Annotated in this window: 51 protein-coding genes (1 of these 51 only partly in view); 34 read left to right on the forward strand and 17 right to left on the reverse strand. The window is 74.7% G+C overall.

Annotated features, from left to right (window positions below; all coding sequences use genetic code 11):
* From IF37_RS45850 to IF37_RS0118570, 3 genes are all read left to right on the forward strand, one after another.
* A partial coding sequence (locus IF37_RS45850) for a Clp protease N-terminal domain-containing protein (protein WP_301540338.1) occupies positions 1-387 on the forward strand: 387 nt, incomplete at its 5' end.
* A 46-nt stretch (positions 388-433) separates the two neighbouring features.
* Positions 434-1,438 (forward strand): DMT family transporter, encoded by a 1,005-nt coding sequence (locus IF37_RS0118565; RefSeq protein ID WP_030743614.1) that lies wholly within the window; start codon positions 434-436, stop codon positions 1,436-1,438.
* Between the two features lie 192 nt (positions 1,439-1,630).
* Complete coding sequence (locus IF37_RS0118570) at positions 1,631-2,575, forward strand: DMT family transporter (protein ID WP_030743616.1); 945 nt, start codon at positions 1,631-1,633, stop codon at positions 2,573-2,575.
* A 335-nt stretch (positions 2,576-2,910) separates the two neighbouring features.
* Here the strand turns inward: IF37_RS0118570 and IF37_RS0118575 are convergent, their stop codons facing one another.
* The gene (locus IF37_RS0118575) at positions 2,911-3,591 is read right to left on the reverse strand and encodes a pyridoxamine 5'-phosphate oxidase family protein (RefSeq protein WP_030743623.1); all 681 of its coding nucleotides are present in this window, start codon (positions 3,589-3,591) and stop codon (positions 2,911-2,913) included.
* Between the two features lie 60 nt (positions 3,592-3,651).
* On the opposite strand from IF37_RS0118575, the gene IF37_RS0118580 reads away from it, so the two are divergent.
* On the forward strand, positions 3,652-4,983 hold the full coding sequence (locus IF37_RS0118580; RefSeq protein ID WP_106981799.1) for an aminotransferase class I/II-fold pyridoxal phosphate-dependent enzyme: 1,332 nt from the start codon (positions 3,652-3,654) through the stop codon (positions 4,981-4,983).
* 106 nt (positions 4,984-5,089) lie between these two features.
* Here IF37_RS0118580 and IF37_RS0118585 read toward each other — a convergent pair whose 3' ends face one another.
* Positions 5,090-6,028 (reverse strand): DMT family transporter, encoded by a 939-nt coding sequence (locus IF37_RS0118585; protein ID WP_030743628.1) that lies wholly within the window; start codon positions 6,026-6,028, stop codon positions 5,090-5,092.
* A 73-nt stretch (positions 6,029-6,101) separates the two neighbouring features.
* On the opposite strand from IF37_RS0118585, the gene IF37_RS0118590 reads away from it, so the two are divergent.
* Both IF37_RS0118590 and IF37_RS0118595 read left to right on the forward strand, forming a co-directional pair.
* Positions 6,102-7,004, forward strand: a complete 903-nt coding sequence (locus IF37_RS0118590) for a LysR family transcriptional regulator (protein WP_030743630.1) — start codon at positions 6,102-6,104, stop codon at positions 7,002-7,004.
* Between the two features lie 141 nt (positions 7,005-7,145).
* Positions 7,146-7,694, forward strand: coding sequence for a GNAT family N-acetyltransferase (locus IF37_RS0118595; RefSeq protein ID WP_030743632.1), 549 nt, complete (start codon positions 7,146-7,148; stop codon positions 7,692-7,694).
* Between the two features lie 91 nt (positions 7,695-7,785).
* On the opposite strand, the gene IF37_RS0118600 is transcribed toward IF37_RS0118595, so the two are convergent.
* Positions 7,786-8,253 (reverse strand): pyridoxamine 5'-phosphate oxidase family protein, encoded by a 468-nt coding sequence (locus IF37_RS0118600; RefSeq protein ID WP_030743635.1) that lies wholly within the window; start codon positions 8,251-8,253, stop codon positions 7,786-7,788.
* A gap of 140 nt (positions 8,254-8,393) precedes the next feature.
* Between IF37_RS0118600 and IF37_RS0118605 the strand changes: the two genes are divergently transcribed.
* Positions 8,394-9,038: a cysteine hydrolase gene (locus IF37_RS0118605; RefSeq protein WP_030743638.1), complete on the forward strand. Its 645-nt coding sequence runs from the start codon at positions 8,394-8,396 to the stop codon at positions 9,036-9,038.
* Between the two features lie 6 nt (positions 9,039-9,044).
* Here IF37_RS0118605 and IF37_RS0118610 read toward each other — a convergent pair whose 3' ends face one another.
* Positions 9,045-9,545: a Rieske (2Fe-2S) protein gene (locus tag IF37_RS0118610; RefSeq protein ID WP_030743641.1), complete on the reverse strand. Its 501-nt coding sequence runs from the start codon at positions 9,543-9,545 to the stop codon at positions 9,045-9,047.
* Between the two features lie 170 nt (positions 9,546-9,715).
* On the opposite strand from IF37_RS0118610, the gene IF37_RS0118615 reads away from it, so the two are divergent.
* The 8 genes from IF37_RS0118615 (at position 9,716) to IF37_RS0118650 (ending at position 16,859) form a co-directional block, all read left to right on the forward strand.
* Entirely contained in the window at positions 9,716-10,492 is a 777-nt protein-coding gene (locus tag IF37_RS0118615) for a HipA family kinase (protein WP_030743643.1), read from the forward strand.
* Positions 10,489-10,938 carry a DUF3037 domain-containing protein gene (locus IF37_RS0118620; protein WP_030743645.1) on the forward strand — a complete coding sequence of 150 codons (450 nt, stop codon included), beginning with the start codon at positions 10,489-10,491 and terminating at the stop codon, positions 10,936-10,938. The genes IF37_RS0118615 and IF37_RS0118620 overlap by 4 nt, the downstream gene beginning before the upstream one ends.
* 144 nt (positions 10,939-11,082) lie before the next feature.
* Positions 11,083-11,844 carry a 3-oxoacyl-ACP reductase FabG gene (gene fabG, locus IF37_RS0118625; protein ID WP_030743647.1) on the forward strand — a complete coding sequence of 254 codons (762 nt, stop codon included), beginning with the start codon at positions 11,083-11,085 and terminating at the stop codon, positions 11,842-11,844.
* Between the two features lie 22 nt (positions 11,845-11,866).
* Positions 11,867-12,628, forward strand: coding sequence for an SDR family oxidoreductase (locus tag IF37_RS0118630; protein WP_030743649.1), 762 nt, complete (start codon positions 11,867-11,869; stop codon positions 12,626-12,628).
* Between the two features lie 185 nt (positions 12,629-12,813).
* On the forward strand, positions 12,814-14,388 hold the full coding sequence (locus IF37_RS0118635) for an ABC transporter substrate-binding protein (protein ID WP_030743651.1): 1,575 nt from the start codon (positions 12,814-12,816) through the stop codon (positions 14,386-14,388).
* 94 nt (positions 14,389-14,482) lie between these two features.
* Entirely contained in the window at positions 14,483-15,166 is a 684-nt protein-coding gene (gene ung, locus IF37_RS0118640; protein ID WP_030743652.1) for a uracil-DNA glycosylase, read from the forward strand.
* Positions 15,167-15,313: 147 nt separating this feature from the next.
* Positions 15,314-15,826, forward strand: coding sequence for a tetratricopeptide repeat protein (locus IF37_RS0118645; RefSeq protein ID WP_030743654.1), 513 nt, complete (start codon positions 15,314-15,316; stop codon positions 15,824-15,826).
* Positions 15,827-15,947: 121 nt separating this feature from the next.
* The gene (locus IF37_RS0118650) at positions 15,948-16,859 is read left to right on the forward strand and encodes a Gfo/Idh/MocA family protein (RefSeq protein WP_030743656.1); all 912 of its coding nucleotides are present in this window, start codon (positions 15,948-15,950) and stop codon (positions 16,857-16,859) included.
* Here IF37_RS0118650 and lnt read toward each other — a convergent pair.
* Positions 16,777-18,351 (reverse strand): apolipoprotein N-acyltransferase, encoded by a 1,575-nt coding sequence (gene lnt / locus IF37_RS0118655; RefSeq protein WP_030743658.1) that lies wholly within the window; start codon positions 18,349-18,351, stop codon positions 16,777-16,779. The genes IF37_RS0118650 and lnt overlap by 83 nt on opposite strands.
* Before the next feature lie 85 nt (positions 18,352-18,436).
* Positions 18,437-18,913, reverse strand: coding sequence for a nuclear transport factor 2 family protein (locus IF37_RS0118660; protein WP_030743660.1), 477 nt, complete (start codon positions 18,911-18,913; stop codon positions 18,437-18,439).
* Positions 18,914-19,007: 94 nt separating this feature from the next.
* On the opposite strand from IF37_RS0118660, the gene IF37_RS0118665 reads away from it, so the two are divergent.
* Positions 19,008-19,619, forward strand: coding sequence for a DUF4291 domain-containing protein (locus IF37_RS0118665; protein WP_030743662.1), 612 nt, complete (start codon positions 19,008-19,010; stop codon positions 19,617-19,619).
* Positions 19,620-19,649: 30 nt separating this feature from the next.
* Here the strand turns inward: IF37_RS0118665 and IF37_RS42245 are convergent, their stop codons facing one another.
* The 4 genes from IF37_RS42245 to IF37_RS0118685 form a co-directional block, all read right to left on the reverse strand.
* On the reverse strand, positions 19,650-19,829 hold the full coding sequence (locus tag IF37_RS42245; RefSeq protein ID WP_079165797.1) for a hypothetical protein: 180 nt from the start codon (positions 19,827-19,829) through the stop codon (positions 19,650-19,652).
* Between the two features lie 195 nt (positions 19,830-20,024).
* Complete coding sequence (locus IF37_RS0118675; protein WP_030743664.1) at positions 20,025-20,900, reverse strand: undecaprenyl-diphosphate phosphatase; 876 nt, start codon at positions 20,898-20,900, stop codon at positions 20,025-20,027.
* A 229-nt stretch (positions 20,901-21,129) separates the two neighbouring features.
* Positions 21,130-21,573 carry a hypothetical protein gene (locus IF37_RS0118680; protein WP_030743667.1) on the reverse strand — a complete coding sequence of 148 codons (444 nt, stop codon included), beginning with the start codon at positions 21,571-21,573 and terminating at the stop codon, positions 21,130-21,132.
* Positions 21,574-21,684: 111 nt separating this feature from the next.
* Positions 21,685-22,452, reverse strand: a complete 768-nt coding sequence (locus IF37_RS0118685) for a TVP38/TMEM64 family protein (protein ID WP_030743669.1) — start codon at positions 22,450-22,452, stop codon at positions 21,685-21,687.
* 373 nt (positions 22,453-22,825) lie between these two features.
* Between IF37_RS0118685 and IF37_RS0118690 the strand changes: the two genes are divergently transcribed.
* On the forward strand, positions 22,826-23,995 hold the full coding sequence (locus IF37_RS0118690; RefSeq protein ID WP_030743672.1) for an elongation factor Tu: 1,170 nt from the start codon (positions 22,826-22,828) through the stop codon (positions 23,993-23,995).
* A 120-nt stretch (positions 23,996-24,115) separates the two neighbouring features.
* Positions 24,116-24,961 (forward strand): spermidine synthase, encoded by an 846-nt coding sequence (locus IF37_RS0118695; protein WP_030743674.1) that lies wholly within the window; start codon positions 24,116-24,118, stop codon positions 24,959-24,961.
* Here the strand turns inward: IF37_RS0118695 and IF37_RS0118700 are convergent.
* Positions 24,923-26,221 carry an MFS transporter gene (locus tag IF37_RS0118700; RefSeq protein WP_030743676.1) on the reverse strand — a complete coding sequence of 433 codons (1,299 nt, stop codon included), beginning with the start codon at positions 26,219-26,221 and terminating at the stop codon, positions 24,923-24,925. The genes IF37_RS0118695 and IF37_RS0118700 overlap by 39 nt on opposite strands.
* Positions 26,222-26,342: 121 nt before the next feature.
* Positions 26,343-27,395, reverse strand: a complete 1,053-nt coding sequence (locus IF37_RS0118705; RefSeq protein WP_030743678.1) for a hypothetical protein — start codon at positions 27,393-27,395, stop codon at positions 26,343-26,345.
* A 62-nt stretch (positions 27,396-27,457) separates the two neighbouring features.
* Between IF37_RS0118705 and IF37_RS0118710 the strand changes: the two genes are divergently transcribed.
* From IF37_RS0118710 to IF37_RS0118740, 7 genes are all read left to right on the forward strand, one after another.
* Entirely contained in the window at positions 27,458-27,919 is a 462-nt protein-coding gene (locus IF37_RS0118710; protein ID WP_173456904.1) for a DUF4442 domain-containing protein, read from the forward strand.
* 651 nt (positions 27,920-28,570) lie between these two features.
* Positions 28,571-36,052, forward strand: a complete 7,482-nt coding sequence (locus tag IF37_RS0118715; RefSeq protein WP_030743684.1) for a type I polyketide synthase — start codon at positions 28,571-28,573, stop codon at positions 36,050-36,052.
* A 1-nt stretch (position 36,053) separates the two neighbouring features.
* Positions 36,054-41,045 (forward strand): type I polyketide synthase, encoded by a 4,992-nt coding sequence (locus IF37_RS0118720; protein ID WP_079165796.1) that lies wholly within the window; start codon positions 36,054-36,056, stop codon positions 41,043-41,045.
* Positions 41,042-41,368 carry an acyl carrier protein gene (locus IF37_RS0118725; RefSeq protein WP_030743690.1) on the forward strand — a complete coding sequence of 109 codons (327 nt, stop codon included), beginning with the start codon at positions 41,042-41,044 and terminating at the stop codon, positions 41,366-41,368. The genes IF37_RS0118720 and IF37_RS0118725 overlap by 4 nt, the downstream gene beginning before the upstream one ends.
* Positions 41,369-41,371: 3 nt before the next feature.
* Positions 41,372-42,184: an alpha/beta fold hydrolase gene (locus IF37_RS0118730; protein ID WP_030743693.1), complete on the forward strand. Its 813-nt coding sequence runs from the start codon at positions 41,372-41,374 to the stop codon at positions 42,182-42,184.
* Positions 42,181-43,359 (forward strand): glycosyltransferase, encoded by a 1,179-nt coding sequence (locus IF37_RS0118735; RefSeq protein ID WP_030743696.1) that lies wholly within the window; start codon positions 42,181-42,183, stop codon positions 43,357-43,359. Before IF37_RS0118730 ends, IF37_RS0118735 begins: the two co-directional genes overlap by 4 nt.
* Positions 43,360-43,747: 388 nt before the next feature.
* A complete protein-coding gene (locus IF37_RS0118740; RefSeq protein WP_030743700.1) occupies positions 43,748-44,800 on the forward strand; it encodes a class I SAM-dependent methyltransferase in 1,053 nt (350 codons plus the stop codon).
* A gap of 34 nt (positions 44,801-44,834) precedes the next feature.
* Here the strand turns inward: IF37_RS0118740 and IF37_RS0118745 are convergent, their stop codons facing one another.
* Positions 44,835-45,812 (reverse strand): lysylphosphatidylglycerol synthase transmembrane domain-containing protein, encoded by a 978-nt coding sequence (locus IF37_RS0118745; protein ID WP_253915801.1) that lies wholly within the window; start codon positions 45,810-45,812, stop codon positions 44,835-44,837.
* A gap of 321 nt (positions 45,813-46,133) precedes the next feature.
* On the opposite strand from IF37_RS0118745, the gene IF37_RS0118750 reads away from it, so the two are divergent.
* Complete coding sequence (locus tag IF37_RS0118750) at positions 46,134-46,778, forward strand: DedA family protein (RefSeq protein WP_030743704.1); 645 nt, start codon at positions 46,134-46,136, stop codon at positions 46,776-46,778.
* Positions 46,779-46,818: 40 nt separating this feature from the next.
* On the opposite strand, the gene IF37_RS0118755 is transcribed toward IF37_RS0118750, so the two are convergent.
* Positions 46,819-47,346, reverse strand: coding sequence for a gamma carbonic anhydrase family protein (locus IF37_RS0118755; RefSeq protein WP_030743707.1), 528 nt, complete (start codon positions 47,344-47,346; stop codon positions 46,819-46,821).
* Between the two features lie 109 nt (positions 47,347-47,455).
* On the opposite strand from IF37_RS0118755, the gene IF37_RS0118760 reads away from it, so the two are divergent.
* From IF37_RS0118760 to IF37_RS0118770, 3 genes are all read left to right on the forward strand, one after another.
* Positions 47,456-48,220 (forward strand): acyltransferase, encoded by a 765-nt coding sequence (locus IF37_RS0118760; protein ID WP_030743710.1) that lies wholly within the window; start codon positions 47,456-47,458, stop codon positions 48,218-48,220.
* A gap of 165 nt (positions 48,221-48,385) precedes the next feature.
* Positions 48,386-48,958, forward strand: coding sequence for a helix-turn-helix domain-containing protein (locus IF37_RS0118765; RefSeq protein WP_030743712.1), 573 nt, complete (start codon positions 48,386-48,388; stop codon positions 48,956-48,958).
* Between the two features lie 43 nt (positions 48,959-49,001).
* Complete coding sequence (locus IF37_RS0118770; RefSeq protein WP_030743714.1) at positions 49,002-49,559, forward strand: YbaK/EbsC family protein; 558 nt, start codon at positions 49,002-49,004, stop codon at positions 49,557-49,559.
* Positions 49,560-49,680: 121 nt separating this feature from the next.
* On the opposite strand, the gene IF37_RS0118775 is transcribed toward IF37_RS0118770, so the two are convergent.
* From IF37_RS0118775 to IF37_RS0118785, 3 genes are all read right to left on the reverse strand, one after another.
* Positions 49,681-50,901, reverse strand: coding sequence for a 4-hydroxybenzoate 3-monooxygenase (locus IF37_RS0118775; RefSeq protein WP_030743717.1), 1,221 nt, complete (start codon positions 50,899-50,901; stop codon positions 49,681-49,683).
* A 66-nt stretch (positions 50,902-50,967) separates the two neighbouring features.
* Positions 50,968-52,602, reverse strand: a complete 1,635-nt coding sequence (locus IF37_RS0118780) for an APC family permease (protein WP_030743720.1) — start codon at positions 52,600-52,602, stop codon at positions 50,968-50,970.
* 202 nt (positions 52,603-52,804) lie between these two features.
* Entirely contained in the window at positions 52,805-53,212 is a 408-nt protein-coding gene (locus tag IF37_RS0118785) for a CoA-binding protein (protein WP_030743722.1), read from the reverse strand.
* Between the two features lie 153 nt (positions 53,213-53,365).
* Here IF37_RS0118785 and IF37_RS0118790 point away from each other — a divergent pair, with 153 nt between their 5' ends.
* From IF37_RS0118790 to IF37_RS0118810, 5 genes are all read left to right on the forward strand, one after another.
* On the forward strand, positions 53,366-54,196 hold the full coding sequence (locus IF37_RS0118790; protein ID WP_030743724.1) for a hypothetical protein: 831 nt from the start codon (positions 53,366-53,368) through the stop codon (positions 54,194-54,196).
* Positions 54,193-54,732: a histidine phosphatase family protein gene (locus IF37_RS0118795; RefSeq protein WP_030743726.1), complete on the forward strand. Its 540-nt coding sequence runs from the start codon at positions 54,193-54,195 to the stop codon at positions 54,730-54,732. The genes IF37_RS0118790 and IF37_RS0118795 overlap by 4 nt, the downstream gene beginning before the upstream one ends.
* A 36-nt stretch (positions 54,733-54,768) precedes the next feature.
* Entirely contained in the window at positions 54,769-55,395 is a 627-nt protein-coding gene (locus IF37_RS0118800; RefSeq protein WP_030743728.1) for a YigZ family protein, read from the forward strand.
* Between the two features lie 117 nt (positions 55,396-55,512).
* On the forward strand, positions 55,513-56,676 hold the full coding sequence (locus IF37_RS0118805; RefSeq protein WP_030743729.1) for an exonuclease SbcCD subunit D: 1,164 nt from the start codon (positions 55,513-55,515) through the stop codon (positions 56,674-56,676).
* On the forward strand, positions 56,673-57,054 hold the 5' portion of the coding sequence (locus tag IF37_RS0118810; protein WP_030743730.1) for an AAA family ATPase. 2,540 nt of this gene lie beyond the right edge of the window; only the first 382 of its 2,922 coding nucleotides appear in the window; the start codon lies at positions 56,673-56,675; the stop codon falls past the right edge of the window. Before IF37_RS0118805 ends, IF37_RS0118810 begins: the two co-directional genes overlap by 4 nt.

Here is a 57,054-nt window from a genome sequence, read left to right on the forward strand (position 1 = left end):
GTCCCCGACGGGGCGGACGACGGTGCCGGCGCGGCGGGCACCGGTGCCGACGGCCGCCCGGCCGCGGTGCCGCCCGCTTCCGCCGCCTGGCCGGACGGCACGGCCAGGGACACCGGGGGCTGGTCGCCCGCCGCGTCCGCCGCGCTCGCGGACGCCCGGGCCCGCGCCCGGCGCCGGGGCGCGTCCCGCGTCACCGGCACCGACCTGCTGGCGGCGCTCGCCGCCGACCCGCGCTCCCGGGCCGTGGAGGTCCTCGAACGCGCCGGCATCCCGGCCCGCGGGCTGACGGAGCGGATCGAGGCCGGGGTCTGGGCCGGGGCTGGGACCGGCAAGCACGCCGACGACGGTGCGGCCCTCGCCCGGCGGCCGGAACCGTCCACCGACTGAGACAGGTGTCAACAGGGGTGACGCTCCTGTCGGCGCCTGTCATCATGTGCCGGTGCATACGTCTGTGAGCAGTCAGGACAGTCCCGGCAAGGGAGCCGGACTCGGTCTCGCGCTCGGCTCGGCACTGGCCTTCGGCGGGTCCGGTGTCGCCGCGAAGCCGCTGATCGAGGCGGGACTCGACCCGCTGCACGTGGTGTGGCTGCGGGTGGCGGGCGCCGCCCTGGTGATGCTGCCGCTCGCGGTACGCCACCGCGACCTGCCCCGCCGCCACCCCGCGCTGCTCGCCGGGTTCGGGCTGCTCGCCGTCGCCGGTGTCCAGGCCTGCTACTTCGCCGCGCTCTCCCGGATACCGGTCGGGGTGGCCCTGCTCATCGAGTACCTGGCGCCCGCCCTGGTGCTCGGCTGGGTCCGGTTCGTGCAGCGGCGGCCCGTCACCCGCGCCGCCGCGCTCGGCGTGGTCCTCGCCGCGGGCGGTCTCGCCTGTGTGGTCGAGGTCTGGTCGGGGCTCGGCTTCGACGCGCTGGGCCTGGTGTTCGCCCTCGGCGCGGCCTGCTGCCAGGTCGGCTACTTCGTCCTGTCCGACCAGGGCGGCGACGCGGGGGCGGCGGCCCCGGACCCGCTCGGCGTCATCGCCTACGGGCTGCTCGTCGGCGCCGCCGTACTGACCGTCGTGGCCCGCCCGTGGAGCATGGACTGGCCGGTGCTGGCGGGCTCCGCGGACCTGAACGGCACCGCCGTACCGGCCGTCGCGCTGCTCGCCTGGATCGTGCTGGTCGCCACGGTCATCGCCTACATCACCGGAGTGCTGTCCGTGCGCCGGCTGTCGCCGCAGGTCGCCGGGGTCGTCGCCTGTCTGGAGGCGGTCATCGCGACCGTGCTGGCCTGGGTGCTGCTCGGCGAGCACCTGTCCGCCCCGCAGGTCGCCGGCGGCGCGGTCGTCCTGGTCGGCGCCTTCATCGCCCAGTCCTCGACCCCCGCCAAGGGCTCCCCGGAACCGGTCGCCTCCGGGGGCGCGGAAAGGGAGTTGTCCGCCCGGGGCACCGCGGCCTAGGGTCGCCGCATGGCGCAGAACGCACTCGTCCTCCCGCCCCCGGCCGCCTGAGGCGGGCCTCCGGGACACGCGCCCGGCGCACGCGCGCCGGGCTGGACGGTGCTGCCCGCGGATGAAGTCAGCGCGCCCCGCCGCAGCGGGACGCTTACGAACTTCCGCGCCTTTCCGGCGCGCTTCCACGGAGAAGATCTGTTGCCGAACGCCGCCTCTGGCCTGCCCGTCGGGCGTGGCCTGCTCCTGTTGATCGTCACCGGTGTCGCCTGGGGCACCGCGGGCGCCACCGCCTCGCTGGTCTACCGGACCAGCGACATGGGCGCCGTCGCCCTCTCCTTCTGGCGCTGCGCGCTGGGGCTCGCCTTCCTGTCGGCCGGCCGCCTGCTGCGCCCGCGCGCTCGCCGCGCCGCCACCGCCCGGTCCCTGCGCCGTACGGTGGCGAGGGCGCTGGCCACCGGAGTCGGTCTCGCCGTGTTCCAGACCGCCTACTTCGCGGCGGTGGCGTCGACCGGCCTGGCCGTGGCCACCATCGTGACCCTCGGCGCGGGGCCCGTGCTCATCGCGCTCGGCGCACGACTGCTGCTCGGTGAGCGGCTCGGTGCCGGCGGGATCGCGGCGGTCGCCGGTGCGCTCGCCGGGCTGTCCGTGCTCACCCTCGGTGGCCCGGCCGCGACCGTCCGCCCGGCGGGTGTGCTGTCCGCGCTGGCCTCGGCCGCGGGCTACGCCCTCATGACCCTGCTCACCCGCCGCTGGGGCAGGGACGGCGACGCGGACACCGCGGGCACCACCGTGGGAACCTTCGCCGTGACCAGCCTGTGCCTGCTGCCGTTCGCCGTCCAGGAGGGGCTGCTCCCGCACACCGCCCACCCGGTCCGGCTGCTGTGGCTACTGCTGTACATCGCCACGGTGCCCACGGCCCTCGCCTACGCGTGCTACTTCGCGGGAGCCGCGGTCGTCCGGTCCGCCACCGTCTCCGTGATCATGCTGCTGGAACCGGTGGCCGCGGCCGTGCTCGCGGTCCTGCTGCTCGGCGAGCGGCTCACGGCGTCCACGACGGCCGGCGCGCTGCTCCTGCTCGGAGCCGTCGCGGGCCTGGCCGCGAGCGAGGCCCGCGACGCCCGGCGACAGCCGGAGCGGCTGTGACCGGCGGGACCGCGCGGGAGCCGGCGCGTGTGCACCCGCCGGGCTGCGCGGCAGCCGGTGCCGGTGTGCCCTGCCGAGCCCTGCCGGAGTCGACCTGCTGACGTAGACCACCCTGGCGTGCCGCGCCGGGTCGCGCGCTAGGCGGCCGGTGGTGACTCGCCGGGCGGCCAAGAGGGGGCTCCGCCCCGATGGTCGCCCTCCGGGCCGCGCCGGAATCGGCCCCATGCACCCCGCCGGGCCGGGCTCCAGGAGGCGGCCCCCCCGCCGGGCCCGGGAGTCGACCCCGGTGCCGCCCACCGGCCCCCGGGAGTCGGCCCCTCCGCGTCCCGGCGTCGCTAGCGCGCCGTCAGGTAGTCCGGGAGTTCGGTGCCCGGTGCCAGGTCGGCGTCGGGGAGCGGGGTGCCGTAGCCCTTGCGCAGCGGGACGACCCCGGCCCAGTGCGGCAGGGCGAGGTCCTCGGGCTCGTCGTGGACGCCGCCGGTGCGGACCTTGGCCGAGACCTCCTCCAGGTCGAGGCGGATCACCGCGGTGGCGGCCAGCTCCTTCTTGTTCGCGGGCCGGGAGTCGGCGGCCCGGCCCGGTACGACGTGGTCGACCAGCGCGTCCAGGGCCAGCCGCCGCTCCTCGGGGTCGGTGACCTCGTGGGCGACGCCGTGCACCACGACCGAGCGGTAGTTGATCGAGTGGTGGAAGGCCGAGCGGGCCAGCACCAGTCCGTCGACGTGGGTGACCGTCAGGCACACCGGCAGGCCCGGGTCGGCCCCGCCGGCCATCCGCAGCGGCCGGGACCCGGTCGAGCCGTGGACGTAGAGCCGCTCGCCGACGCGGCCGTACAGCGTCGGCAGGACCACCGGGGCGCCGTCCCGGACGAAGCCCAGGTGGCAGACGTACCCCTCGTCCAATATCGCGTGCACCAGCTCCCTGTCGTACGAGGCCCGGTCCGCGGAGCGCGTGGGCACGGTCCGGTCGGTCGGCGTGTAGGCGGCGGCCCGGGTGTCCTCGGTCGTGCCCTGCATGGCGGTCCTCCGTAGCGCTTCCGATTGCACCAGGCATTGCACTAGTGCATAATGGATTTTGTGCTAGGAGAGTATCGGATCGAAGGGCGCGGCGCAGCCGAGATCGCCGCCGACGTCGAGCAGGCGGTCGGCGCGGGGCGGCTCCGGCCGGGCCAGAACCTCCCTCCCATGCGGGAGTTGGCCGCTCGACTGGGCGTGAATCCCAACACGGTCGCCGCCGCCTACCGCACCCTGCGCGAACGCGGGGTGATCGAGACCGCCGGCCGCAGGGGCAGTCGCGTCCGCGCCCGACCCGCCACCACCGAGCGGGAGGAACTGCGTGTGGAGGTGCCCCCCGGGGGCCGCGACCTGTCCACCGGCAACCCCGACCCCTCCCTGCTGCCCCGCCTCGCCCCGGCCCTCCTCCCGGCGGCGGAGGAGGGCGACCGGCGGCCCGTCCTGTACGGCGCCGACCCCCTCGACGCGGACCTCGTCCGGCTCGCCCGCGCCGGACTCGACGCCGACGGCGTCCCCGGCGGCCCGCTGACGGTGACCTCCGGCTCCCTCGACGCCGTCGAACGCGTCCTCGCCGCCCACCTCAGGCCCGGCGACGCGGTCGCGGTCGAGGACCCGGGCTGGGGGAGCCTGCTCGATCTGATCCCCGCGCTCGGACTGCGCACGCTCCCCGTCGGCGTGGACGACGACGGCCCGCGCGCCGACGACCTGCGCCGGGCCCTGGAGTCGGGGGCCCGCGCCCTGATCGTGACCGACCGCGCCCAGAACCCGACCGGTGCCTCGCTGAGCGGTGCCCGCGCGCGGGCCCTGCGCGCGGTGCTGGGGCACCACCCGGGGACCCTGCTCATCGAGGACGACCACGGCCACGGCATCGTCGACCTGCCCCTGCACCCGCTCGCCGGCGTGACCCGCCACTGGGCCTTCGTCCGCTCGGCCGCCAAGGTGTACGGACCCGATCTGCGCGTGGCCGTGCTGGCCGGCGACCAGGTCACCGTCGACCGGGTGCGGGGCCGACAGCGTCTCGGCCCCGGCTGGGTCAGCCTGCTGCTCCAGCGGGCCTGGGCCCGGCTGTGGGCGGACGGCGCGGTGGACCGGGCGGCGGTGGCGCGGTCGTACGGCGCGCGCCGGGACGCCCTCGTCGACGCGCTGGCGGAACGCGGGGTCGCCGCCCACGGCCGCAGCGGCATGAACGTCTGGGTGCCGGTCCCGGACGAGACCGGCGCGGTGGCCCGCCTCGTGCGGGCCGGGTGGGCGGTGGCGCCCGGCGCCCGCTTCCGCCTCGCCTCCCCCCAGGGCATCCGCGTCACGGTGTCACCGCTCACCGAGGCGGACATCACCCCGCTGGCGGACGCGGTGGCGGCGGCGGTACGCCCGAGCCCGGCGCGCGCCTACGGCTGACCGCGACCGGGAGAGGGGGCGGGCGGGCGCCGGGTGGTTCGGCCGGTCGCTGAAGGGCCCGGTCGCTGAAGGGCCCGGCCGCCCGGCGGCCCCGCCCCGGCCTTCCTCAGGTGCTCTTCGGCCTGACCTGGGTGAGCGCGGCTCCCGCGAGGACGATCACCGCGCCCACCGGCGTCGTCCACCGCAGCGACTCCCCGAGGATCGCCACCCCCGCGGCCGTGGCGATGACCGGGATGAAGTACGTGACCATCTGGGCGGTGGTCGGACCCACCTCGGCGACCAGCCCGTACTGGATCAGCACCGCCAGCCCCGTCCCCAGCGCGCCCAGCGCGGCCACGGCCAGCAGCGGAACGGGCGCGAAACGCTCGGGAACGCCGGTGAACAGCGGCGTCACCAGGGCGAGCTGCACCGTGGCCAGCAGCAACTGCCCGCCCGTCATCGACAGGTGGGAGTTCCCGGTGCCCGCCAGCGTCCGCCGGACGTAGATCCATCCCACCGGATAGCTCAGCGAGGCCAGCAGCGCCATCGCCGTGCCCGTGGCGTCCAGCCCGTGGAAGCCCTGCCAGACGCCCAGCACCGTCAGCACGCCCAGGAAGCCGAGTCCGAGGCCGGCGACCCGGACCCGGGTGGGCCGGTCCTCGGAGAGCGCGACCAGGGACAGGGCCATCCCCCACAGGGGCGAGGTGGCGTTGCAGATGCCGGCCAGCGTGGACGGGATCGTCAGCTCGGAGTAGGCGAACAGGGAGAACGGCACAGCGTTCAGCAGGAACGCGGCGACCGCCATGCGCCCCCACAGCCGGGCCCCGCGCGGCAGCCGCTCCCGCTTCACGGCCATCGCCGCCACCAGCACCGCCGTGCCGAACGCCAGCCGTCCGAGGGTGACCTGGAAGGGGGCGTACCCCTCGGTCCCCACCTTGATCAGCAGGAAGCTGAAGCCCCAGATCAGCGACAGCGCGCCGAAACGGAGGCGCCAGTCCAGGCGGGCGCGGGGACGGGCGGCGGCGGGAACGGGGAACTGGGTCCGGGGCGTGCTGACCGTGCTCATGGCGCCACGATGCCGGAGGCGACGTCGTAGGACAATCGAGATTTTCCGCCTGGTATCTCTTAGTATCGCTTACATGTTGAACCTGGAGCGTCTGCGCACCCTGGACGCGCTGGCCCGGCACGGCTCGGTCAGCGCCGCCGCCGAGGCCCTGCACGTCACGACGTCGGCGGTCTCACAGCAGCTGGGCAAGCTGGAGCGCGAGATCGGCCAGCAGCTCCTCGCCAAGAACGGCCGCGGGGTACGGCTCACGGACGCCGGCCGGCTGCTGTCGGAGCACGCGGGGCGCATCCTGTCGCAGGTCGAACTGGCCGAGTCGGACCTGGAGGCGCACCGCGGCCAGGTCGTCGGCGAACTTAGGCTGTCGGCGTTCCCCACGGCCGCGCGCGGACTGTTCCCCGCCGCGCTCGGCGCGCTGCGCACCGAGCACCCGGGGCTGCGGGTGCGCTCCAGCGAGCTGGAACCGGAGCAGGGCATCGCCGGGGTCGTCCGCGGCGACCTCGACCTCGCGGTGGTCCTGGACTGGTACAACAAGCCGATGCCCGTGCCCGACGGACTGGTCAAGGAGCCCCTGCTGGACGACCCGGCGGACGTCGCCCTGCCTGTCGGGCACCGGCTCGCCGACCGGGACGAGGTGGAGCTGACCGAGTTCGCCGAGGACGAGTGGATCACCTGGGGCTCGGGCGAGTTCTGCCACGAGTGGCTGATGTTCACCCTGCGCTCCAAGGGCGTCGAGCCGATCGTCGGCCACCGCGCCGGCGAGACCCACACCCAGCTCGGCCTCGTCGCGGCCGGCCTCGGCGTCTGCATAGCGCCGCTGCTGGGCCGCCACCCGGTGCCCGAGGGCGTGGTCCTGCTGCCGCTGAAGCAGCGCGTGCGCCGCCATGTGTACGTGATCTGGCGGGCGGACGCCGACCGCCGCCCCTCGATCCGGGCCGCGGTGGAGGCCCTGCGCACGGCCGCACGGCAGGTCGGCTGAACCTTCCGGCGCCCCCGGCCCTGGGTGCTCGATTCCAGGGGGGGCAGTGCTGTCCCAGGGCAGGTTGACGGAGACGGGTGGAGGGCGTCCGCGTGGGACATCGTCGGCTTCGGCGGTTCCGTGAACGATTACAGTGGCGCGATGTTCGAAGGCAGGTTGGTAAGGCTGCGTGCGCTGCGCTCCGAAGACGCGGAGCATCATCTCCGGTGGCGCAACGATCCCGAAGTGGTGCGCTGGGCCACGGCCGGCGATCCGTGCTTCGGCCCGGTCACGGCGGAGGCGATCGGTCTCGGCTTCGAGACCATGCTGCGTCTGAATCCGAGGGAGTCGGCCGTGTTCACGGTCGAGGACCTGGAGGGCGGAAGCGTGATCGGCATGGCCGATTACCGGGACGTGGACCCGTACGCCGGGGTGGCCACGCTGGGAGTGACCATCGGCGAGCGGGAGTTCTGGGGCCGTGGCCACGGCAGTGACGCGCTGCGGCTGCTCGTGGACCACCTGTTCGGCGCGTACGGCCTGAGCCGGCTGGAGCTGGATACCTGGAGCGGCAACGAGCGCGCCGTGCGCGCCTTCACCAGGCTGGGTTTCCGCGAGGAGGGTCGCCGCCGGTCGGCCGTGCCGCTGGACGGGAAGCGCTACGACAGGGTGCTCTTCGGGATGCTCCGCGAGGAATGGGCGAACCCCGCATGACGGCGTAGACGATCTTCGGGGGCTGTCCGCGGACGCGCGGAGAGGGCGCCGAAGATCACCGTACGATCACTGACCCCTCGGAATGGATCGTCTAGCCGCCGAGCTTGCGGAAGTCCCAGGAGACGATCTTCTCCGGGGTCAGCCGGACCCAGGCGTGACGGCCGTCGTGCGGCATCTCGTCCAGGCCGAAGTTCTTGCGCGCGAACAGCGTCTCGGCCGTGTCCAGTTCGGCGCACGGCTCGCCCCGGCGCGGTACCTCGCCCACGAACTCCACCCGGCCGGCCAGCTCGACCCCGCGTAGTTCGTCGTACTCCTCGCCGGAGTCGACCACGACGGCCAGCCGCGGATCGCGGCGCAACTGCGCCCAGCGCCGGCTGCGCACCACCGAGTACAGCCACAGCGACGTGCCGTCCCAGGCGAACCACAGCGCGCTCACGTGCGGTGCGCCGTCGGCCGACACGGTCGCGACCCGGCAGGTGCGCCGGGTGGTGAGGAACTCGTCCAGCTCCCCGGGCGTCATCATGATCCTCCGGCCCCGGCGCTGCTGCGTGACGGTCATGCGGCCCCCTCTTCTCCCACGTCGTGCCCGAGAACTATCGTGCTCCCACTGATCCTCTGACATCACGTCAGAGAAGGGAACGGGTCGGACACCGGAGCACCGGTACCGGTCCGCACCGGGTCGTCCGCCAAGGGAGCGCCATGCCGTCGTACGAGCACCTCAGCGAACTCCTCGATCCCCCGCGTACCGTCCTGCTCACCGTGGAGTGCCAGCAAGGGGTCGTCGGCCCGGACGGCGCCCTGCCCGAGCTGGCCCGCGCGGCGCGCTCGTCCGGGGCCCTGCGCAATGTGGCCCGGCTGGTCGCCGCCGCCCACACGGCCGGCGTACAGGTGGTGCACGCCATCGCCGAGCGCCGGCCCGACGGCCGGGGCGCGAGCCGCAACGCCCGGCTGTTCCGGGCCGCGGAGCGGCTTCCGGTGCGGCAGCTGAGCGGCAGCACGGCGGTCCGGGTCGCGCCCCCGATCGAGGTCGCCGAGGAGGACTTCGTCGTACGGCGGCTGCACGGGCTGTCCCCGCTGCACGGCACCGGCGTCGACGCCATGCTGCGCAACCTCGGCTGCCACACCCTGATCGTCACCGGTGTCTCGGCGAACGTGGCGATCCCCAACGCGGTGTTCGACGCCGTCAACCTCGGGTACACCGCCGTCGTCCCGGCCGACGCCATCGCGGGGGTGCCCGCCGACTACACCAGCGCGATGATCCGCCACACCCTCGCGCTGGTCGCCACGGTGACGACCACCGACGAGGTGCTCGGCTGCCTCACCCGGGCGCCCGGGCGGCACTGAACCGGCTCAGGCCAGCTTGATCTCGTCGCCGGACACCGTGATCCCGGCGGGGGCCAGCGGCTTCGTCGCGGCCCCCCGCCGCACGCCGCCGTCCGTCACGGAGAACTCGCTGTTGTGGCACGGGCAGCGGATGACGCCGTTCGCCACGCTGCCCACCGAGCAGCCCAGGTGGGTGCACTCGGACGAGAACGCCTTGTAGGTGCCCGCCGTCGGCTGGGTGACCACGACCCCCTGGTCCTCGAAGATCCTGCCGCCGCCCTCGGGGATGTCGGCCGTCCTGGCGAGCACGGTGCCGCCCGCGGAGCCGCCGCCGTCCGGCGCGGAGCCGCCGGAGCCGGACCCGCCGGACCCGCCGGACCCGCCGCCGGACCCGCCGGCGGACCCGCCGGTGGAGGCGTCGTCCGAGCCGCAGGCGGTCAGCGCGGCGGTGAGTCCCGCCGCTCCGGCCGCCGCCATGACGGTTCGGCGGGCCGGTCCGGCCGGGGGGTGGAGGGGTGCGCTGGTCATGGGGAGTTCCCTTCCGCGAGCCGCTCGTGGTCCGCCAGGGGGTACGGCCGGGGGCGGGCGGCCGTTCAGAGGGGCACCCGGACCCTCGTCCCGCGGTGCCGCGCGGGGCGTGGCGCCACGGCCGCGGGACGGCTGTCGGACACCGGGCCGTGCCCCAGTAACCTGGGGCGATGCTCAAGGAAGTCACCGCGACCCGCTACATCACGCCTCTGCGTGAGGGCGGCTCGCTGCCGGGGCTCGTCGAGGCCGACGACTTCGGGACCTATGTCATGAAGTTCACCGGCGCCGGACAGGGCCGCAAGACCCTGGTAGCCGAGGTGGTCTGCGGCGAACTCGCCCGGCGCCTCGGATTCCGCATGCCCCGCCTGGTCACCGTCGAGCTGGACCCGGTCCTCGGGCTCGGCGAACCCGAACAGCAGGTGCAGGACCTGCTCCGGCACAGCGGCGGCACCAACCTCGGGATGGACTTCCTGTCCGGTGCCCTCGGCTACGACCCGCTCGCCTTCCCGGTGGCCCCCGAGGAGGCCGGCCGGATCGTCTGGTTCGACGCCCTGATCAACAACGTCGACCGCTCCTGGCGCAACCCCAACCTGCTCGTGCACCGGGGCGAACTGTGGCTGATCGACCACGGCGCCACGATGATCTGGCACCACAACTGGCCCGGTGCCGAAGCCTCGGCGGCCCGCCCCTACGACGCCTCGGACCACGCCCTCGCCCGGTTCGCCCCGGACGTCACGGCCGCCGCGGCCGAGCTGGCGCCCCGGGTCACCGAAGACCTGCTGGCCGAGGTCACCGCCGAGATCCCGGACGTCTGGCTCGACGGTGAACCCGGCTTCGACACCCCGGACGACCTGCGCCGGGCCTACGCACGGCCGCTGCTCGCCCGGGCGGCCGTCATCGCCGGGCGGATCACCGGCATCGGCTCCGCGACCGAGGAGGGCAAGTGAGCGAGCGCCACATCCACATGGCCGGCCATGTGACCGAGCGGCACATCACCCGGGCGGGCCAGGGCGGCGACCGGGACGTGTTCGAGTACGCGCTGCTGCGGGTCGTACCGCGCGTGGAGCGCGGGGAGTGCATCAACGCGGGCGTGGTCGTCTACTGCCGCGCCCGGGCCTACGTCGGCGCCCGCACCCATCTGGACGAGGCACGGCTGCTCGCGCTGGACCCGGCCGCCGACGTCGCCGGGGTACGGGCCGCGCTGCGGGCGGTCGAACGGCACTGCGCGGGCGGCGAGGAGGCCGGCCAGGCGGCCGGTGACGACGCCGGGCGCCGCTACCGCTGGCTGATCGCGCCGCGCTCCACGGTGGTCCAGCCCGGGCCCGTGCACACCGGCCTGACCGCCGATCCGGCCGCCGAGACGGAACGGTTGCTTGACCTCCTGGTGAGGTAATGGATCACACCGGCCCGGTGGGCCGTTGACACCGGGTGCCGGGGCTTCTAGCGTCACGGGTGCTGAAGGTACTAAGCGGTCGCTCACCGCACGAGGGGCCCCTCCCGGGCCCGACAGTTCTCTCAAGGGCGAGGAGAAACAGCAATGTCCACCACTGAACAGCGGGTCGCGGTCGTCACCGGTGCGGCGCGCGGCATCGGCGCCGCCACCGCCGTACGGCTGGCCGCCGAGGGCCGCGCGGTCGCCGTGATCGACCTGGACGAAGCCGCCTGCAAGGACACCGTCGAGAAGATCACCGCCGCCGGCGGCAAGGCCATCGCGGTCGGCGCCGACGTCTCCGACGAGGCGCAGGTCGAAGCGGCCGTCGCCCGGATCGCCGAGGAGCTGGGCGCCCCGACGATCCTCGTCAACAACGCCGGTGTGCTGCGCGACAACCTGCTGTTCAAGATGAGCGTCTCCGACTGGGACACGGTCCTGAACGTGCATCTGCGCGGCTCGTTCCTGATGACCAAGGCCGTGCAGAAGCACATGGTGGAGGCCGGCTGGGGCCGCGTCGTCAACCTCTCCTCCTCCTCGGCGCTCGGCAACCGCGGCCAGGCCAACTACTCCGCCGCCAAGGCGGGCCTCCAGGGCTTCACCAAGACCCTCGCCATCGAGCTGGGCAAGTTCGGCATCACCGCCAACGCCGTCGCCCCGGGCTTCATCGCCACCGAGATGACCAAGGCCACCGCCGACCGGGTCAAGATGGACTTCGACGACTTCAAGAAGGCCGCCGCCACCCAGATCCCGGTGCAGCGTGTCGGCGAGCCCGAGGACATCGCCAACGCCATCGCCTTCTTCACCGGCGAGGCGGCCGGCTTCGTCTCCGGCCAGGTGCTGTACGTCGCCGGCGGACCGCTCGACTAGGGGATGCGGAGGTAGCACGGACATGACTGAACTCCCCGAGCTTTCCGGCAAGGTCGCGATCGTCACGGGCGCGAGCCGCGGCATCGGCTACGGCGTCGCCGAAGCGCTGGTCGCGCGCGGCGACCGCGTCGTCGTCACCGGCCGCACCGAGGACACCCTGAAGGAGGCCGTCGAGCGGCTCGGCGCCGAACGGGTCATCGGCGTCGCCGGCAAGGCCCACGACCTGGACCACCAGACCCAGGTCGTCGAACGCGCCATGGAGACCTTCGGCCGGGTCGACTTCCTGGTCAACAACGCGGGCACCAACCCGGTGTTCGGCCCGCTCGCGGACCTCGACCTGAACGTCGCCCGCAAGGTGTTCGAGACCAACGTGATCTCCGCCCTCGGCTTCGCCCAGAAGACCTGGCACGCCTGGCAGAAGGACAACGGCGGCGCGATCGTCAACATCGCCTCGGTCGCGGGCCTCGCGCCCTCGCCGTTCATCGGCGCGTACGGCGTCAGCAAGGCCGCGATGATCAACCTGACCCAGCAGCTCGCGCACGAGTACGCGCCGCGGGTGCGGGTCAACGCGATCGCCCCGGCCGTGGTCAAGACCAAGTTCGCGCAGGCCCTGTACGAGGGCCGGGAGGAGGAGGCCGCGGCGGCCTACCCGCTCGGCCGGCTCGGGGTGCCCTCCGACATCGGCGGTGCCGCCGCGTTCCTCACCTGCGCGCAGTCCGACTGGATCACCGGTCAGACCCTCGTCGTGGACGGCGGGATCTTCCTCAACGCGGGCGTGGGCTGAGCACCTCCCGGGCGCCGATTTCCGGACGGATCGGCGCCCGGAACACCCCCGGAGTCCGCACTCCGGACTGACAACGTCGTCATCGCGAAATCGATCAAGAGCCCTTGTTCCAGGGGAGGTTCAGGCGTCCGAACGCTGCGGTATGGTCTGCCGACCCTTGGTACGGCGGATCGAGGAGCGTGCGCGTGTTCAACCGGAACCGATTCCTGCGGAGAGTCGCGGCGATCACGTCTCTGTCGCTGGTCACCGGATGCGGCCTGCTGTCCGACGGCGACCCCGACGACCAAGGGCCGATCGTCGTGGGCACCACCAGCGCCCCCAGCACCCTGGACCCGGCCGGAGCCTGGGACGGCTCCTGGGAGCTGTACCGCAACATCTTCCAGACGCTCGTCGCCTACCCGAACGGGGCCACCACCCCCCAGCCCGACGCCGCCGCCGGCTGCGCCTTCTCGGACTCCACCAGCCGCACCTACCGCTGCACACTGCGCGCCGGCCTCAAGTTCTCCGACGGCGACCCGCTGACCGCCGAGGCCGTGCGGCACTCGATCGACCGCATCCGCGCCATCGACGCCCCCGGCGGCCCCGCCGGGCTGCTCGGCAGCCTGGACCGCGTCGAGACCTCCGGCGACCGCGTCGTCGTCTTCCACCTCAACCAGCCCGACGCCACCTTCCCCTTCGTGCTGGCCACCCCCGCCATGTCGATCGTCGACCCGGACGACTACCCGGCCGGCTCGCTGCGCGAGGACGCCGAGGTGCACGGCTCCGGGCCCTACCGGCTCCGGTCCTACGAGGACGGCCAGGCCGTCCTGGTCCGCAACGACACCTACCAGGGTTTCGCCAAGCCGAAGAACGACGCGGTGACCATCCGCTACTTCAAGGACTCCGCGGGCATGGTCAAGGCGCTGCGGGAGAAGCGGATCGACGTCACCTACCGCGGTCTGGGCGCCGACGACATCCTCGCCCTCCAGGAGCACGACAGCCGGAACCTGCAACTGGTCGACGGCGCCGGCACCGACATCAGCTACCTGGTCTTCAATCCCGAGGACCCCTGGGCCAGGCGGCCCGCCGTACGCAAGGCCGTCGCCCAGATCGTGGACCGGGGCGCCATCGCGCACAAGGTCTACAAGGACACCGTCGACCCGCTGTACTCCATGGTCCCCAGGGGCCTCACCGGCCACGCCACCGGCTTCTTCGACGACTACGGCGACCCCAGCGTCCCCAAGGCCCGCAGGATCCTCGCCGGGGCCGGCATCACCCGGCGCGTCCCGCTCACCCTCTGGTACACCACCGACCGCTACGGCTCCGAGACGGCCCTGATGTTCCAGGAGCTGAAGAAGCAGCTGGAGGGCTCCGGCCTGTTCACCATCACCCTCAAGAGCCGCCCCTGGAACAGCTACGTGGTCGGCTACCAGAAGGGCCGGTACCCGGTTTTCGGGCGCGGCTGGTCCCCGGACTTCCCCGACGCCGACAACTTCATCGCCCCGTTCGTCGGCGAGCACAACGCCCTCGGCACGCCCTATCCGGCCAAGGAGATCACCGGCCGGCTGCTGCCGCACGCCCGCGGGGAGAGCGACCGCGCCAAGACCGTCGAGGACGTCGAGGCGGCCCAGCAGATCATGGTGGACGACGCCCGGCTGATCCCGCTCTGGCAGGGCCGGCAGTTCGTGGCGGCCAGCGTCGACATCTCCGGCGGCGAGCAGGCCCTCGACCCGTCGACGATCATGATGATGTGGATGCTGCACCGCAAGACCAGCTGGTGAGATGCCCTCCCGGCACTGATTGTCAGTGGTCGCCTGTAGGTTCTGAAGCCTGGAAGTGACCGCACTGGTTGATCGACATCGTGAGGACGTTGACGTGACCGACATCGCCATGCTGCCCGAATCCTGGCGCGGGGTTCTGGGTGACGAGCTCCAGCAGCCCTACTTCAAGGAGCTGATCGAGTTCGTCGAGGAGGAGCGGGCGAAGGGCCCCGTCTACCCGCCGCGCGAGGAGGTCTTCGCCGCGCTGGACGCGACGCCGTACGAGCGGGTGAAGGTCCTCGTCCTCGGCCAGGACCCGTACCACGGCGAGGGCCAGGGCCACGGCCTGTGCTTCTCGGTCCGCCCCGGGGTGCGGACCCCGCCCTCGCTGCGCAACATCTACAAGGAGATGCAGGCGGAGCTGGGCCTGCCGATCCCGGACAACGGCTATCTGATGCCGTGGGCCCGGCAGGGCGTGCTGCTGCTCAACGCCGTGCTCACCGTCCGCGCCGGCGAGGCCAACTCGCACAAGGGCAAGGGCTGGGAGAAGTTCACCGACGCCGTGATCCGCGCGGTGGCCTCCCGGCCCGACCCGGCGGTCTTCGTCCTGTGGGGCAACTACGCGCAGAAGAAACTCCCGCTGATCGACGAGACCCGGCACGTGGTGGTCAAGGGCGCGCACCCCTCGCCGCTGTCCGCGAAGAAGTTCTTCGGCTCCCACCCGTTCACGCAGATCAACGAGGCGATCGCCCGCCAGGGCCACGAGCCGGTCGACTGGCGGATCCCGAACCTGGGCTGACCCGGGCGGGACGGGGCGGGTGCGAACCGCCCGCCACGGCCCGCAGTTGACCGGCCGCCCGCCGCGCGACGGCGCCGCCTGACCGGGAATCGCGGCCGCGCCGGTTAGCGTCGGAACGGACGATCGACGACGGCCCGGAGGGACACCGTGGCGGAGCGACAGGGGCAGGAGGCGCCGGACGCCCTGCCGACGCGGATCGGGCAGGTCGTGATGTTGCACCACGGCGGTGACCGCGAGGAGGCCCGCAGCCGTCTCCTCGACCTGTGGGCGGAGGTCGGCGAGGACGGCGATCCGCTGCACCGCTGCACCCTCGCCCACTACCTGGCCGACACCCAGGACGACCCGGCGGACGAACTCGCCTGGGACCTGCGGGCGTTGTCGGCGGCCGAGGAACTGAGCGACGGCCACGCGGGCGGCGACCCGGCCAGCGTCCAGGGCTTCCTCCCGTCCCTGCACCTCAACCTGGCCGCCGACTACGTCAAACTGGGCCGCGCCGAGGCCGCCCGCAGCCATCTGCGCCGGGCCCGCAGCACCGCGGGCTCCCTGGCCGACGACGGCTACGGCGACGGGGTCCGGACCGCGATCAGCCGCCTGGCGCTGCGGCTCGACGAGGACGGCGCCCCGGGCGGCGACGGCTGGACACCGCCCCGGCCGCGTTAGGACCCCGCCGGCGTTCCCCGCCGGCGTTCCCCGCCCGCGCTCCGCCGCGCGCGGTGCCGCCGACCGCCGTCCCCGTATGCTTCCGGCAGGGAACACGCAGGCCAGCGGTGGAGGAGAGCACGTGAAGGTCGGCTGCATCGGACTCGGGGACATCGCACAGAAGGCGTACCTGCCGGTGCTGGGCACGCAGCCGGGGATCGACCTCCATCTCCAGACCCGCACGCCCGCCACCCTGGACCGGGTCGGCGACACCCTGCACCTGCCCCGCGAACAGCGGCACGCCACCCTGGACTCACTGCTCGCCGCCGGCCTGGACGCGGCCTTCGTGCACGCGCCCACCGCCGTCCACCCCGAGATCGTCACCCGGCTGCTGGAGGCGGGCGTCCCGACCTACGTGGACAAGCCGCTCGCCTACGAACTCGCCGACTCCCGAAGGCTCGTGGAACTGGCCGAGGGGCGTGGCGTCTCGCTGTCCGTGGGCTTCAACCGCCGGTACGCCCCCGGCTACGCCCAGTGCCTGGACCACCCGCGCGAGCTGATCCTGCTCCAGAAGAACCGGGTCGGGCTGCCCGAGGAACCGCGTTCGATGATCCTGGACGACTTCATCCACGTCGTCGACACCCTGCGGTTCCTGGTGCCGGGCGACATCGACGACGTCACCGTCCGCGCCCGCGCCGAGGGCGGGCTGCTCCACCACGTGGTGCTCCAGCTCAGCGGGGACGGCTTCACCGCGCTCGGGGTGATGAACCGGCTCAGCGGCTCCGGCGAGGAGGTCCTGGAGGTGTCCGGACAGGACACCAAGCGCCAGGTGGTCAACCTCGCCGAGGTGATCGACCACAAGGGACAGCCGACCGTGCGCCGGCGCGGCGACTGGGTGCCGGTGGCCCGCCAGCGCGGCATCGAGCAGGCGGCCCTCGCGTTCCTGGACGCCGTACGGTCCGGGCGGGTGCTCAGCGCCAGGGACGCGCTGGCGACCCATGAACTGTGCGAGCGGGTGGTGCGAGCGGTGCACGACCGCCACGGCGCGGCCTGACCGCCCGCACCCCCTCGGCCGCCCCCAGCACGGCCAGCACCAGCAGCGCGCCGGGCACCGGCCAGTCGCCGTGCCGGACGTACGGCGTGACGCCGTGCGCGAGTGGTACGTCGTACACGCGCGCGGTGCTCGCGCCGGTGCCCAGCCACGGACCGAGGCGCCGGCCGTCCGGCCCGTACACCGCCGAGACGCCGGTGAGGGTGGCGTGCACCATCGGACGGCCGGTCTCGGCGGCGCGCAGCGCGGCCAGCGAGGCGTGCTGCTCCGGCGCCCAGCTGTGCTGGAAGGACGAGGTGGAGGACTGGCCGAGGAGGACGTCCGCGCCGTCCTCCGCCAGGTGCCGGCTCATGTCCGGGAACGCGGTCTCGAAGCAGATCAGCGGACCGACCCGCAGCCCGTGCCCGACGTTCATCACGGTCTGCCCGGTGCCGCGCTGCCGGTCCTCGCCGGCGGCGCGGCCCACGGAGGTGGCCCAGCCGAACAGCGAACGGGCCGGTATGTACTCGCCGAACGGGACCAGCCGCATCTTGTCGTACCGGTCACCGGTCGGGCCGTGCGGGCCGACCAGCACCGAACTCTTGTAGATGCCGGGCCGGTCGGCGCGGCGGGCGTCCACGTTCACCAGCAGGTCGGCGCCGGTCGCCCGGGACAGCGCGGCCAGCCGCCGGGCCAGGTCGGGCCGGTCGTCGAGGTCGAAGCCGACGCTGGACTCGCCCCACACCACCAGGTCGACGCCCCGCCCGGCGAGCCGCCGGGTCAGCCGCTCCTCCCGGTCGAACCGCCGGTCGCCGCTGTCCTGTCCGGCCACGACACCCGGCTGCACGACGGCGATCCGCACCCGTCCGTCGACGTCCGGACGCGGCGCCCACACCCACGCGGCCGAGGCCGCGGCGGCCGTGGCGAGCAGCGAGGCCAGGGCCGGCAGGCGCGCGGCGCGTACGGCGAAGAGCACCGCCACCGCCACGTTGACGGCCACCACCAGGAAGCTGAGCAGCCACACCCCGCCGACCGAGGCCAGCCGCAGCGCCGGGTCCACCTGCCACTGGCTGGCGCCCAGCATGCCCCACGGCCCGCCGAGGCCCTGCCAGGACCGGACCAGTTCCACGGCCAGCCAGGCCGACGGCAGCACCAGCAGCGCGGCGGCACCCCGGCCCGCCGACGGCTCCCCGCCCAGCAGGCGGCGCACCAGCACCCCCCAGGGCGCCCAGAGCAGGCCCAGCAGCGCGGCTATCAGGAAGATGAACACGTGCAGGCTCGGCAGCAGCCAGTGGTGGACGGCGAGCAGGAAGCCGAAGCCGCCGCACCAGCCGTCGTACGCGGCCCGCCGGGCGGTCGGCGCGGAGCGGGCCAGCAGGATCCACGGCACCAGGGCGACGTACGCGAACCACCACAGGGACGGGGCCGGGAACGCGAGTACGGGCAGGGCGCCCGCGAGGGCGGCGGTGGCCGAGCGACGCCAGGGGGAGGCCAGCCAGTGGTTGATCGTCCTCATAGGGACCCTTCCTACCCAGCTGTGCTTCCAGTGTGCGCCGGTGAACGGTGCCGGTGTCTCCCGCGGTCCCGCCGCGCCGCGCCGCTCACCTCACGGCGGGGCCCTCCGCCGGCAGGCGGCGCCACTTCTCCCGCACCACGACCTCGCGCAGGCGCCAGCCGTCCGGTGTGCGCAGCAGCCCGAAGTCGTAGCGGCCGCCGCACACCAGGTCCGGTGCGGTGGAACCGGCGGCGCCCGCGAGGCGCATGGGGTTGAGGTAGTCGGCGCGGACGCGGGCGGTGTCACCGCTGTCCTGGTCCAGGACGCCGAACCGCACCTGCCGGTTGACGATCAGGTGCTGGCGCATGGCGAACGCCGTCAGGCTCTCCGCGAGCCAGGCGGCGACCCGCTCCGCGTCACCCTCGATGCCGCCCGCCGAACGGTAGTCGGCCCGCCCGTCCGCCGTGAACAGCCCTCGGTACGCCTGCCAGTCACCGTCGTCCACCGCCACCGCGTACGCGGTGACCAGGTCGTCCACGGCCAGCCGGTCCCTCACGGTCGCGAACTCCGCGCGCTGCGTCATCGGCACAGTGTTGGGCACGGCGGACGCCGAGCCAAGAGGTGTGCGCGGTGAATATTCGGTGGTGCGGGCGGCGGCGTCGGCCGAACCTGTCCTGGTGAACGGAGAACACGCCGAGAGCGAACCCAGGTTCCGTGTCCGCGCCCGCCACACGGACGCCACGGTCACCGTCTACCAGGCATACCGCCCGGGAATCGGCCGCCCGGCCGCCCGCACCGGCCGCTTCCCGCCGAGCTGGAAGCGGGACCGGATGACCTGGATCAAGCCGTCGTTCCTGTGGATGATGTACCGCTGCGGCTGGGGCACCAAGGCGGGCCAGCAGACCGTCCTCGCCGTCGAGATCACCCGCGAGGGCTTCGAGTGGGCCCTGCGCCACGCCTGCCTCTCCCACTACGTGCCCGCCCTGCACGCCGACCGGGCGGCCTGGAAGCGGGAGCTGGCGGCCAGCCCGGCCCGCGTCCAGTGGGACCCGGAGCGGGATCTGCACCACAACCCGCTGCCGTACCGGTCCTTGCAGCTCGGCCTCGCCGGGGAGGCGGCGGCCCGGTACGCCGACGAGTGGATCACCGGCATCGAGGACGTCACCCCGTTGGCCACGGAGATCCACGCGCTGGTGCGCGCGGGGGAACGGGAGCGGGCCGGCCGGCTGCTGCCCGAGGAGCGGCCGTATCCGGTGGCCGGCGAAGTGCTCGCGCACCTGCTGGCGTAGGGCCGCGCCGGGGTGCCGGGGGGCCGGGGGTCAGGCCGCCTCGATGACCCGGCCGCGCATCGCCGCGGCCCACTCGATCACCAACAGCTCGTACTCCGCGCGCTCCTGGGCCGACAGGGTGCCGCCCGCACGCAGCCACAGCGCCCGGATCTGCTCGTTCACCTCGGCGGCAGACCGCACGGAACCAGGGGACGGGGAATCGGGGGACATGCGGGACAGCCTAGGGGTAAGCACTGACCGTGCGCTACCAGGCCGCTACGCAGACGGTATGGGGTTGGTCACCGGCGCCGTGCGCCGGACCGTCCGCGACCGGGAAGTGCCGCGCAACCGCGAGGCGTTGAGCTGGTCACGGGCGCGCGCGGCGGCGCGGGGAGGATGTCCGGAAGCGGGGGTCCGGACGGGCCGTCAGCCCGCCGACTCCGCCGCGTGCGGGCTGAGGACGCCCGCGGTGACCAGGGCGATGATGACGATGCCGAGGGCGACGCGGTACCAGACGAAGGGCATGAAGCTCTTGTTGGAGATCCACTTCATGAACCACGCGATCACCGCGTAGCCGGAGGCGAACGCGATCACGGTGGCGAACAGGGTGGGCCCCCAGTCCACATGGCCCTCGCCCACCGAGTCCTTCACCTCGAAGGCGCCGGAGGCGAGGACGGCGGGGATGGCGAGGAGGAAGGAGTAGCGGGCCGCGGCCTCCCGCTTGTAGCCCATGAACAGGCCGCCGCTGATGGTCGCACCGGAGCGGGAGACGCCGGGGATGAGGGCGCATGCCTGGCAGAGGCCGAAGATCAGGCCGTCCTTGACGCCGAGGTTCTCCAGCGTCTTGCGCTGCTTGGGCGCCCGGTGGCGGCGGCCGGTCTCGTCCCGGGCCGCCAGCCGGTCGGCGATGCCGATCACCACGCCGACGACGACGAGCATGGTCGCGGTGATCCGCAGATCCCGGAACGGCCCCTCGATCTGGTCCTTCAGCGTCACGCCCAGCACACCGATCGGGATGGAGCCGACGATCACCAGCCAGCCCATCTGCGCGTCGTGGTCGTGCCGCATCGACTTGTCGAACAGCGACCGGAACCAGGACACGATGATCCGGCCGATGTCCTTGCGGAAGTAGATGAGGACCGCGGCCTCGGTGCCGATCTGGGTGATCGCCGTGAAGGCCGCGCCCGGGTCCTCCCAGCCCGAGAACGCGGCGGTCAGCCGCAGGTGGGCGCTGGAGGAGACGGGCAGGAACTCGGTCAGCCCCTGGACGAGTCCGAGGACGAGGGATTCAAACCAAGACATGAAGGTAGGGGGTCCAAGTGCTGGAGAGAAATGGTGATCATGTGACGAGGGCAGCGTAGCGGTCCCGGGGGGCGGCGGGGCAACGGGGGCCGGACAGCCGGCCGCCCGGACGGCGGCAGGACGCGCGCACGCGGTGCCCCGCGGAGCATGTGCGGGGCGGGCGGACTCGCCAACGCGATGATCCGGGAGGGCGTCTGGGCCCCGGCACCCGCCGGGGTGCCGGCGCCGGTCACCGTGCCATGACCCGCCCGGCGGCGGCGACCAGCTCGTCGGTCGCCGCGATGGCGGCCTCGCGGCGGGCGGCCAGCGCCGTGCGGTCGGCGGCGTCCCGGAGGCCGAACGCGGCCAGGGCGGCCCTGCGCGCCGGTTCGGCGAGGGCCGGTTCGAGGACGGAGACCGCGACCAGGGGGGCGGTCACGGCCGAGCGGGTGGCGTGCGACGCCGCCCGGGCCGCCGCGACGGCCTCCTCACCCGCGCCGTTCAGCGCGAGGTCCTCGCGGTGCCACAGGGCGCGCCGGTGGTCCCCGAGGGCCGCGACCAGTTCGCCCAGCGCCACCCGCAGGGCCTCCGCCCGGCGTTCGGCGCGGGCGTCCCGCTCGCGCCGGATCTGGAGCAGCCCGGCGAGCGCGCCGCCGAGCAGGGTGCCGGCCACGGCGATGACGCTGGACCACATCGGACGTCTCTCCTCGGGGACGCGTCTGCCCTGGGCGCGCAGGCGATCAGGGACATGGCGCACGGCGTGTGGCGCACGGGGGTGTTGCGCGGCGGCGGAGGGCGCGACGGCTCAGCGGCCGGCCAGCCGGTGGCGCTTGCGCCACGCCACCACCGTGCCCGCCAGGGCCGGTACGGCGATGCAGGCCATCGCGATCAGGAAGGCGGGGGAGGTCGGCGTCGAGGCGCGGGCGCCGGCCACCGCGTAGGCGGCCGTGTTCGGGATCGAGCCCAGGCCGGTCGCCAGCAGGAACGGCAGCCAGCCCATCCGGGAGACGGCCGCGCAGTAGTTCGCCGCCCAGAACGGCACGCCGGGGAAGAGCCGCAGGGCCAGCATGGACCGGAGCCCGTGCCGGCTCAGCTGTCCGTCGGCCGCCTTCAGCCAGCGGCCCCGCAGCAGTGGGCGCAACGCGTCCTGCCCGAGCAGCCGGCCCAGCCCGAAGGACACCCCGGCGCCGAACACCGTGCCCGCGAGCGCCGCCGCCAGCCCCAGCTGCGAGCCGAACAGCGCGCCCGCCGCCAGGTTCAGCAGGGGACGCGGCACGAACGCCACGGTGCACAGCCCGTACGCCGCCGCGAACACGACCGCCGCCGCGACGCCGCCGAGCTGCGCCGGCCAGCCGTGGGTCAGCAGCCGCTGCGGCTCGCACAGCAGCACGCCCACCGCCGCGCCCGCCAGCAGCGCGAGCAGCAGGGACAGCCGGGCGTAGGGGGAGAGCAGCAGTCGCGTGCAGCGGACGGACAGTCCTGGGCGGCGCGGTGGGGACGCGGGGACGAGGAGTTGGGTGGCGGCGGCCGGGGGAGCGGCCGTGGCGGTGCCAGAGCGGTTGGCATCGAGCATCCGGTGACAGTAACCGACAAGCGGGTGTGATCGCCGTATGGTCCGTCTCACCACCGGCGCGGACAGGGCCCCGCCGGACCCACCGTTCCGGCGGCCGAACGAGCCCGCCGGAAGGAACCGTTCGCCCGAAAACCATTCGACACCGGACATACCGTCGGCGACGATCGAGGGCACGTTCCGGTACGCCTTCCTCCTCGGGACACGCGCGGTCGCGGACGTCCCGAAGGCTGCCGTCCCGCTCCTCCCGGCCGCTGTCGACGGCGCCCGAAGCCGACCCTCCCCGGATCGTCCGGCGGACCCCGCGGCGGGAGGGCCGGCGCGTCACCGGGGTCCCGAACCCTTCGTCACGGCTGAGAGGCTCCGAGGTACAACCATGTCCGAAACAGCCCGCGTACGCACCAAGCCGCACCTGAACATCGGCACCATGGGTCACGTCGACCACGGCAAGACCACCCTGACCGCCGCCATCGCCAAGGTCCTCGCCGAGCGGGGCACCGGCGCCCCCGTACCGTTCCCCCGCGCCGGCCGTGCCCCGCAGGAGTCCGCCCGCGGCACCACCACCGGCGTCGCGCACGTCGAGTACGAGACCGACACCCGGCACTACGCCCACGCCGACATGCCCGGCCGTCCCGACCACGTCGAGCACATGGTCGCCGGGGCCGCGCGGCTCGACGGGGCGATCCTCGTCGTCTCCGCGCTCGACGGGGTCATGCCGCAGACCGCCGAACACGTGCTGCTCGCCCGGCAGGTGGGCGTCGACCACCTCGTGGTCGCGCTCAGCAAGGCCGACGCCGGGGAAGAGGACCTGACCGACCTGGTCGAACTGGAGGTCCGCGACCTGCTCACCGCCCACGGGTACCCGGGCGGCACCGTCCCCGTCGTCCGCGTCTCCGGGCTGCGGGCCCTGGCGGGCGACCCGCGGTGGACGGCGTCCGTCGAGGCGCTGCTCGACGCGGTGGACACCTACGTGCCGGTGCCGGAACGGGACCCCGGCGCGCCGTTCCTGCTGTCCGTGGAGGACGTGCTCACCGACACCGGGCGGGGGATCACCGTGACCGGCGCGGTGGAGAGAGGCACGGTCCGGGTGGGGGACGAGGTCGAGGTGCTCGGCGCCGCGCCGCACGCGGTCGTCACCGGGCTGGAGACGTTCGGCAGGCCGGTGCGGGAGGCGCGGGCCGGGGACAGCGTGGCGGTGCTGCTGCGGGGGGTGCCCCGGGACGCCGTCCGGCGCGGGCACGTGGTGGCGGCGCCGGGCAGCGTGCTGCCGAGCCGCCGTTTCACGGCGCGGGTGCACGTGCTGTCCGGGCGTGAGGGCGGCTGCACCACACCGGTCGCCACCGGGCACCGGCCGCGGTTCCACCTCCGGACGGCGGACGTGGCGGGCGTCGTCGACCTGGGGGAGAGGGGTGTCGCGCGGCCGGGGGAGACGGTCGCCATGAGCGTCGAACTCGGATGTGCCGTGCCCTTGGAGCCGGGTCTCGGTTTCGCCGTCCGCGAGGGCGGCCGGACCGTGGGCGCGGGGACCGTCCTCACCGTGGGGTGAGGGGCCCGTCGGGTGAGGGGCCCGTCGGGAGGGGGGCGTCGTGACGGGCGGCGGCGAGCGGGCCGGCCGGCGCGCGCCGGCACGGATTCGTCCGCTCCCGGGGCACGTCACAATGAACGGGTGACCGAGCAGATACCCGTTTCCCGCACCACCGATCACGGCACCGCCAAGCTGATGCCGGATGTCGACCGGGAGCGGGCCTGGCTGCTCACGGTCGACGGGGCGCCGCAGTCGTACGTCGACCTGGACGACCCCGCGCACCTGGAGTTCGAGTACGCCCGGCGGCTGGGACACGCGCTGGACACCGCGGCCGAGGCCGGGCGGGCGCTGGACGTCGTGCACCTCGGCGGGGGCGCGCTGACCCTGCCGAGGTACGTGGCCGCCACCCGGCCCGGCTCCCGCCAGGACGTGGTCGAGGCCGACCGGGGGCTGCTGGAACTGGTCACCGAGCGGTTGCCGCTCCCGCCCGACTCGGGCGTCACGCTGCACGCCGCCGATGCCCGGGCCTGGCTGGAGGCCGCGCCGGACGACCGTGCCGACGTGCTGATCGCCGACGTGTTCGGCGGGTCCCGGGTGCCCGCCCACCTCACCACGCTGGCCTACTTCCGCACCGCCGAGCGGGTGCTGCGGCCCGGCGGGGTCTATCTGGCCAACCTCGCGGACGCGGCGCCCTTCGACTTCCTGCGCTCCCAACTGGCCACCCTCGCGGCGGTGTTCGAAGAGGTGGCGTTGATCGCCGAACCGGCGGTGCTGCGCGGACGCCGGTTCGGCAACGCGGTGGTCGTGGCCGCGCACCGGCCCCTGGACACCGCCGCACTGGCCCGGCGCACCGCGGCGGACGCCTTCCCCGCGCGCGTCGAACACGGCCCCGCGGTACGGCGGTTCACCGGGTCGGCACGCCCGGTCGAGGACGCCGACGCCGTACCGTCACCCCAGCCCCCCGACGGGGCTTTCGGCATCGGCTGAGGCGGCCGGGACGGCGGCGGCCCGGTGCGTGCGCCGGGTCAGCCGGCGCACGTCCGGGACCAGCAGCACCAGGGCGGTGACCAGGACCACCAGGACGGCACAGCCCCACAGGGCGGCCGTGCGGCCGAAGGCGGTCTCGGCCGGGCCGGCCAGGGCGGTGGCGAGCGGCATGAGGGAGACCGAGCCGAACCAGTCGTACGCCGAGACCCGGGAGAGCTTGTCCTCGGGGATCTCCTGGTGCAGCGCCGTCATCCAGGAGACGCCGAACACCTCCACCGTCGTACCCGCGGCGAACATCACCGCGTACAGCGCGCCCGGCGGCAGCGGTACGGCCAGCGCGGCGGCGGGCAGCGCCAGCGGGAAGACGCACAGCGTGCCGGCGAGCAGCAGACGGCGGGGCTTCCAGCGGGTCATCAGCAGGGCGCCGGCCACGGTGCCCCCGCCGAAAGCGGCCAGGGCCAGGCCCCAGGGGCCCGCGCCGCCCAGGCTGTCCCGGGCGACGAGCGGCCCGTAGACCGCGTCGGCCGCGCCGACCACCGCGTTGGCGATGGAGAACTGCACGACGATGCTCCACAGCCAGGGCCGGCCGATGAACTCCCGCCAGCCGTCGCGGAGATCGGCGAGCAGGCCCCCGCCCGGCGGGCGCGGCGGGATGTGGCCGACATCGAGGAAGGAGCGCAGTGCCGCGGCGACGGCGAAGGCCGCCGCGTCGACGGCGAGCACCCAGCCGGGGCCGACGGCCGCGACCAGGGCGCCGCCGAGCGCGGCGCCGCCGAGGGCCGCGCCCTGGGTGGCCATGCGGAAGACGGCGAACGCCCGGCCCGCCTGCTCGCCCTGGACGGAGGACATCAGCATGCCCTCGGCGGCCGGTCCGAAGAACGCCTGGCCGGTGCCGCCGAGCGCGGTGAGCAGCATCATCTGCCACAGCCGGGGCTCACCGGCCAGCACGAGGGCCGCGAACGCCCCCTGGGAGAGACAGTTGAGGGCGTTGGCGGCGACCATCACGCGGTGCCGGGGCAGCCGGTCCGCGACCGCGCCCCCGATGAGCAGGAACACCACCAGCGGAAGCGTGCGGGAGGCGGCCACCAGACCCACGTCCCCGCCGTCGCCGCCGGCCTCCAGCACGGCGAACGCGGCGGCGATCAGCGAGCCGTTGGCGCCGAGGCCGGTCACGACGGCCGCCGCGGTCAGCAGCGAGTAGTTGCGTCCCGCCCAGGCGGGCCTGCGGGCGCGGGCGGAGGAGCCGGGGGTGGAGGTCACCGGCCGACTATCGCCGCGGGGCGGCCGGAACGCCAAGTGGATTTACGGGCCGGTCCCGTCGGGGGAGCGAGCCTGCCGTCCGAGTCCGAGTCCGAGTCCGAGTCCGAGTCCGCGCCCGCGTTCACTCCACGACCGGGTCGCCGTTCAGCCGCACCGTGGTGAGGATCTTGTCGACGGTCGCGTCGGACAACTCGTCCTTGACGCCCTTCGCGCCGTACAGCGTCCAGGAGACGAAGCTGCCCGTGGAGTTCTTGAAGGCGAAGGTGACCGCCTTGCCGTCGGTGGTGCACGCGTTCTTCCGCGGGGCGCCGGTGACGTACGAGGTGGCGACGCTGCCCTGGACGCCCGAGGCGGTCGTGAAGGGCTTCGCCGTGCCGATGTGCAGGTACTTCTTGGCGGCGTCCGACTGGTCGGTGTAGCCGCCGAACGCGAAGGTGGCCGAGTCGTTGCGGGCGGTGCTCGCGGTGTCCTTGGCGCCGTTCTCGCCCTTCGTGCCGCTGGCGGCGAGCGCGTAGGACTCCTTCCTGCCGCCCTTCTCGGAGGTGCAGTGGTCCGGCTTCAGGAACGAGGCCCCGGAGAAGCCGATGTACGGCGAGCCGTCGCCCTTCTTCTCGTCCTCGAAGAAGGTGAAGACGCCGGGCCGCTCCACCTCCCAGTCGGCGGGGACGTCGAAGGCCGTGCCGTACTTGGGGTTGACCACGACCTTCCAGCCCGCGACGGTCGGCTTCGCCGTCTCGTTGCCGCGCGGGTCGTCGGTCGCGGACGGGCCGGGCGGCGCGGATGCCGAACCGGCCGTCGGTGACGGGATCGTGTGCCGTCCGTCCTTGCCGCCGTCCGCCTCGTCGTCCTCGGAGCCGCCGAGCACCAGGAAACCGGTTACGGCGGCGGTGACCACGACGGCCGTCGCCGCGATGACCGCGATCAGCTTCGTCCGGCCGCCGCCGCCCCGCGGCGGTTCGGGCGCGGGCGCGGAGGGCTGTCCCCACTGCGGCTGCTGCCCGTACGGGCCCGCCTGCGGGTACTGCTGGTACCCGGGCTGCTGGTACGGGTTGGGCTGCGGGTGACCCGGCTGCTGTCCCGGCTGCTGGTACGGGTTCGGCTGCTGGTACGGATTCTGCTGCGGATGGTGCTGCGGGTTCTGCGCGCCCCCTGGCGGCTGCTGATCTGGCCACATGGCCCGTAACCCTAGTGTGCTTCTCTGGCCAGGCCAGGCTACTCATGAGTAACATGCCTGCCATGAGCGCAGACCAGATGTCCATCGGCGAGATGCTCGCCGCCACCGTGCCCATGGCCCGGACGCTGAACCTGGAGTTCCGGGAGACCGCCCCCGACAGGGCCGTGGTGTCCCTGCCGGACCAGGCCGACTACCACAACCACGTGGGCGGCCCGCACGCCGGTGCGATGTTCACCCTCGGGGAGTCGGCCAGCGGCGCCATCGTGCTGGCCGCCTTCGGCGACCAGCTCTCGCGCGCCGTCCCGCTCGCCGTGCGGGCCGAGATCGCCTACAGGAAGCTGGCGATGGGCGCCGTCACCGCGACCGCCACGCTGGGCCGCCCGGCCGCCGAGGTCGTCGCCGAACTGGACGCGGGACAGCGCCCCGAGTTCCCGGTCGCGGTCGAGATCCGGCGCGCGGACGGCGCGGTGACGGGCGAGATGACCGTGGTCTGGACGCTGCGGCCGACCGACCAGGGGAAGTGAGCGGCGAGAAACCGGCCGACGCGCCCCGCCCCGCGATGCCGGGGCGGGGCGTGTGGCTGTTCCCGGGTGTCCGTGCCCGGCTCGGGGTCGACGATGTGTACGGCGGTGGGTGAGGGGCCGGTTCAGGACGGTGGTGGTGGGGCCGAGGGGACCGGTGGGGACGGTGGGGCCGGGCCGGTGGTGCCCGTGACGGCGCGGGGCCTTCTGGCGCCCGCTCCCGGCGTGCGCCCCGCTCATACGGCGGCGGGCACCGGCCGTACCCGGGCCCTGTCCGTTTCCCGTCGGCCCGGTTCGAGCCACCGGGGCGACGTCACGCGGAATTTACGGACCGCGGCCGGATGTCCCGGCGTGTGACGTGCCGATGGGTCCACGGTGAAGCGGGCGGATGGTTTGCCGCGCTTGTTCCGGTACGCGCTCGGGGGTCGTACGGTCCCGTACTCCCGGCCGTGCGGAGAATGGGCTGATTCGCCGCCTCTGGCCGCCTCTTGCCGTGGATTCGACGGGCTGGCCGGATCGGCGTCACCGCCGGGGGAAAGGTCGCGGCGTTATTGACCCGCGAGTAATCACCTCGCTAGTTTCCGGGGGCCCCGCACCAGAGTGTCTCGCCGCACATACCCCCCACCGTGCTGTCACCGATCGTGCCGGAGCCTCATGACCTCGCCTGTGCGTGCCCATGACCTGATCCTGTGCCTCACCCCCTTCGGAGAACCCGACGCCGGCCTGGCCGCCGCCGCCTCAGCCGCCGGCGCGCTCGGCGTCCTGGACCTGGGCACGGGTGACCGAAGATCCCGTGACCAGCTCTCCCGCCTGAGCCGGGCCGCCCCGGGCCCCTTCGGCATACGGGTGACCGGGCGCTGTGCCCTCACCCCCGCGGACCTCGGCGACGCCGTGGACACCGTGCTCCTCACCTCGGACAGCACCTGGAACGCCGACCGGCTCCCGGACGCATGCCGGGTGTTGGTGGAGGTGCATGACCTCGGGCAGGCTCGGGCGGCCGTCCGTGCCGGTGCGCGGGGGCTGGTCGCCCGGGGAGCCGAGAGCGGTGGCCGGGTCGGCGACCTGACCACCTTCGTCCTGCTGCAACAACTGCTGTCCGACGAGGAGTTGGTCGACGTCCCGGTGTGGGCCTGCGGGGGCATCGGGCCCCGTACGGCGGCGGCCGCCGTCGCGGGCGGCGCGGCCGGTGTCGTCCTGGACAGCCAACTGGCCCTGCTGGCCGAGTCGGAGCTGCCCGAGGAGACCCGGGCGGTGCTGCGCTCCCTGGACGGCTCGGAGACCGTGGTGGTCGGCGGGCACCGGGTGCTGCGGCGACGCGGCCCGGACGCCCCCCGGCCGCCCGCCGACACCCCCGAAGCGGTCGCGCCCCTGCTGGGCGCCCGCGCACCACGCGGCCGGCTGCTCCCGGTGGGGCAGGACGGCTTCCTCGCCGCCCGCTTCGCCGAGCGGTGGCGGGACGTGCGGGGGGTGGTGCGCGGCCTGACGGCGGCGATACGGGAGGTCTCCGGGGCGGCGGCCGCACCGAGGCCGCCCATGCCGACGACCGCGCCCCCCGCGGTGCCGGTGTCCTCGCCGTCCGAGGCGTCCGTGCGGCCTGTGGTGCCGGTGTCCTCGTCGTCCGAGGCGTCCGTGCGGCCTGTGGTGCCGGTGTCCTCGCCGTCCGTGGAGGCGTCCGCGCGGTCCGTGGTGCCGAGTGCTGTGGACACGGCCGTCCTTCCCGCGGAGGCGGAGGCGATACCGTCCGCCGGTACCGGCCCTTGGCCCGTGGCCGCCGTGTCCGGTGCTGACGCCCTGCGGCCCGGGTCGGTGATGAGCCGTGCGCTGGGCACCCGGCTGCCGGTCGCGCAGGGGCCGATGACGCGGGTCAGCGACCAGGCCGGATTCGCCGCCGCGGTGGCCGAGGACGGGGCGCTGCCCTTCCTCGCGCTGGCCCTGGCCGACGGGGAACGGGCCCGGGCGATGCTCACCGAGGCGCGTGCCGTGCTGGACGGCCGGGCCTGGGGCGTGGGCGTGCTCGGCTTCGCGCCCGAGGACGTCAGGAACGCCCAGCTGGACGCCGTACGGGAACTGCGGCCCACGCACGCGATCGTCGCAGGCGGCCGGCCCGCCCAGGCCCAGGCGCTGGAGCGGGCCGGCATCCGCACCTTCCTGCACGTGCCCTCGCCGGGGCTGCTGCGCCAGTTCCTGGACGCCGGTGTGCGCCGATTCGTGTTCGAGGGCTCCGAGTGCGGCGGGCACGTCGGGCCCCGGGCCTCCTTCCCGCTCTGGGAGGCACAGCTCGCCGTCCTGGAGGACTTCCTGGCGGACTTCCCGGCGGACGCCGCCGCGCGTGGCACGGCCGACGGCGCGACCGGCCCCGGCGACGGCGGTGAGGCGCCCCCGCTGGAGGTGTTCTTCGCGGGCGGCATCCACGACGAGCGGTCCGCGGCGATGGTCGCCGCCCTGGCCGCACCGCTCACCGCCCGGGGCGCCGCCGTCGGCGTTCTCATGGGCACCGCCTACCTGTTCACCGAGGAGGCGGTCGCCCGCGGTGCCGTCCGGCCGCTGTTCCAGCGGCAGGTCCTGGCCGCCACCGGGACCGCCCTGCTGGAGACCGCGCCCGGCCATGCCACCCGCTGTGTGCCCAGCCCTTTCACCCGCGACTACCGCGAGCGGGAGGCCGGGTTGCGTACGGCGGGCCTGCCGGACCGGCAGGTCTGGGAGCGGCTGGAGCGGCTCAACGTCGGCCGGCTGCGCATCGCCAGCAAGGGCGTGACACGCGCCGAGGGCGGTGAGTTACGGGCCGTCGACGAGGAACGTCAGCTCGGCGAGGGCCTGTTCATGGCGGGCCAGGTCGCCGTCCTGCGCTCGGCGCCCACCACCGTGGCGGCCCTGCACCACGCGGTGACCGACGGCGCCGCCGACTTCCTGGCCGCACGCGCCGCGGGGCCCGCCGCCCGCGGGACGGCGCCGAGCCCCCGCGCCGCCGCACACCCGTCCCCGCCCCCGCCTCCGCCGCTCGACATCGCGATCGTCGGCATGGCGTGCATGTTCCCGCAGGCACCCGACCTCGCCGCCTTCTGGGCGAACATCGTCGCCGGGCGCGACTCCGTCACCGAGGTCCCGCCCGAACGCTGGGACCCCGCCGTGCACCACGACACCGGCATGACCACGTCGAAATGGGGCGGTTTCCTGCCCGAGATCCCCTTCGACCCGCTGCGCTACGGCATCCCGCCCGCCTCACTCGGCAGCATCGACCCCGCCCAGCTGCTGTCCCTGGAGGCGGCCCGCAGAGCGCTGGACGACGCCGGGTACGGCGAGCGGGGCCGGTGGTTCGACCGCTCCCGCACCTCCGTCGTCTTCGGCGCCGAGGCGGGCAGCGACCTGTCCGGCGCGCTCACCCTGCGCACCGTCCTGCCGTCGTACTACGGCGCGGTCCCCGACGGTCTCGACCAGCAGTTGCCCCGGCTCACCGAGGACTCCTTCCCCGGGATGCTGGCCAACGTCATCTCCGGGCGGATCGCCAACCGCCTGGACCTCGGCGGCGCCAACTACACGGTGGACGCCGCCTGCGCCTCCTCCCTCGCCGCGCTGGACGTGGCCTGCAAGGAACTGGTCTGCGGCACCAGCGACACCGTGCTGTGCGGCGGTGCCGACCTGCACAACGGCATCAACGACTACGTCCTGTTCTCCGCCGTGCACGCTCTCTCCCCGACCGGCCGGTCCCGCGCCTTCGACTCCTCCGCCGACGGCATCGCCCTCGGCGAGGGCGTGGCCTGCCTGGTCCTCAAGCGGCTCGCGGACGCCGAGCGCGACGGCGACCGGATCTACGGCGTGGTCAAGGGTCTCGGCTCCGCCAGCGACGGCCGCTCCCTCGGCCTGACCGCGCCCCGCCCCGAAGGACAGCGGGCCGCGCTGGAACGGGCGTACCGCAACGCCGGGGTGCCGCCGGCCGCGGTCGGTCTGCTGGAGGCGCACGGCACCGGGACCGTCGTCGGCGACCGCACCGAACTCGACGTACTGGGCGAGGTGTTCGCCGAGGCCGGCGCGGAGACCGGCGGCTGTGCGCTCGGCTCGGTGAAGTCGCAGATCGGGCACACCAAGTGCGCCGCCGGGCTGGCCGGGCTGATCAAGGCGACGCTGGCGCTGTACACCGGGGTCAAACCGCCCACCCTGCACGTGGAACGGCCCAACCCGGCCTGGACGGCGGGGGAGAGCCCGTTCGCCTTCCACACCCGGGCCCGGCCCTGGGCCGTACCGGCCGCCGAACGGGTGGCCGGAGTCAGCGCGTTCGGCTTCGGCGGCACCAATTTCCACGCGGTGCTCGCGGCGTACGGTGACGCACCACCGCCCCGGCAGGCCCTGGACGCCTGGCCCGCCGAACTGTTCCTCTTCCGGGGCCGGGACCTGGCGGCCGCCCGCCGGACCGCCGGGGAACTGCTGCGGGCCGCCGAGTCCGACGGCAGCCCCTGGCGGCTGCGCGACCTCGCCCTGGCGGCGGCCCACCGCGCCGACACCTCGCACGACCCGGTCCAGGCGGCCGTCGTCGCCCACGACACGGAGGAGCTGATCACCCGGCTCCGGCACGTCCTTGCCGCGGACCCCGCCCCGGCCGCCGGCGTCCACCTCGCCGCCCCGGCCGGTGGGGGCGACTTTCCGCGCACGGACCCGGGCAAGGTCGCCTTCCTCTTCCCGGGGCAGGGCAGCCAGCGCACCGGCATGCTCGGCGAGCTGCTGGTGACGCTGCCCGAACTGCGGCACTACCTGCACCTCGGCCGGGCCCACGCCGACCGTCTCTTCCCGCCGGCCGCCTTCGACGACGCCACCGACGAGCGCCACCGGGCCGCCCTCACCGACACCCGGACGGCACAGCCCGCCCTCGGCATCACGGGCCTGGCCGCCCACGCCTTCCTCACCTCCGCCGGTGTCCACCCCGACCTGGCCGCCGGGCACAGCTACGGCGAACTCGTCGCCCTCGCCGCGGCCGGCGCCCTCGATCCGGAGACCCTGCTGGAGCTGAGCGCCGAGCGGGCCGGCGCGATCCTCGCCGCGGCCGGGGACGAGCCCGGCACCATGGCGGCCGTCGGCGCCCCCGCCGAGACCGTCGTACGCGCCCTGCGCACGGCCGGGGCACCGGAGTCGGTCGTCGTCGCCAACCTCAACTCACCCGAGCAGACGGTGGTCTCCGGACCCACCGCCGATGTCGACACCGCCGTCAAGGCCCTGCGCTCGGCCGGACTCGGCGCCCGCCGCATCCCGGTGGCCTGCGCCTTCCACAGCCCGCTGGTGGCGGCGGCGGGCGACCGGTTCGCCGAGGTGCTGGCGGACAAGCCGGTCCGGGCGCCCGAGTTCCCCGTCTGGGCCAACCGCACCGCCACGCCGTACCCGGCCGACCCCGGCGCCGTACGCGCCGGACTCGCCGCCCAGATCGGCGCCCCGGTGGCGTTCGCCGCGCAGATCGAGGCGATGTACGAGGACGGGGCCCGGATCTTCGTCGAGGCGGGCCCGGGGAAGGTCCTCACCCGCCTCGTCGGCCAGATCCTCGGCGACCGGCCGCACCGCACCATCGCCTGCGAGCCACGGCCCGACAGCGGTCTGGACGGCTGGCTGGACGCGCTCGCCCGGCTCGCCACGGCCGGTCAGCCGGTGCGCACCACCTGGCTCTTCCACGGCCGTGACGCCGTCGACGCGCTGCGCACCCCGGCACCCGAGCGGCCCGGCTGGACGGTCGACGGACACCTCGTCCGCACGGCCGCCGGAGCCCTCCTGCCCGGTGCCCTCGCGCCGGCCCGACGCGTAGTGGAGACGACTGTGACGACCGCCCAGCCGAACGGCTCCCCGGCCGACCGGGACGCGTTGATCTCCGAATTCCTGCGCACCAGCCGGGAGATGATCGCCGCCCAGCGGGACGTGCTGCTCACCTACTTCGGCGCCCCGGCGGACGCGCCCACGCCCGTGTCCCCCCTCGCACCGCCGGTCCCCATGGCACCGCCGGCACCTCTCGCACCGCCGGCGCCTCTCGCGTCGCCGGCTTCCCCCGCGTCCGCCGTTCCGGCACCGGCCGGGCCGGCCGACGAGCCCGTGCCCGGCCCGGCCGCCGCCTCGGCCGACGACGTGGAGCGGGTGGTACGCGAGATCATCAGCGAACGCACCGGCTACCCCGTCGACATGATCGAGCCCGGCCTGGACCTGGAGGCCGACCTGAGCATCGACTCGATCAAGCGCGCCGAGATCGCCGGTGAACTCGCCCGGCGGCTGGGCATCGCGGGCGGAGCGGAGCTGCTGGCCGACGCCGAGCTGGAGGAGCTGGCCAAGGCGCGCACCGCCGCGGCGGTCACGACTTGGCTGACGGCACGCCTGGGCGCGGCCGGGGGAGCCTCCGGCCATGCGGCGCGGAACGACGGCACACCGGCACCGGCAGCGGCAGCGGCACCGGCACGGGCACCGGAAACGGTCCCCGCCGCACCGGCCACGGCTATCGCGATTACCGGTACGCCGACTACCGGTACGCCGACTACCGGTACGCCGATTACCGGTACGCCGGCTTCCGGTACGTCCGCCCCCGCCGCGCCGCTCCCCGGCACCCCGGCCCCCGCCGCAGCGGACGTCCCCCTCGGCATCGCTCCCCGGCGCTGCGAGCTACGGCCCGTTCCGCTGCCCGATCCCGACCCGGACCTCGCCTCCGAACTGGCCGGCAGACGGTTCGTCGTCCTGGGGGACGGCCACGCCGGTGAGGACGGCGAGGGCGACACCCCCGCCGACGACCAGGGGCACCGCCCCGGCGGCGCGGCAGCCGAGGTCGCGGCACGGCTCGCCCGGTACGGCGCCGACACCGTACTCCTCGCCCACGACCACCTCCTCACCCCGGCCGACCTCCCCGCGGCGCCGGTCGACGGCGTCCTCTACCTCGGCGCGCTCCCCGGCCCCGACCTCCCGGTGCTGCCGGACGCGTTCCCGGTGCTGCGGGCGGCGCTGGCCCACGGCCCCCGGCTGCTGCTCGCCGTGCGCGCCGCCGACGGCGCCGGGGCGCTGCGGGCGGCGGGCCTGGACGGTCTGGTGCGCAGCGTCGGCCGCGAGTACCCGGATCTCTCCGCCCGCGTGCTGGCGGTGACCGACACCGGCCCGGCGGCCGTCGCCGACGCGGTCCTCGCCGAGCTGTGCGCTCCGCGACCCGCTCCCGTGGTCCTGCGCACGGCGACCGGACACCGGCACGGCCTGGAACTGGTGTCCGCGCCCCTCGGCCCGCTCGGCACCACCGGAGCCGGACCCGCCGGGGACGGCGCCGCCGAGGCCGCCGCCCTCGGACTCGACCGGGACTCCGTGGTGCTGCTGGTCGGCGGGGCCCGGGGCATCACGGCGAGGTTCGCGGCCACGCTGGCCGCCGCCTCCCGGTGCCGGATCGAGCTGCTGGGCCGCACCCCCGCGCCCACCGCGCCCGAGCCCCCGCACATCGCCGCCGCCCGCACTCCCGTGGAACTGCGGGCCGCGCTCGCCGCCGGGCCCGGCGCCCCGCGGCCCGCCGAGGTCAACCGGGCCGCCGGACTCGTCCTCGCCCAGCGGGAGATCACCACCACGCTCGCCGAACTCGCCGCCCTCGGCAGCCCGGCCCGCTACCGCTCGGTCGACTTCCGGGAACGGGACACCGTCCTGCGGGCCGTCAAGGAGATCCACGCCGAACACGGCCGGCTCGACGGCGTGGTCTTCGCCGCCGGGGTGATCGAGGACCGGCTGATCGCCGAGAAGACCCCCGACTCCTTCCGGCGGGTCTACGGCACGAAGACCGCCGGGGCCGCCGCGCTGTTCGCCGCCCTGGACGAGCTGCCCGCCGCACCGGAGTTCACCGTGCTGTTCGGCAGCATCGCCGCCGTCCTCGGCAACCGGGGCCAGGCCGACTACGCCGCCGCGAACGACGCGCTGGAGGTGCTCGGCGCGGACCGGGCCGCCCGCACCGGCCGGCGCACGCTCACCGTGCACTGGGGTCCCTGGGCCCCGGCCGGCGGCCACACCGGGATGGTCGGCCCGGAACTGGGCCGCGAGTACGCCCGGCGCGGGGTCGCGCTGATCGACCCGGAGGAGGGCACCGCGGCCCTGCTCCGCGAGCTGGCCTGGGGCGACCCGGCGGCCCGCGCCGTCGTCTACACCGCGTCGGGCTGGTGACATGACGGAGCCTCAGACGCCGGTCGCCATCGTCGGAATGGCGGTGCTGCTGCCCGGTGCCCGCGGACTGGACGCCTACTGGGCCAACCTGCGGGACGGCACCGACGCCATCGGTGACGTCCCCGCCCACCGCTGGGACGCCGACTACTACCGTCCCGGCTCGGCCGCCGGGCCCGCCGTCGCCGGCCAGGTGTACTGCCGGCGCGGCGGGTTCGTGGACGGCCTGGCCGAGGTGGAGGTCACCCGGCACGGCATCATGCCCGCCGCCGTGGCCGGCACCGAACCCGACCAGCTGATCGCCCTCGACGTGGCCGCGACCGCGCTCGCCGACGCCGGCGGTCCGGAGCGGCTGCCCGAACGGCACCGGGTCGGGGTCGTCCTCGGCCGGGGCGGCTATCTCACCCCCGGCCTGGCCCGGCTGGACCAGCGGGTGCGCACCGCACACCAACTCACCCGCACCCTGGGCGAGTTGCTGCCCGACCTGGCACCCGCCCAGCTCGACCGGGTCCGCGCGGCGTTCACCGAACGGCTCGGCCCGGACAGCCCCGACGCCGCGATCGGCCTGGTCCCCAACCTCGCCGCCTCCCGCATCGCCAACCGCCTCGATCTGCGCGGCCCCGCCTACACCGTGGACGCGGCCTGCGCCTCCTCCCTGGTCGCCGTCGACCACGCGGTCACCGCGCTCACCACCGGCCGCTCGGACCTGATGCTGGCCGGGGGAGTGCACCACTGCCACGACATCACGCTGTGGAGCGTCTTCTCCCAGCTCCGCGCGCTGTCCCCGACGGAGCGCATCCGCCCCTTCCACCGCGACGCCGACGGCCTCCTCATCGGCGAGGGCACCGGAGTCGTCGTACTGAAACGGCTCGCGGACGCCGCACGCGACGGTGACCGCGTCTACGCGGTGATCCGCGGCACCGGCGTGGCCGCCGACGGCCGTACGGCGGGACTCGTCGCCCCCGATCCGGGCGGCCAGGGCCGGGCCGTGCGCCAGGCCTGGCAGGCCGCCGGGCTCGACCCCGCCGCACCGGACTCGGTCGGCCTGCTGGAGGCCCACGGGACGGCCACGCCCGCCGGTGACACCGCCGAACTCCGCACACTGGCCGAGGTGTTCGGGCCCGGGGCGAGCGGCCTCCGGGACGAGGGGCGGCCGGTGCTGGGCTCGGTGAAGTCGATGATCGGCCACACCATGCCGGCGGCGGGCGTGGCGGGCCTGGTCAAGGCCGCGCTCGCCCTGCACCACCGCACCCTCCTGCCCACGCTGCACTGCGACGACCCGCACCCCGCCCTCGCCGCCACCCGCTTTTGCACCCTGGACCGGGCCCGGCCCTGGGAGACGGGCACCGGACAGCCGGTCCGGCGGGCCGGGGTGAACGCGTTCGGGTTCGGCGGGATCAACGCGCACGTGGTGCTGGAGGAGTCACCGGCCGGCCGCCCCGCCCAGGCACCATGGAGGGTTTCCGCACCCGTTGCTGCACCCCTGATCGAGTCGCCCGCCACATCCGTCACCGAGTCGTCCGCCGCACCCGTCACCGAGTCGCCCGCCGCATCCGTCACCGAGTCGTCCACCGAGCCATCCGCCGCGTCGTCCGCCCTGTCGTCCGCCGTGCCGGGTGGTGCGCCGCGCGGGGTGCCACCGGCCCGGCCGCGTGTCATCGAACCCGAGCGGGTCCTGCTGCTCGCCGCCGGGGACGTGGCCGGGCTCGCCGTCCTCCTCGACCGCGACGACCCGGCCGTGCTCGCCGCCGGGCTCGACCCGGCCCTCCCGCGCACCGGGGACGGCCCGGTCCGGCTCGGGATCGTGGACCCGACGGCCAAGCGGCTCGCCCTGGCCCGTCGCACGGTCGCCAAGGGCCGTGCCTGGCACGGGCGCGGTGACATGTGGTTCCGGCCGACCCCCCTGCTCGGCCCGGCCGGCGGCCGGCTCGCGTTCGTCTTCCCCGGGCTGGAGGCGGAGTTCACGGCCCGTACCGACGACATCGCCGCCCACTTCGGCCTGCCCCCGGTCGCTGGCACGGAGGTCCGGGTGGGCGACATCGGCCGGCACGGCTTCGGCGTCGTCGGGGTGGGCCGCCTGCTGGACCAGGCCCTGCGCCGCATGGGCGTGGTACCGGACGCGGTCGCCGGACACAGCGTCGGAGAGTGGACGGCCATGGCCGCCGCCGGACTGTACTCCGCCGCCCAGGTGGACGCGTTCATGACCGGCTTCGACCCGGACTCGATCACCGTCCCCGGCCTCGCCTTCGCCGCCGTCGGCACCTCCGCCGCCCAGGTCCGCGCCGCGCTCGCCGCCGCCTGGGCGGGTTCCGGGATCGTGCTCTCCCACGACAACGCGCCCCGCCAGGCCATGGTCTGCGGCCCCGGCCCGGTGGTGGAGGAGTTCGCGCGGTCCCTGCGCGCCGAGGGCGTGCTCTGCCAGGTGCTGCCCTTCCGGTCAGGCTTCCACACGCCGATGCTGGAACCGTATCTCGGCCCCATCAAGGCGTCCGCCGACCGTTTCCGGCTGCACCCGCCGACCGTTCCGGTGTGGTCGGGAACGACCGCGGCACCCTTCCCGGCGGACGAGCCCGCGGTCCGGGAACTCTTCGTCCGGCATCTGCTGGAGCCCGTCCGCTTCCGCGAGCTGACCGAGGCCATGTACGCCGCCGGGCACCGCGTCTTCGTCCAGACCGGCCCCGGCCGGCTGACCTCGCTCATCGGCGACACCCTCGGCGAACGCGATCACCTGGCCGTCGCCGCCCACTCGGCCCACCATGACGGGCTGGCCCAGCTCCGGCGCACGGCGACCGCGCTGTGGACGGCGGGGGCGGTCGTGGCACCGGCGGTTCCGGCCCGGACCCCGGCCCGGACCGAGGCCGGCACCACGGCGGGAACCCCGGCCGGCCGTCCGGCCGTGGTACGCCCGCCCGTCCGCCTCGACCTGGGCAGCGCCCTGGTGTCACTGGACGGCCCGTCCCGCGAGGCGCTGCGCGCGCAACTGCGCGGGACGCCGCCGGAAGAACGGCCGGGCGAACCACCGACCACACGGTCGGCCACACCGCCGGACGCCTCACCGCCGACGGCCGGATTCCCCCTTCGGCCCGGTACGCCGGCCGGCCCTTCCGCCACCACCGTCCCCGCGCTCGAACACCTCGCGCGGCACCACCCGGCCGCCGCCGAACTCACCGCCCTCCTGCGGGACACCGCGCACACGGCGGCGGAACTGATCGCGGCGAGCCGCCCCCCGGGCACCGGAAGCCCCACGCCCCCAGGCACCCACGCCCCCGCCCCCCTCACCTCCGCCCCTCCCACGGTTCACCCCACCACCACGACCCTCCACGTCTCCGCGCGGACCATGCCCCACCTCCTGGACCACTGCTTCTTCCCGCAGCGTCCGGGCTGGCCGGACCTGGCCGACCGCTGGCCGGTCGTCCCCGCCACCACGATCGTGCGGCACATGATGGACGCGGCGGAGGCGGCGGCCCCCGGCCTGCGCGCCGTCGCCGTGCACGGGGCCCGCTTCGACCGGTGGCTCACCGCGACGCCCCCCGTCGAGGTACCGGTCACCGTCACCCCGGCCCCCGACCACCCGCACCGGGTCACCGTCGCCTTCGGCACGACGGCCCGCGCCGAGATCGAACTCGCCCCGCACCACTGCGCGCCATCCCCGCCGATCCCCTTCCCGGGCGCCCCGGAACACCTCCCCGCGCACACCGCGGCCCAGCTCTACCGCGAGCGCTGGATGTTCCACGGCCCGCGGTTCCAGGGCCTGACCGAGCTGACCGCGATCGGCGAGCGGCACATCCGCGGAGTGATCACCACCCCCGCCGCCCCCGGTGCCCTGCTCGACAACGTCGGCCAGCTGCTGGGCTACTGGATCATGGCGACCCGCTCCGAGCGGACCGTCGTCTTCCCGGTGCGGCTGGGCACGGCGCGGTTCCACGGACCGGACCCGGCCCCCGGCACCGAGGTGCGCTGCCTGCTGCGGATCACCTCGCTCACCGACACCCTGCTGGAGGCGGACGCGGAACTGACCGTCGACGGCCGGGTGTGGGCCCGGCTCACCGGCTGGCAGGACCGCCGGTTCGACAACGACCCCACCACCCGGCCCGTCGAACGCTTCCCCGAGCGCCACACCCTCTCCACCGCCATGCCCGGCGGCTGGGCCCTGGTGCACGAGCGGTGGCCGGACCTCGCCTCACGCGACCTGATCATGCGGAACTCGCTGGGCGGCGCCGAGCGCGCCGCGTACGCGCGACGCCCGCCGCGCGGACGCCGGCAGTGGCTGCTCGGCCGTATCGCGGTCAAGGACGCGGTACGGCACTGGCTCTGGCAGCAGGGAGAAGGGCCCGTCTTCCCGGCGGAGATCCAGGTCGGCAACGACGAACTCGGCCGGCCCCGCGTCACCGGAGTGCACGGCCGCGCCCTGCCTCCGCTGGACGTCTCGCTCGCCCACCGAGCCGAGACGGGCGTGGCGATCGTACGGCCGCACCGCCCGTCGCCCGGTCCCGGCATCGACGTCGAAGAGGTCACCGAGCGCGACCCGGCCACCCTCGCCACCGCGCTCGGTCCCGTGGAACTGCGGTTGCTGCGCGCCCGGTGCGCGGACGGCGGTGAGACGCCGGCCCTGTGGTTCACCCGGTTCTGGGCCGCCAAGGAGGCGGTCGCCAAGGCCGAGGGCGCCGGATTCGGCGGCCGTCCCCGGGACTTCACCGTGTTGGAGGCCGCCCCGGACGGCAGCCGGCTGCTGGTCTCCGGCCGGCTGGAGCGCGCCTACACCGTGCACTGCGCGCCGGCCGCCAACCCGCCCGGCCTGCCGGAACGCGACTACGTGGTGGCCTGGACGACCGGCCCGGGGACCGGCGACGGACGACACGGCGGCGCGGCCGAGGACGGACTGCACCGCCCCGCGCCCGCCGACGGACGGCACGGCGCCGCAGCCGCCGACGGACCGCCCGGCATCGCACCCGAGGACCGACGACACGACACCGCAGCCGAGGAGTACCTCCGATGAATCCCACCCAGCCGGCCCCGGCCCCCGCGCCGCCCACCGCCGAGACCGTGCTCGCCGACATCTCCGGCATGCTCCGCACGGTGCTGGCGGAGTACGGCGAGGACGACGTGGCGATCGGCATGTCCACGCTTTTCAACCGCGACCTGGAACTGGAGAGCATCGACCTCGTCACCCTGGCGGGCCTGCTGGAGGAACGGTACGGACAGCGGGTCAACCTCGCCGAGTTCCTGGCCGGTATGGAGTTCGACGAGATCATCGAGCTGACCGTCGGCCGGCTCGTGGAGCACGTGGTGCGGAGCCTGAAGACCGGCCGGGCGGGCTGAGCCATGGCGATGGTCGACGCCGGCGGCATCCGGCTGCACGTCCAGCGGACCGGCCCCACCGACGGCCGCGCCCCGCACGCCACCATCGTCCTGGTGCACGGGCTGCTCACCGACAGTCTGGCCAGCTACTACTTCACCGTCGCCCCCCGGTTCGCGGCGGCCGGACTCGACGTCGTCATGTACGACCTGCGCGGCCATGGCCGCAGCGAGCGCCCGCCGCGCGGCTACACCCTCGACCACAACATCGACGACCTGACGGCGCTCCTCGACCGGCTCGGCGTGACCGGTCCCGTGCACCTCGTCGGCAACTCCTACGGCGGCACCATCGCCTTCGGGTACGCGGCCCGCCATCCCGGCCGGGTGGCCGGCCTGACCCTGATCGAGTCCGAACCGGCGACCGCCGCCTGGGCGGCGAAGCTCGGCCGCATCCTGCACCGGGTGACGACCCAACTCGCCCACAACGAACCGGACGCCCTCGCCTGGATCACGGCCCACCGGGGCCACAACACCGCCCGCCTCGCCAAGGGCGCGGCACGGCTCGCCCGCGAGACCACCCTGGGCCGGGACATCCCCGCCAGCCGGGTGCTCACCGAGGCCCAGATCGGCGCCGTACGCTGCCCGGTCCTCGGTGTGTACGGCGGCGACTCCGATCTGGCGGACCTGGTGCCGGCGCAGCGGCGGCTGCTGCCGGACTACCGGGCGGTCGTGCTGCCGGGGCACGAGCACTCGGTCCTGGTCGAGGCACCCGGCACGGTCGGCGGACACATCCTGGACCACACCCTGGACCGGGTCCGCGCGGGGACGGGCGTCCGGTGAGCGGATTCCTCTTCGTCGTCCCGCCGCTGACCGGGCACGTCAACCCCGCCGTGGGCGTCGCCGCCCGGCTCGCCGCGCAGGGGCACCGAGTGGCCTGGGCGTGCGCCGATCCGGCGCTGGTGCGGCGGCTCGCGGGTGCCGACGCCGTGGTGTTCGGGTGCGCCGGTCCGGTGCCGGGCGCCCCGGGTGCCGTACGGCCGCCGGAGCTGCGGGGCGCGGAGGCGCTGCGGTTCCTGTGGGAGTGGTACCTGCTGCCGCTGGCCGACGCGATGGCGCCGGGGGTGCGCGCGGCCGTCGCGGCGTTCCGCCCGGACGTGGTCGTCGCCGACCAGCAGGCGTTCGCCGGCGCCCTGGTGGCCGAGCACCTGGGGTTGCCCTGGGCCACCTCCGCGACCACGTCGGCCGAGTTCAGCGGTGCCTACGACGGTCTGCCCAAGGTCGCCGACTGGCTCGGGCGGCGCCTGGCCGAGCTGCGCGCGCGCATCGGGGACCCGGCGGGCACCGCCGACCCGCGTTCCTCGCCCCACCTCCTGCTCGTGTTCAGCACACCGGAACTGATCGGGCCGCGGGCGCCGGCGGCACCGCACGTCCACTACGCCGGCCCCTCGCTCACCGGCCGCCCGGCCGGGCCGGACTTCCCCTGGGACCGGCTGGACCCCGGCCGAGCCAAGGTCCTGGTGACCCTCGGCACGGCCAACGCCGACGCCGGGACCCGGTTCCTCGGCGAGGCCCGGACCGCGCTGCGAGCCCGCGCCGACCGGCTCCAGGCGGTGATCGCCGATCCGGCCGGCACCCTGACCGCGGCACCGGACGATGACGTCCTGGTCGTGCCGTCCGTTCCCCAGCTCCCGCTGCTGGCGCACATGGACGCCGTGGTCTGCCACGCGGGCCACAACACGGTGTGCGAGGCGCTGTGGCACGGCGTCCCGATCGTCGCCGCGCCGATCAGGGACGACCAGCCGGTGGTGGCGGCGCAGGTCGTGGACTCCGGCGCGGGCGTCCGGGTCCGGTTCGGCCGGGTCACCGCGGCCCGGCTGGGCGAGGCCCTCGACACCGTCCTGCGCGACCCGGCCCACCGGCACGCCGCCGCCCGCGTCCGCGACGCGTTCCGCGCGGCGGGCGGCGCCCGGTCGGCGGCGGCCCGCCTCGCCCGGCTGGCGGCGGAGGGCCGATGACCGACACGCGCGACGAACAGCCCGGTCACCCGCGAGCCCGGTCGCGCCGGGGCACCGCGGGCAGGTCACGGAAGCCAGGACAGGAAGCCGCAGCGGACGTCCGCGGCGAGGAAGGGGCGGGGAGCCGATGAGTGACGCACGTGAGACGCGGGGAGCGGATACGGAGCCGACGAGCACCCCGACCGACGAGACGACGGGACCGGTGAGCGACGCGGCGGACCGGACGGCGGGGCGGGTGAGCGGCATGGCGGACCGGGCGGCCGGACCGCTGAGTGACGCGGTGAGCGAACCGACCGGGCGGGTGCGTGACGTGCGTGAGAAAACAGTGCGTGACGCGCGTGAGAAGGCAGTGCCGGACGCGCGCGAGAAGACGGCGCGGGATGCGCGAATGAAGACGGCGCGGGTCGCCGCCCTGCGCTCCGCCTACCGGGCCGACCTGGACGCTGGCACCGACCGCTTCTTCGCGGCCCGGCGGACCACCTGCCCCTGGTGTTCCTCCGGCCGGATCGGCCCCCGCCTGCGCACCACCGACCTGCTCCAGCACAAGCCCGGCCGCTTCCTCCTCGACCGCTGCGCCGACTGCGGCCACATCTTCCAGAACCCCCGGCTGACCACCGAGGGGCTGGAGTTCTACTACCGCGACTTCTACGACGGGCTCGGCGAGCAGCGGATGAGCGGCACCTTCGGCGGGCGCGGCGCGATGTACCGGGGCCGTGCCGAGGCCATGCTGCCCCACGACCCCGCGCCGAAGACCTGGCTGGACGTCGGCACCGGCCACGGCCACTTCTGCGCCGCCGCCCGCACCGTACTCCCCGGCACCGCCTTCGACGGGCTCGACTTCACCGACGGCGTCGAACTCGCCGCCCGCGAGGGCCGCGTGGACCACGCCTACCGCGGTGCCTTCCCCGACCTGGCACCCGAACTGGCCGCCCGCTACGACGTGGTGAGCATGTTCCACTACCTGGAGCACAGCACCGACCCCGACCGCGAACTCCGCGCCGCCCACCGCGCCGTACGCCCCGGCGGGCACCTTTTGATCGAGGTACCGGACCCGGAGAGCCGCTACGCCCGGCTGCTCGGCCGCTGGTGGCTGCCCTGGCTCCAGCCGCAGCACCTGCACTTCGTGCCGGTGGCCAACCTGCGCCACCGGCTCACCGGGCTCGGGTTCACGGTGGTCGCGGAAGAGCACGCCGAGGCCCATGACCCGGTGGACCTGCTCGCCGCGGTCTGGCTGGCGCTCGACCACACCGCCCCGCGCGAGGACGCGCCCTGGCTCCCCGAACGCCCCGGCGCCCTCCGCCGCGCCGCGCGCGCCGCGCTCCTGCTGGCGGGCGTCCCCGCGCTGATCACCGCCACGCTCCTCGACCGCTTCGCCGTACGCCCGTTCTCCCACCGGCTCGGCCTGTCCAACGCCTACCGCCTGGTGGCCCGACGGGACTGACACCGCCGCCGGGCGAGGGGCGGCCGTGCCCCGCTCACACCACCTTCGCGCGGATCAGCGCCGACAGCACCAGGGTCCCCGGCACCAGCGGCACCCAGTCCGTCAGCACCCGGTACCCGATGACGGCCGCGGTCGCCTCCGCGGGCGTGGTGCCGAAGGCGACCAGCGTCCACACCAGCGCCGCGTCGACCGCGAGTCCGCCCGGCGCGGGCACCGCCCCGACGGCCGTACCCGCCGCCAGATGGGCGAGCACCACCCGCTGCCACGGCAGTGCCAGCCCGAGCGAGGCGCCGACGCAGGCCAGCGCCCCGGCCTGCACCAGCGGCAGGGCGACGGCCCCGCCCCACAGGGCGAGGACCCGGCGCGGCCGGGTGTGCACCGCGCGCGCGTCGGCCAGGGCGGTGCGCAGCAGTGCGGCCACCGGCCGGCGCACCGGCCGTACCACCGCCATCAGCACCGCGGCCAGCGCGACCGCCCCGGCCGTGACGGCGGCCAGCGGCACCAGTGGCCGGCCGTCCGGCACCAGGTCGCCAAGGCGCCGCCAGGCCGGCGACGCGGCCAGGAACACCAGCAGGACGGCCGTCTTCGCGGTGGACTTGACCAGCGAGTACAACCCGATCGACGCGGTGGCCCGCTCCACCGGCACCCCCCGCCCGCGCAGGAAGCGCAGGGTGACGGCGTGGGCGCCGAGCCCGGCGGGCAGCACGTGGTTGGCGGCGCCGGCGGCGAACTGCGAGGCCAGCAGCAGCCCCGGCGGGACCCGGTCGGGCAGCGCGCCCTGCCGCACGCAGGAGGCCGCCACCCAGGTCAGACAGGTGAAGCCGGCTCCGGCCAGCAGCCACCACGGGTCGGCCCCGGCCAGCCGCCGGACCCCCTCGTGGACGACGGGCCGGTTGGCCACGGCCCACCCGGCGGCGAGCAGCAGGGGAGCCACGCACACGGCCAGCCGCACGGCCCGGCCCGGCCCGCGCGGCGCGGGGCGCGCGTCGACCGTGAGCCCGGAACCGGGCACCGGGGCCGGCGGACAGGGGTGCGGGACGGGGGACAGCGGGCGGGAGGGGGACAGAGGGGACACGGGGACGTCGTCCTTCCGCGGCGGACCCCTCGGCGGGGCCTTGAGGGAAGCGGGCCGGGCGAACCGCGTGGGAGCCTTCCCCTCCCGCGTGACACGGGGATGTCCGGAAACGTAAGGCGTGGGGGCGGGACGGTGCCGACCCGCGCGGACGGCCGAGCGGCCGTTCAGCGCCGACCAGGTAGCCTTCCCTCGGGACGCGTTTTACATGCGGTGACCCGTCAGCCGGAGAGCAAGGTCAGCTACAGGGGAGGAACCGGCGTGCACGTCCAGGAATGGCTCGACTCGGTGCCCGCCGTCGCCGTCTACGCCGTGGTGGCCCTGGTGATCGGCGTGGAGAGCCTGGGCATCCCGTTGCCGGGCGAGATCGTCCTCGTCTCCGCGGCCCTGATGTCCTCCCAGCACACGGGCGTCAACCCGGTCGTCCTCGGTGCCTGCGCGACCGCCGGCGCGGTGATCGGCGACTCCATCGGCTACGCCATCGGCCGCAAGGGCGGACGCCCGCTGCTGGCCTGGCTCGGCGGGAAGTTCCCGCGCCACTTCAGCGCGGGACACGTGGCCACGGCCGAGCGGTCCTTCGAGAAGTGGGGCATGTGGGCGGTCTTCTTCGGCCGTTTCGTCGCCCTGCTGCGCATCTTCGCCGGCCCCCTCGCGGGCGTGCTGCACATGCCGTACTGGAAGTTCCTGATCGCCAACGTCCTCGGCGGCATCTGCTGGGCCGGCGGCACCACGGCCGTCATCTACTACATCGGCGTCGTCGCCGAGGACTGGCTGAAGCGCTTCTCGTACCTGGGCCTGGGCGTGGCCGTGCTGATCGGCCTGGCCTCCCTGCTGATCCTCAAGCGCAAGGCGAAGAAGGCGCAGGCCGAGCGGCGCGAGGCGGAACCGGTGGGTGCCCGGGACTGAGGCGCCCCGGCCGAGCGGCGGGCACCCGCCCCCGCCGCGCCTACCCGTGCACCCCGCGGTGCGCCTCGGCCAGCTCCGTGTACAGGGTGCCGTTGAGGGTCACCCCCGCGCGCTCCTCCTCGGTCAGGCTCCGCCGCACCTTGGCCGGCACCCCCGCCACCAGCGACCCCGGCGGCACCACCATCCCCTGCGGCACCAGGGCCTGGGCCGCGACCAGCGAGCCGGCCCCGATCACCGCGCCGTTGAGCACGGTCGCCCCCATCCCGACGAGGCAGTCGTCCTCCACGGTGGCCCCGTGCACCACCGCGTTGTGCCCGATGGACACCCGCTCCCCGACGGTCACCGGGAACCCGGGATCGGCGTGCAGGGTGACGTTGTCCTGCACATTGGCCCGCGCCCCCACGGTGATCCTCTCGACGTCGGCGCGCACGACGGCGCCGTACCAGACACTGGCCCCGGCATGCAGCGTGACGTCCCCGATCACGGACGCCGTGGGCGCCACGAACGCCTCCGGGTCGATCCGGGGCTCCTTGCCCCCGATACCCGCGATCAGCGCCTTGTGCGTCATCACCGTCTCCTCGTGTCGGCCGTACACGGCACGGTACGACACCGGGTGGGGCAAAGATCACAGCAGCCCGCCCTCTCCGCCGGAGGCGACCGCTGAGTAACGTGAGCCCGTGCCGAAGCGCAAGAACACGTTCTCATCCTGGCGGCGGGGCCTGGCCCAGCGAGCCGTCCACGCGGCCTGGTCCTGGGCACGGCGCGCCGGGTCCGTCACGGCCGAGCACCCGGCGGGGTTCCGCTTCGGCGCGATCGGCGAGGCCACCCGGCTGGCCTTCCCGCTCGGCACCGTCTTCGGCGAGCCGTGGATCCGGATCGGCTCCTACTGCATCATCGCCGAGCAGGTCACCCTCACCGCCGGCCTGATGCCCGGCCTCGACCTCGGCCCCGACCCGATCCTGCGCATCGGCGACGGCGTGGTCCTCGGCCGCGGCAGCCATGTCATCGCCGACACCACGGTCACCATCGGCCGCGACTGCTACTTCGGCCCGTACGTCTACGTCACCTCGACCAACCACTCCTACGACGATCCGCACGAGCCCATCGGCAAGCAGTGGCCGCGGATGGAGCCGGTGGTGATCGGACCGGGCTGCTGGATCGGCACCGGCGCGGTGATCCTGCCGGGGGCGCGGATCGGCCGGAACGTGGTCGTGGCGGCCGGCGCGGTGGTCCGGGGCACGGTGCCCGACCACGCCGTGGTGGCGGGGGCGCCCGCCCGGGTCGTACGGCGCTGGACGCCCGACGACGGCTGGCAGCCGCCGCTGCGCACCCCCGCGCCGGTGCCGATCCCGGACGGCACGACGCCGGAGCAGCTGCGGGCGCTGGCGGACCTGGACGAGGACGCGGTGGCGCGGCTCGCCGCGCTGGACTCCGACGGCTGACCCGGGCGGCGGCCCGGCCGGAAGGGGAGCCGGGCTGCGGCCCGCGGCCCGGCCCCGCAGTAGAGTTTGCCGGACGACCAGGCGCACCACACCGTAGGTCCGTGGGCTGAACCGCGCCGGACCGCGCTGACGAACCCCGTGAACTCCCCGGATATTGGACCCAACGTGTCGGACCTCGAACTTCTGACCCAGTCCCTGGCGCGCAACGTCAGGCACTGGCGCTCGGTGCGCGGCTTCACCCTGGACGTGCTCGCCGCCCGGGCCGGTGTCAGCCGCGGCATGCTCATCCAGATCGAGCAGGCCCGCACCAACCCCAGCATCGGCACGGTCGTCAAGATCGGTGACGCGCTCGGCGTCAGCGTCACCACGCTCCTCGACTACGAGCGGGGCCCGAAGGTCCGCGTCGTCCCCGCCGAACGGGCCGTACGGCTCTGGCACACGGACGCCGGCAGCTACAACCGGCTGCTCGCCGGTACGGAGGCGCCCGGACCGCTGGAGATGTGGGACTGGCGGCTGATGCCGGGGGAGCACAGCCCCTCCGAGCCGCACCCCGCCGGCACGGTCGAGCTGGTGCATGTCACCACCGGCGAGCTGACCCTCAGCGTGGACGGCGCGGAGTACCGCGTGCCGGCCGGCGCGAGCGCCTCCTTCGAGGCCAACGTCCCGCACCGGTACGAGAACCGGGGCGAGACGCCGATGGAGATGGTGATGGCGGTGTCCGTACCGCCCGTGCCGTGAGACGCCGGTACGGCGGGCGGGCGGACCTTGCTAGCGTGCGGCCATGCGCGCACCCATCGGCGACTTCGACACCGCCACCCCCGCCCCGGACTGCCTGGACGAGCTGACCGCCCCCGTCGCCGACGCGGTGCGCGACTGGCAGGGCACGGTCCCCGCCGACCGGATCCTCTACGTCGACACCGACCCGCGCTGGGCCGACACCGCCGTCTTCGTCGAGCACTACGGCCGCGATCTGCTGGAGCGGTCGGCGAACTGCGTGGTGGTCGCGGGCAAGCGGGCCGGCGAGACCAGGCTCGCCGCCTGCGTGGTGCTCTCCACCACCCGGGCCGACGTCAACGGCGTCGCCCGCCGCCAACTGGGCGCCCGCAAAGCCTCGTTCGCCTCCATGGAGACGGCGACCGGCGAGACCGGCATGGAGTACGGCGGCATCACGCCGCTCGGCCTGCCCACGGGCTGGCCGGTGCTGGTGGACGCGGCCGTCGCCGACCTGCCCTACGTCCTGGTCGGCAGCGGGCGCCGGCGCGGCAAGCTCCTGGTGCCCGGCAAGGCGCTGGCCGAACTGCCCGGCGCCGTGGTGCTGGAGGGGCTGGGCGTCGCCTGACCCCACCGTGCGTGGCCGGCCGGCGCGCGCCGCGGGCCCGCCACGCCCGGGACCGGCGCGCGCCGGAGCGCCGCCCGTTCGGTACGCGCCGGTCATGCCGAGGTGCCGCGGCGACGCCCGTTCAGTACGTGTCGGCCGTGCCGAGGTACTGCTCGGCGAAGGCCGCCGCCGCGGCCGGTGAGGAGAACAGTCGGCGCAGCCGGGCCAGCGTGGTGCCGGCCCGGTAGGGGTCGCCGTCGGACACCCCGTGGAAGATCTCGGCGAGCCACCGCGAGAAATCCTGGTACTCCCACACCCGCCGCAGGCACCGCGCCGAGTAGCCGTCCAGGCCCGAGTCGTCGCCCTCGGCCAGGTGCGCGACGAGGGCGTCGCCGAGGAGGAACGCGTCGTTCAGGGCGAGGTTCATGCCCTTCGCGGCGATCGGCGCGACGAGGTGTGCCGCGTCACCGGCCAGGAAGAGACGGCCGAACACCATGGGTTCGACCACGTAGTCGTGCATGTCCAGCACCCGCTTCTCCAGCAGCGGGCCCTCCGTCAGCGGCGGGCGGTCCGCCGCCCGCAGGCGCCGCTGGAGCTCCGCCCAGACCCGCTCGTCGGGCCAGTCGGCCGGGTCGTCGCCGGGCGGGCACTGGAGGTAGTAGCGGGTGAGCCGGGAACTGCGGGGCATCTGCCCGGCGAACCCGCCCGGGTGCATGCCGAACAGCACGCGGTCCGCGCACGGCGGGGCCTCGGCCAGCAACGCCAGCCAGCCGATGCCGTAATCGTGCCGGGAGGTCCGCGCCCGCGCCGGCAGCGCGGCCCGGCTCACCCCGCGCGGTCCGTCGCAGCCGGCGATGAAGTCACAGTGGACCAGGCGCCGTTCACCGGTGTCCGGGTCGGTGTACGAGACGGCGGGCCGGTCCGAGTCCGGCTCGTGCAGGCGCACGTCCCGCACCCCGAAGCGGATGTCCCCGCCGCGCACGTCGGCGTACTCCCGCACCAGGTCGGTCACCAGCAGGGGCTGCGAGTAGACCCAGTGATGACGGCCCGTCAGCTCTGTGTGGGCGAAGCGGTGGGCCCGGCCGTCGAAGCGGAACTCGCACTCCGAGTGGCGTTCCGCGCGCTCCAGCAGCCGGTCGGCCAGACCGCGTCGTTCCAGGCCGCGCACGGCCCATTCCTCGATGACCCCGGCGCGCGGCCGCTGTTCGATGAACTCGCGGGTCCCGGCCTCCAGGACCAGGCAGTCGACACCGGCCGCCCGCAGGATGTTGCCGACGGTCAGGCCGGCCGGTCCGGCACCCACGACGACCACCGGGAAACGTTCGGCGGAAGGGGAGTTGAAGGGGGAGGGAGCAGACGTCACCCCAGCATTATGACGGTGTCCCGTCAGTCGAGCCGACGGGACACCGTCAGGGCGGCGCGGTACGGGTCAGTGCGCGGGCATGTCCGTGACCACGACCTCGTCGATGCTGCGCTCGATCGCCTCGGGCCGCGACGCGGTGGCCTTGGCCCAGTAGTAGACGGCCAGCGAGAAGACCGCGACGACCAGGATGTCCCACCACAGCGGAATGGTGCCCCGGCCGCCGAAGCCGCCCAGCCAGGAGATCAGGCCCAGGCCCACCAGGTAACCGGGCAGCCACTGCGCGGCCCTGAAGTCCAGCCGGGGCGCGTCGGGCAGCCGCTTGCGCGTGGCGTACCAGGCGTAGGAGCCGAGGAGCACGTAGCCGAGCAGGATCGCGAAGCCCAGCCGCCACAGGGTGTTCCAGCCGGACCAGTAGATGATGAGGTCGGCGACCACGAAGGACAGCGGCGAGACGACCTTGCCGCCGGGCAGCCGGTACGGGCGCTCCCGGTGCGGCAGCCGGTCGGCGAAGACGCCGTAGGCCAGCGGAGCGCCCGCGTACATCAGCACGCTCGCCGAGGTGATGAAGCCGACCAGTTCCTGCCAGCTCGGGAACGGCAGGAAGCAGAACACGCCGGTGACGAACGACATGAGCAGGCCGAACCACGGCACGCCACGCTTGTCGGTCAGGGCGAACGCCTTCGGCGCGTAGCCGTTCCTGGCCAGGCCGAAGGAGACGCGCGAGGTGGCGGTGGTGTAGATCAGGCCGGTGCCGCCGGGGGAGATGATCGCGTCGATGTAGAGCACCCAGCCGAGCCAGCCCAGGCCCACGATGGTCGCCAGGCCCGCCCAGGGGCCGCTGATGCCCGCGAAGTCGAGCTTGGCCCAGCCGTGCGCGAAGGAACCGTGCGGCAGCGCGGCGATGAACACGACCTGGAGCAGGATGTAGATCACGGCGCCGATCGCCACCGAGCCGAGGGTCGCCCGCGGCAGGTCGCGCTTGGGGTTGCGGCTCTCGCCCGCCAACTGGATCGCCTGCTCGAAGCCGAGCAGCGCGAAGATGATGCCGCTGGTGCTGATCGCGCCGAGGACGCCCTTGGCGCCGAACGGGGCGAAGCCCTCGGAGGTGAAGTTGCCCGGGTGGAAGTTGCCCGCGGCGATGATGAAGATCGCCCCGAGCGGGACGGCGATCTTCCACCAGGTGGCGGCGCTGTTGGTGTGGGCCAGGGCCCGGACGCCGAAGAAGTTGACCCCGACGAAGACCGCCATCAGCAGCACGGCCGTGAGGAAACCGCTGGGCGTCAGCGTTCCGTCGGTGTGCTGGAGGCTCTGGGCCCACTGCCAGTGACCGGCGTAACCGATCATGGCCTCGACCTCGATCGGCGCGACGGTGGCGGCCTGGAGCCAGGAGAACCAGCCGAAGGACATGCCGGCCAGACCGCCGAAGGCGTAGTGCGGGTAGCGGGCCGTGCCGCCCGCCACCGGGAACATGCCGCCCAGCTCGGCGTGCACGAGCGCGAGGAGCACGATGGCCACCGCGCCGATCACCCAGGAGATGACCGCCGCGGGGCCGGCCACCACGACCGCCTTCTCGGCGCCGTACAGCCAGCCGGAGCCGATGATCGAGCCCACCGAGGCCCACATCAGTCCGATCAGCCCGACATCCCGGCGCAGACCGCCGGACTCCGTCGTGGCCTGTGGCAAGGCGTCGACTTTCGCCATGTCTAGGGGCCTCTCAGTTCGTGAACGCTCGATCAACGAGCAATGAGGCCACAGGCTAGAAACGCGTTCCCCGTCGGCAAAAGACTGTTTCCCAAAACTTGACCGAGGATCTTACCGTCCTTGGGTAGATCCTTCCCGCAGGTCAGATGGGTGCGGAGAATGTCAATATTCAGCGTGGAATTGTGATGAAGGAGAATTGACACTAGGTCAGGCGGGGAATTTCGATCGCCGGGCACCGGTCCATGACCATGTCGACACCGGCCGCCCCGGTCCGCTCGTAGGCCGCCTCGTCGACGACCCCCAGCTGGAACCAGACCCCGCGCGCGCCCTTGCGCACCGCCTCGTCCGCCACCGCGCCGGCCAGCTCGCTGTTCACGAAGACGTCCACCACGTCCACGTCGAAGGGGATGTCCGCGAGGGAGGCGTAGCCCCGCTCCCCGTGCACGGTCTCCGCCTTCGGGTGGACCGGCACGATCCGCTTGCCGAACCGCTGGAGCGTCCGCGCCACGCCGTACGCGGCCCGGTTCTCGTTCGAGGACAGCCCGACCACCGCCCAGGTGTCGCCCAGCTCGGTCAGTATCCTGCGGGTCGTCGCGTCGTCGCCGTACATCGGCCGCCTCCTCGGGCTGGGGGACTGCGGGGGGTTTCCGCGCGTCGGCACAACATCGTCCGCATGCGCGCGGATTCCCGCCGTACCCCGCCACGCTGTCCGGAATCGGCGCAAGCCGCTGCGTACGACGGCCCGCCCGCCTACGCTCGCCCCGTGCTGCACATCCTCGACGCCCGAACCGGTGAGCCCGTCCCCGCCGCGCCCGCCCGCCGCGCCCTGACCCGTATCGAGGCCCACGCCGGCGGCCTCGACCCGACGGCCCTGCGGGTGCTGCTCACCGCCGACCTGCTCGTCCGCGCCCTGGAACTGGGCGGCACCCCGGTATGGACGATCCTCACCGCCCCGCGCGGCCAGCCGGAGCTGCGCACCGCCGCCACCCGGCTCGCCATCCGCCCCTTCGAGGACGCCCGCGACTTCGCGTCCGGCCTCGGCGAGGCCCAGGCCATCCACGTGACCCAGCGCGCCCCCGGCCGCCCGCCGGGGGAGGGCCCGGTGCTCGAGGTGGCGCCGGTGGAGTGGTCGGAGGGGACGGGACGCCCGGGCAGGGCGGCGGCGCCCGGTGCCGGGGGCGACGGAGAAGGTGGGGAGTGTGTCGTCGCGGACGGCGGCCCCGCCGCGGCCGGTGTGCTCCCGGTGCTGCTCGCCGACCCCCCGGTCCTGCGGCTCGCCCTGCTCGCCGTCCCGCGCGGCGAACCCGCGCGGCTGGACCCCGCCGTGCTGGACGACGCCGCGCGGCGCCTCGCCCGGTGGCGGCGGGCCGTCGCCGGCTGGGCGCGGCAGCCCTCGAGACCGGTCCCCGGCGAGGTCCGCGAGCGGCTGCGGGCCGCTTGGGAGGACGACCTCGACCTGCCCGCGGTGCTCGGCGTGCTGCGGGACGTGGAGAGCGCGCCCGGTATCCCGGACGGCGCTCGCTTCGAGACCTACGCCTACGTCGACCGCCTGCTCGCCCTCGACCTCGCGCGCGACCTCGGGGCCCTCGCGTGAGCGGGCCGGACGAGGTGCCGCTGCGCCGGCTGGTGGTGCTGCGGCACGCCAAGTCCGCCTGGCCCGAGGGTGTCGAGGACCGGCTGAGGCCGCTCTCGCCGCGCGGTCTCCGGGACGCCCCGGCCGCCGGACGCGTCCTCGCCGCCGGCGGCCCCCTGCCCGATCTCGTCCTGTGCTCCACCGCCGTACGCGCCCGCCGGACCTGGGAGCTGGTCGCCGCCGAGTGGGCCACCCCGCCGCCCGTCCGCTACGACCGGCGGCTGTACGCGGCCGACGTGGAGGAGCTGCTCGCGGTCGTGCGCGAGGTGCCGGCGGACGTGCGGACGCTGCTGCTCGTCGGGCACAACCCCGGCCTCCAGGAGCTGGTGTCGGCGCTCGCCGCGGACGGCCTCGACGACACGCTGGTACGGGTGCGGGCCAAGTTCCCGACCGCCGCGGTCGCCGTGCTCACCTGGCACGGACCCGGCTGGCCGGCCCTCGCGCCCGGCGCGGCCCTGCTCACCTCGTTCACGGTCCCGCGCGGGGAGAAGGGGTAGCCGGGCGGCCCGGCGGCGCTCGCATAGGCTGGCGTGATGCAGGACGAGTACCGCACAGTCGCCCGCGCGGGCGTGCACGAGACCGAGATCAACCGCTCCCGCTTCCTGTGCGCGCTCGCCCCGGCCGCCACCGAGCGGGAGGCCCAGGACTTCATCGCCGCGGTGCGCAAGGAGCACGCCGACGCCACCCACAACTGCTGGGCGTACGTCATCGGCGCCGACGCCTCCGTGCAGAAGGCCAGCGACGACGGCGAACCGGGCGGCACCGCGGGCGTGCCCATGCTCCAGATGCTGCTGCGCCGCGACATGCGGTACGTGGTCGCCGTCGTCACCCGCTACTACGGCGGCGTCAAGCTCGGCGCGGGCGGACTCATCCGCGCCTACGGCGGCTCGGTCGGCGAGGCCCTGGACACGCTCGGCACGATCACCCGGCGCCGTTTCCGGCTGGCCACGGTGACCGTCGACCACCAGCGGGCGGGCAAGGTGCAGAACGACCTGCGCGCCACCGGGCGCGAGGTGCGCGACGTCCGCTACGGAGAGGCCGTCACCATCGAGATCGGCCTGCCGGACGCCGACGTGGCCGCCTTCCGCGGCTGGCTCGCCGATGTGACGGCGGGCACGGCCGGCCTCGAACTGGGCGGCGAAGCCTACGGAGACGCCTGACAGGCACCCCTCGAAAGTAACCAAACGGACATAACGGTCCGGTGTGGTGCGGGGCGTGGCGGGGCGGTGCGGGAACGGCCGCCGCGCTGTCGTACCCGGCCGTTAGTCTCGGGGCCCATGAGACTCCTGCACACGTCCGACTGGCACCTCGGCCGGGCCTTCCACCGGGTGGACCTGCTCGGGGCCCAGGCCGAGTTCATCGGTCATCTCGTCACCACCGTGCGTGAGCGCGCGGTGGACGCGGTGGTCGTGTCGGGCGACGTGTACGACCGCGCGGTGCCCCCGCTCGCCGCGGTGGAGCTGTTCGACACCGCCCTGCACCGGCTCGCCGGCCTCGGCGTGCCCACGGTGATGATCTCCGGCAACCACGACTCGGCCCGCCGCCTCGGCGTCGGCGCCGGACTCATCGACCGCGCGGGCATACACCTGCGCACCGAGCCCTCCGCCGCCGGCACCCCGGTGGTCCTCCGGGACGCCCACGGCGACGTCGCCTTCTACGGGGTGCCGTACCTCGAACCGGCTCTGGTGAAGGACGAGTTCGCCGTCGACAAGGCAGGCCACGAGGCCGTCCTCGGCGCCGCCCTGGACCGCGTCCGCGCCGACCTCGCCACCCGCGCGCGGGGCACCCGTTCCGTCGTCCTCGCCCACGCCTTCGTCACCGGCGGCCAGGCCAGCGACAGCGAACGGGACATCACCGTCGGCGGAGTGGCCGCCGTACCGGCCGGGATCTTCGACGGCGTCGACTACGTGGCGCTCGGCCATCTGCACGGCTGCCAGACCATCACCGAGCGCGTGCGCTACTCGGGCTCGCCGCTCGCCTACTCCTTCTCCGAGGCCGACCACCGCAAGAGCATGTGGCTGATCGACCTGGACGCGGACGGCACGGTCGCCGCCGAGCGCGTCGACTGCCCGGTGCCGCGCCCGCTCGCCCGCCTCCGCGGCACCCTGGACGACCTCCTCGCCGACCCCGCGCTCACCCGTCACGAGGACGCCTGGGTCGAGGCCACCCTCACCGACCCGGTCCGCCCCGCCGACCCGCTGGCCCGGCTCGCCCAGCGCTTCCCGCACACCCTCAGCCTGGTCTTCGCCCCCGAACGGGCCCCGGACGACCCCCGCGTCTCCTACGCCCGGCGGCTCGCGGGCCGCAGCGACCAGGAGATCGCCCAGGACTTCGTCGCCCATGTGCGCGGCGCCGGGCCCGACGCCCACGAGACGGCCGTGCTGCGCGAGGCGTTCGACGCCGTACGCGCCGACCACGCCGTGCGGGAGGTGGCCCGGTGAGGCTGCACCGGCTCGACATCACCGCCTTCGGTCCCTTCGGCGGCACCCAGACCGTCGACTTCGACGCGCTGTCCACCGCCGGGCTGTTCCTGCTGCACGGCCCGACCGGAGCCGGCAAGACCTCCGTCCTGGACGCCGTCTGCTACGCCCTGTACGGCTCCGTGCCCGGCGCCCGGCAGAGCGGCCAGAACCAGAACCCGCGCAGCGACCACGCCCACCCCGGCACCCGCACCGAGGTCCGCCTCGACCTCACCGTCGCCGGCCGCCGCCTGGAGATCACCCGGCAGCCCTCCTGGGAGCGGCCCAAGCTGCGCGGCAAGGGCACCACGGTCGACAAGGCCCAGACCTGGCTGCGCGAGTACGACGCCCCGGCCGGCG

It is taken from the genome of Streptomyces sp. NRRL S-31 (assembly GCF_000718775.1).
GTDB lineage: Bacteria > Actinomycetota > Actinomycetes > Streptomycetales > Streptomycetaceae > Streptomyces.

Bases quoted from the DNA above. Each gene is read 5' to 3' on its own strand.
- IF37_RS0118575 (WP_030743623.1), bottom strand. From the start codon at position 3,591: ATGCAGGGCACGACCGAGGACACCCGGGCCGCCGCCTACACGCCGACC.
- IF37_RS0118585 (WP_030743628.1), bottom strand. From the start codon at position 6,028: ATGAGCACGGTCAGCACGCCCCGGACCCAGTTCCCCGTTCCCGCCGCC.
- IF37_RS0118590 (WP_030743630.1), top strand. From the start codon at position 6,102: ATGTTGAACCTGGAGCGTCTGCGCACCCTGGACGCGCTGGCCCGGCAC.
- IF37_RS0118595 (WP_030743632.1), top strand. From the start codon at position 7,146: ATGTTCGAAGGCAGGTTGGTAAGGCTGCGTGCGCTGCGCTCCGAAGAC.
- IF37_RS0118600 (WP_030743635.1), bottom strand. From the start codon at position 8,253: ATGACCGTCACGCAGCAGCGCCGGGGCCGGAGGATCATGATGACGCCC.
- IF37_RS0118605 (WP_030743638.1), top strand. From the start codon at position 8,394: ATGCCGTCGTACGAGCACCTCAGCGAACTCCTCGATCCCCCGCGTACC.
- IF37_RS0118610 (WP_030743641.1), bottom strand. From the start codon at position 9,545: ATGACCAGCGCACCCCTCCACCCCCCGGCCGGACCGGCCCGCCGAACC.
- IF37_RS0118615 (WP_030743643.1), top strand. From the start codon at position 9,716: ATGCTCAAGGAAGTCACCGCGACCCGCTACATCACGCCTCTGCGTGAG.
- fabG (WP_030743647.1), top strand. From the start codon at position 11,083: ATGTCCACCACTGAACAGCGGGTCGCGGTCGTCACCGGTGCGGCGCGC.
- IF37_RS0118630 (WP_030743649.1), top strand. From the start codon at position 11,867: ATGACTGAACTCCCCGAGCTTTCCGGCAAGGTCGCGATCGTCACGGGC.
- lnt (WP_030743658.1), bottom strand. From the start codon at position 18,351: ATGAGGACGATCAACCACTGGCTGGCCTCCCCCTGGCGTCGCTCGGCC.
- IF37_RS0118660 (WP_030743660.1), bottom strand. From the start codon at position 18,913: ATGACGCAGCGCGCGGAGTTCGCGACCGTGAGGGACCGGCTGGCCGTG.
- IF37_RS42245 (WP_079165797.1), bottom strand. From the start codon at position 19,829: ATGTCCCCCGATTCCCCGTCCCCTGGTTCCGTGCGGTCTGCCGCCGAG.
- IF37_RS0118675 (WP_030743664.1), bottom strand. From the start codon at position 20,900: ATGTCTTGGTTTGAATCCCTCGTCCTCGGACTCGTCCAGGGGCTGACC.
- IF37_RS0118680 (WP_030743667.1), bottom strand. From the start codon at position 21,573: ATGTGGTCCAGCGTCATCGCCGTGGCCGGCACCCTGCTCGGCGGCGCG.
- IF37_RS0118685 (WP_030743669.1), bottom strand. From the start codon at position 22,452: ATGCTCGATGCCAACCGCTCTGGCACCGCCACGGCCGCTCCCCCGGCC.
- IF37_RS0118690 (WP_030743672.1), top strand. From the start codon at position 22,826: ATGTCCGAAACAGCCCGCGTACGCACCAAGCCGCACCTGAACATCGGC.
- IF37_RS0118705 (WP_030743678.1), bottom strand. From the start codon at position 27,395: ATGTGGCCAGATCAGCAGCCGCCAGGGGGCGCGCAGAACCCGCAGCAC.
- IF37_RS0118710 (WP_173456904.1), top strand. From the start codon at position 27,458: ATGAGCGCAGACCAGATGTCCATCGGCGAGATGCTCGCCGCCACCGTG.
- IF37_RS0118715 (WP_030743684.1), top strand. From the start codon at position 28,571: ATGACCTCGCCTGTGCGTGCCCATGACCTGATCCTGTGCCTCACCCCC.
- IF37_RS0118720 (WP_079165796.1), top strand. From the start codon at position 36,054: ATGACGGAGCCTCAGACGCCGGTCGCCATCGTCGGAATGGCGGTGCTG.
- IF37_RS0118725 (WP_030743690.1), top strand. From the start codon at position 41,042: ATGAATCCCACCCAGCCGGCCCCGGCCCCCGCGCCGCCCACCGCCGAG.
- IF37_RS0118730 (WP_030743693.1), top strand. From the start codon at position 41,372: ATGGCGATGGTCGACGCCGGCGGCATCCGGCTGCACGTCCAGCGGACC.
- IF37_RS0118740 (WP_030743700.1), top strand. From the start codon at position 43,748: ATGAAGACGGCGCGGGTCGCCGCCCTGCGCTCCGCCTACCGGGCCGAC.
- IF37_RS0118755 (WP_030743707.1), bottom strand. From the start codon at position 47,346: ATGACGCACAAGGCGCTGATCGCGGGTATCGGGGGCAAGGAGCCCCGG.
- IF37_RS0118770 (WP_030743714.1), top strand. From the start codon at position 49,002: ATGCGCGCACCCATCGGCGACTTCGACACCGCCACCCCCGCCCCGGAC.
- IF37_RS0118780 (WP_030743720.1), bottom strand. From the start codon at position 52,602: ATGGCGAAAGTCGACGCCTTGCCACAGGCCACGACGGAGTCCGGCGGT.
- IF37_RS0118785 (WP_030743722.1), bottom strand. From the start codon at position 53,212: ATGTACGGCGACGACGCGACGACCCGCAGGATACTGACCGAGCTGGGC.
- IF37_RS0118800 (WP_030743728.1), top strand. From the start codon at position 54,769: ATGCAGGACGAGTACCGCACAGTCGCCCGCGCGGGCGTGCACGAGACC.
- IF37_RS0118805 (WP_030743729.1), top strand. From the start codon at position 55,513: ATGAGACTCCTGCACACGTCCGACTGGCACCTCGGCCGGGCCTTCCAC.